General features: G+C 62.9%; 42 protein-coding genes and 1 tRNA gene (1 of these 43 cut by a window edge). 26 read left to right on the top strand and 17 right to left on the bottom strand.

What is annotated here, in order from left to right; all coding sequences use genetic code 11:
* The 4 genes from KIT79_14550 to KIT79_14535 form a co-directional block, all read left to right on the top strand.
* Window positions 1–647: hypothetical protein (locus tag KIT79_14550; GenBank protein ID MCW5830523.1), on the top strand; the 647-nt coding region annotated here is incomplete at its 5' end.
* 15 nt (window positions 648–662) lie between these two features.
* The gene (locus tag KIT79_14545) at window positions 663–1,103 is read left to right on the top strand and encodes a hypothetical protein (protein MCW5830522.1); all 441 of its coding nucleotides are present in this window, start codon (window positions 663–665) and stop codon (window positions 1,101–1,103) included.
* A 245-nt stretch (window positions 1,104–1,348) separates the two neighbouring features.
* Window positions 1,349–1,831, top strand: coding sequence for a hypothetical protein (locus KIT79_14540; protein ID MCW5830521.1), 483 nt, complete (start codon window positions 1,349–1,351; stop codon window positions 1,829–1,831).
* 52 nt (window positions 1,832–1,883) lie between these two features.
* Entirely contained in the window at window positions 1,884–2,531 is a 648-nt protein-coding gene (locus KIT79_14535) for a TetR/AcrR family transcriptional regulator (GenBank protein ID MCW5830520.1), read from the top strand.
* On the opposite strand, the gene KIT79_14530 is transcribed toward KIT79_14535, so the two are convergent.
* The 6 genes from KIT79_14530 to KIT79_14505 form a co-directional block, all read right to left on the bottom strand.
* A complete protein-coding gene (locus KIT79_14530; protein MCW5830519.1) occupies window positions 2,528–3,577 on the bottom strand; it encodes a tetratricopeptide repeat protein in 1,050 nt (349 codons plus the stop codon). The two genes, KIT79_14535 and KIT79_14530, sit on opposite strands and share 4 nt — an antisense overlap.
* Before the next feature lie 136 nt (window positions 3,578–3,713).
* The gene (locus KIT79_14525; GenBank protein MCW5830518.1) at window positions 3,714–5,114 is read right to left on the bottom strand and encodes a YchF/TatD family DNA exonuclease; all 1,401 of its coding nucleotides are present in this window, start codon (window positions 5,112–5,114) and stop codon (window positions 3,714–3,716) included.
* Window positions 5,115–5,172: 58 nt separating this feature from the next.
* Window positions 5,173–7,194 carry a methionine--tRNA ligase gene (metG, locus tag KIT79_14520; GenBank protein MCW5830517.1) on the bottom strand — a complete coding sequence of 674 codons (2,022 nt, stop codon included), beginning with the start codon at window positions 7,192–7,194 and terminating at the stop codon, window positions 5,173–5,175.
* 40 nt (window positions 7,195–7,234) lie between these two features.
* A complete protein-coding gene (locus KIT79_14515) occupies window positions 7,235–8,266 on the bottom strand; it encodes a hypothetical protein (protein ID MCW5830516.1) in 1,032 nt (343 codons plus the stop codon).
* Window positions 8,267–8,325: 59 nt separating this feature from the next.
* Window positions 8,326–9,348 carry a DNA polymerase III subunit delta' gene (locus KIT79_14510; protein MCW5830515.1) on the bottom strand — a complete coding sequence of 341 codons (1,023 nt, stop codon included), beginning with the start codon at window positions 9,346–9,348 and terminating at the stop codon, window positions 8,326–8,328.
* 10 nt (window positions 9,349–9,358) lie between these two features.
* The gene (locus KIT79_14505) at window positions 9,359–10,504 is read right to left on the bottom strand and encodes an acyl-CoA dehydrogenase family protein (GenBank protein MCW5830514.1); all 1,146 of its coding nucleotides are present in this window, start codon (window positions 10,502–10,504) and stop codon (window positions 9,359–9,361) included.
* Here KIT79_14505 and KIT79_14500 point away from each other — a divergent pair.
* Both KIT79_14500 and KIT79_14495 read left to right on the top strand, forming a co-directional pair.
* Window positions 10,503–11,411: a hypothetical protein gene (locus tag KIT79_14500; GenBank protein ID MCW5830513.1), complete on the top strand. Its 909-nt coding sequence runs from the start codon at window positions 10,503–10,505 to the stop codon at window positions 11,409–11,411. The genes KIT79_14505 and KIT79_14500 overlap by 2 nt on opposite strands.
* Window positions 11,412–11,428: 17 nt before the next feature.
* On the top strand, window positions 11,429–14,578 hold the full coding sequence (locus tag KIT79_14495) for a hypothetical protein (GenBank protein MCW5830512.1): 3,150 nt from the start codon (window positions 11,429–11,431) through the stop codon (window positions 14,576–14,578).
* An 18-nt stretch (window positions 14,579–14,596) separates the two neighbouring features.
* Here KIT79_14495 and KIT79_14490 read toward each other — a convergent pair whose 3' ends face one another.
* The 3 genes from KIT79_14490 to KIT79_14480 are packed head-to-tail and all read right to left on the bottom strand — an operon-like array spanning window position 14,597 to window position 17,027.
* Window positions 14,597–15,529, bottom strand: a complete 933-nt coding sequence (locus KIT79_14490) for a cation transporter (protein ID MCW5830511.1) — start codon at window positions 15,527–15,529, stop codon at window positions 14,597–14,599.
* 44 nt (window positions 15,530–15,573) lie between these two features.
* Window positions 15,574–15,957 carry a DUF983 domain-containing protein gene (locus KIT79_14485; protein ID MCW5830510.1) on the bottom strand — a complete coding sequence of 128 codons (384 nt, stop codon included), beginning with the start codon at window positions 15,955–15,957 and terminating at the stop codon, window positions 15,574–15,576.
* Complete coding sequence (locus tag KIT79_14480; protein ID MCW5830509.1) at window positions 15,954–17,027, bottom strand: DNA topoisomerase IV subunit A; 1,074 nt, start codon at window positions 17,025–17,027, stop codon at window positions 15,954–15,956. The genes KIT79_14485 and KIT79_14480 overlap by 4 nt, the downstream gene beginning before the upstream one ends.
* A gap of 291 nt (window positions 17,028–17,318) precedes the next feature.
* Here KIT79_14480 and KIT79_14475 point away from each other — a divergent pair, with 291 nt between their 5' ends.
* Window positions 17,319–18,170 (top strand): CbbQ/NirQ/NorQ/GpvN family protein, encoded by an 852-nt coding sequence (locus KIT79_14475; GenBank protein ID MCW5830508.1) that lies wholly within the window; start codon window positions 17,319–17,321, stop codon window positions 18,168–18,170.
* A 7-nt stretch (window positions 18,171–18,177) separates the two neighbouring features.
* On the top strand, window positions 18,178–21,537 hold the full coding sequence (locus KIT79_14470; GenBank protein ID MCW5830507.1) for a hypothetical protein: 3,360 nt from the start codon (window positions 18,178–18,180) through the stop codon (window positions 21,535–21,537).
* 26 nt (window positions 21,538–21,563) lie between these two features.
* Here the strand turns inward: KIT79_14470 and KIT79_14465 are convergent, their stop codons facing one another.
* Window positions 21,564–23,108, bottom strand: coding sequence for a methyl-accepting chemotaxis protein (locus tag KIT79_14465; GenBank protein ID MCW5830506.1), 1,545 nt, complete (start codon window positions 23,106–23,108; stop codon window positions 21,564–21,566).
* 322 nt (window positions 23,109–23,430) lie between these two features.
* Between KIT79_14465 and KIT79_14460 the strand changes: the two genes are divergently transcribed.
* The 13 genes from KIT79_14460 to KIT79_14400 all read left to right on the top strand — a co-directional run bounded on the left by KIT79_14460 (window position 23,431) and on the right by KIT79_14400 (window position 35,998).
* Window positions 23,431–24,690 (top strand): hypothetical protein, encoded by a 1,260-nt coding sequence (locus tag KIT79_14460; protein ID MCW5830505.1) that lies wholly within the window; start codon window positions 23,431–23,433, stop codon window positions 24,688–24,690.
* A gap of 188 nt (window positions 24,691–24,878) precedes the next feature.
* Entirely contained in the window at window positions 24,879–25,451 is a 573-nt protein-coding gene (locus KIT79_14455; GenBank protein MCW5830504.1) for a hypothetical protein, read from the top strand.
* 13 nt (window positions 25,452–25,464) lie between these two features.
* Window positions 25,465–26,136 (top strand): cell division ATP-binding protein FtsE, encoded by a 672-nt coding sequence (gene ftsE, locus KIT79_14450; GenBank protein ID MCW5830503.1) that lies wholly within the window; start codon window positions 25,465–25,467, stop codon window positions 26,134–26,136.
* 17 nt (window positions 26,137–26,153) lie between these two features.
* Window positions 26,154–27,035, top strand: coding sequence for an ABC transporter permease (locus KIT79_14445; GenBank protein MCW5830502.1), 882 nt, complete (start codon window positions 26,154–26,156; stop codon window positions 27,033–27,035).
* Window positions 27,036–27,040: 5 nt separating this feature from the next.
* Window positions 27,041–28,291 (top strand): peptidoglycan DD-metalloendopeptidase family protein, encoded by a 1,251-nt coding sequence (locus KIT79_14440; GenBank protein ID MCW5830501.1) that lies wholly within the window; start codon window positions 27,041–27,043, stop codon window positions 28,289–28,291.
* A gap of 27 nt (window positions 28,292–28,318) precedes the next feature.
* Window positions 28,319–29,656, top strand: coding sequence for a S41 family peptidase (locus tag KIT79_14435; protein MCW5830500.1), 1,338 nt, complete (start codon window positions 28,319–28,321; stop codon window positions 29,654–29,656).
* Between the two features lie 39 nt (window positions 29,657–29,695).
* Entirely contained in the window at window positions 29,696–30,679 is a 984-nt protein-coding gene (locus tag KIT79_14430; protein ID MCW5830499.1) for a divergent polysaccharide deacetylase family protein, read from the top strand.
* 64 nt (window positions 30,680–30,743) lie between these two features.
* Window positions 30,744–31,265 (top strand): hypothetical protein, encoded by a 522-nt coding sequence (locus KIT79_14425; protein MCW5830498.1) that lies wholly within the window; start codon window positions 30,744–30,746, stop codon window positions 31,263–31,265.
* On the top strand, window positions 31,249–32,115 hold the full coding sequence (locus tag KIT79_14420; GenBank protein ID MCW5830497.1) for an ABC transporter permease: 867 nt from the start codon (window positions 31,249–31,251) through the stop codon (window positions 32,113–32,115). Before KIT79_14425 ends, KIT79_14420 begins: the two co-directional genes overlap by 17 nt.
* Window positions 32,116–32,122: 7 nt before the next feature.
* Window positions 32,123–32,887 (top strand): ABC transporter ATP-binding protein, encoded by a 765-nt coding sequence (locus tag KIT79_14415; protein ID MCW5830496.1) that lies wholly within the window; start codon window positions 32,123–32,125, stop codon window positions 32,885–32,887.
* 34 nt (window positions 32,888–32,921) lie between these two features.
* Window positions 32,922–34,031, top strand: a complete 1,110-nt coding sequence (locus tag KIT79_14410) for an MCE family protein (GenBank protein MCW5830495.1) — start codon at window positions 32,922–32,924, stop codon at window positions 34,029–34,031.
* On the top strand, window positions 34,028–35,830 hold the full coding sequence (locus KIT79_14405) for a hypothetical protein (protein ID MCW5830494.1): 1,803 nt from the start codon (window positions 34,028–34,030) through the stop codon (window positions 35,828–35,830). Before KIT79_14410 ends, KIT79_14405 begins: the two co-directional genes overlap by 4 nt.
* A gap of 83 nt (window positions 35,831–35,913) precedes the next feature.
* Window positions 35,914–35,998 (top strand) — tRNA-Leu (locus KIT79_14400).
* 17 nt (window positions 35,999–36,015) lie between these two features.
* On the opposite strand, the gene KIT79_14395 is transcribed toward KIT79_14400, so the two are convergent.
* Both KIT79_14395 and KIT79_14390 read right to left on the bottom strand, forming a co-directional pair.
* Window positions 36,016–36,978 carry an NAD(P)-dependent alcohol dehydrogenase gene (locus tag KIT79_14395; protein MCW5830493.1) on the bottom strand — a complete coding sequence of 321 codons (963 nt, stop codon included), beginning with the start codon at window positions 36,976–36,978 and terminating at the stop codon, window positions 36,016–36,018.
* Between the two features lie 68 nt (window positions 36,979–37,046).
* Complete coding sequence (locus tag KIT79_14390; protein ID MCW5830492.1) at window positions 37,047–38,555, bottom strand: AMP-binding protein; 1,509 nt, start codon at window positions 38,553–38,555, stop codon at window positions 37,047–37,049.
* Between the two features lie 199 nt (window positions 38,556–38,754).
* On the opposite strand from KIT79_14390, the gene KIT79_14385 reads away from it, so the two are divergent.
* A complete protein-coding gene (locus KIT79_14385; protein ID MCW5830491.1) occupies window positions 38,755–39,285 on the top strand; it encodes a DUF3015 family protein in 531 nt (176 codons plus the stop codon).
* Between the two features lie 71 nt (window positions 39,286–39,356).
* Complete coding sequence (locus tag KIT79_14380) at window positions 39,357–41,264, top strand: DUF4105 domain-containing protein (protein ID MCW5830490.1); 1,908 nt, start codon at window positions 39,357–39,359, stop codon at window positions 41,262–41,264.
* Here the strand turns inward: KIT79_14380 and KIT79_14375 are convergent, their stop codons facing one another.
* The 3 genes from KIT79_14375 to KIT79_14365 form a co-directional block, all read right to left on the bottom strand.
* Window positions 41,265–41,483: a hypothetical protein gene (locus KIT79_14375; protein MCW5830489.1), complete on the bottom strand. Its 219-nt coding sequence runs from the start codon at window positions 41,481–41,483 to the stop codon at window positions 41,265–41,267. It abuts the gene before it with no gap.
* A gap of 82 nt (window positions 41,484–41,565) precedes the next feature.
* The gene (locus KIT79_14370; protein ID MCW5830488.1) at window positions 41,566–42,714 is read right to left on the bottom strand and encodes an acyl-CoA dehydrogenase family protein; all 1,149 of its coding nucleotides are present in this window, start codon (window positions 42,712–42,714) and stop codon (window positions 41,566–41,568) included.
* Window positions 42,715–42,745: 31 nt separating this feature from the next.
* A complete protein-coding gene (locus KIT79_14365) occupies window positions 42,746–43,444 on the bottom strand; it encodes a glutathione S-transferase N-terminal domain-containing protein (protein ID MCW5830487.1) in 699 nt (232 codons plus the stop codon).
* 207 nt (window positions 43,445–43,651) lie between these two features.
* Between KIT79_14365 and KIT79_14360 the strand changes: the two genes are divergently transcribed.
* Entirely contained in the window at window positions 43,652–45,352 is a 1,701-nt protein-coding gene (locus KIT79_14360) for a carotenoid oxygenase family protein (protein ID MCW5830486.1), read from the top strand.
* Here the strand turns inward: KIT79_14360 and KIT79_14355 are convergent, their stop codons facing one another.
* Together KIT79_14355 and KIT79_14350 are read right to left on the bottom strand one after the other, a co-directional pair.
* Window positions 45,353–46,306 carry a hypothetical protein gene (locus KIT79_14355; protein MCW5830485.1) on the bottom strand — a complete coding sequence of 318 codons (954 nt, stop codon included), beginning with the start codon at window positions 46,304–46,306 and terminating at the stop codon, window positions 45,353–45,355. It abuts the gene before it with no gap.
* A gap of 15 nt (window positions 46,307–46,321) precedes the next feature.
* Window positions 46,322–47,125 carry an ABC transporter substrate-binding protein gene (locus KIT79_14350; GenBank protein ID MCW5830484.1) on the bottom strand — a complete coding sequence of 268 codons (804 nt, stop codon included), beginning with the start codon at window positions 47,123–47,125 and terminating at the stop codon, window positions 46,322–46,324.
* A gap of 50 nt (window positions 47,126–47,175) precedes the next feature.
* On the opposite strand from KIT79_14350, the gene mog reads away from it, so the two are divergent.
* Together mog and KIT79_14340 are read left to right on the top strand one after the other, a co-directional pair.
* Window positions 47,176–47,712, top strand: a complete 537-nt coding sequence (mog, locus tag KIT79_14345; GenBank protein MCW5830483.1) for a molybdopterin adenylyltransferase — start codon at window positions 47,176–47,178, stop codon at window positions 47,710–47,712.
* A 91-nt stretch (window positions 47,713–47,803) separates the two neighbouring features.
* Window positions 47,804–49,398: the 5' portion of a long-chain fatty acid--CoA ligase gene (locus KIT79_14340; protein MCW5830482.1), read on the top strand. Its footprint extends 16 nt past the window's final position; only the first 1,595 of its 1,611 coding nucleotides appear in the window; it begins with the start codon at window positions 47,804–47,806; its stop codon lies beyond the right edge, outside the window.

Raw genomic sequence — 49,398 nt, 5'->3', positions numbered from 1 at the left:
AATGGATGAAGAAGTTCGTGAGGAACCTGATCGTTTCAACCATCATGTCGCTGGCGATAATGGCATCGGTCATTCTGGCCAAGGGCCTGCTTCCAGGCCTGTTGCCGACGGTATTCGGTGCTATTGGCAACCTGAGCCGGGGAGTTCTTGACCCGATATCCCGGCTGGCTACCAATGTGTTCAGCAACCTGAGAAGCCTGCACGAGATGGCGACCCGGTTGTGGAGACTGCCGACCAACATAGTCGGGCATACTCTTGGAGTGGCAGGAAGTGGCGAAATTGCCCGCGCAAATATTAATGGGATATACACTTACGAAGACAATATGTTCGATAACCCAGCGACGACATTTGGAGACGCTGTGTTGTATCAGCCGGGCACCAGCCCCATTGAAGCAGATACAACACTAGGTAATATTGGAAGGAATATACATGTGTATCAAGTTGAAGCTGTGCATGTAATGCAGGGGAGATTACTTGGCCCACTGTATCTGCCTCTTCATATTGTTTCAGGAACAATATCCATTGTGATTGGAGCCGTCACTTTCCTGCCTCCACATAAATGGTGGCATGAGTATAATTTCATGGAACATCTGACGCATAATCCAAACGCACCGTATGGTGGCGGCGCGGATATTGAAATGCCGTAAGATCATGGAGAAAGAATGAAAATCAGCAAGCGGGTCTGCACCTTATTGACAATTGCTTTAATTGGTTCCGGCTGCCCGTCTGGGACTTCAGCAAAAATAGTTAACAGATCAGGAAATGATATAACTTATCATATCAGAAGCGGGAAAGAGATTATTGTGCGGGAGGGAAGATCAATTACATTCGATTACGCGTGGGGATCAAAAATACAGAAAGGTGAAACGTGTTATATGTACGAGTTTCTAGAGGGAATGGATACTCTAGTATTATCCAGTAAGTATAAAAATTTTATTAGAACTTGTCGAATGTTAAATGTATTTTCTGGTTATTCAGAATTTGTCATGATTCTCGACCAGAGTATGCGGGTATTTGTATCGGATGACTGTAATCGAATCAGATACAGTGAAGAACAACCAGAAGGCTTTCCGGTCAGTCCGGAGATCGTACCGTGCGATTGAGGGCCATCCTGTTTTCGTGTGACATGCATGAGTGTGACGTCAAAATCATCACCACCCCCACGTGGGTGAGTATCCGGTCGAAGGCGGCTTAAGGCCTGCATGTCGCCGTACCAGGGCGAGACGAGAAACATCAGGTAAACCGCCGCGCTCCGTTTCATCGGAATTTAAGGTTTCACCTGCTAATGTGACTGTCGTTCAAACAGGCGGTATACGGGACAGGTATCACAGCTAAGGATGGACCGGAGATGGCCGTGCGACGATTCCTGAAATCTGGCTGGATGGTGGTGCTGGCCTCGGTGCTGGTGTCCGGGCTGATTGCAGGCCCAGTCGTGGCTCCGGCGGGCGCGAGCGAAGAGGAAAAGAAACCACTGCCGCCCCCGCCGCCGATTCCCCCGACACTCCCCAGGCTGCCGCCCCGCTGGTGGGACGCCCCCTCCTGCTTCGAGAAGTTCGTGCAAACCTCGACGCCCGTCGCTTCCACCGTGCGGCTCAACAACAGGGACCAGTTCAACAGCTACCGGGTCCGCTGGCTCAAGATCCAGCGGCGGCTGGGGGGAATCCGGGTGGGGACGCCATACGTGGTGCCCTGCCGGCTGGATTGCGACCTGGGGCCGGGCGGCCAGACGGAAATACCGGTCCTGCCGGGGGATTTCCCCGACGGTTCTCCGTATGAAGAGGCCGAGCGCATTGATGTCGGCTGCGAAATGCTTCCGCGGAAACCCCAGTAGCCGTTTTGCCGAACCTGGGTTCGGTGACTAGCCTCGTCTGGTGGAGGCAGCCATGCGGTCCGATGCACCCCGTGCCCAGCAGAAGCAGCAGACGCGCCGTCATGTGCTCGCCAGCGCGCAGAGGGTGTTCGCGGCCAAGGGATACGGGGCAACGCAGGTCAGGGATATTGTCAAAAGCGCCGGGGTTTCGATCGGCACCTTCTACCACTACTTCGATTCCAAGGAGGCGGCGTTCAACGAGCTCGTTCTCGCCGGGAGCCGCACCCTGCGCGAGGCGATCCGCAATGGCCGACACCGCCGCGGCTCGAACCTGATCGACCAGACCCAGGCGTCGGTCTACACGTTCCTCAGGTTCACCCGCGAGCACGAGGACCTGTTCCGCATCCTGATCCGGGAGCGTTCCCGGTCGAACTCCTGGAGCCTGCCGCTCGGGGACCAGCTTTTCCGTGAAGCCGTGTCGGACCTCATTGCCGACATGGCCCGCTCGTTCCGCGGGTCACGGCTCACTCCGAAGGAGATTGAACTGCTTGCCTGGGCGACGGTGTCCACCTGCGTGGGCGTGGTGATGCGGAAGCTCGAAAACCGGGAGCCGATTGATCTCGATACCGAGCCGGCGCTGCTGACGCGGCTCATCTGCGGGGGGCTGATCGCCTGCACCCGCGGGAACCTGGATATCCCCGCCGCGCTCAAGACGGGCTAGCGCCGCGCCGCTTCCGACTGCCTGACGCGGGCGAAGAACTGCGCGGCCTTTTCCCTGTGGCCGAACCGGTCGTAGAGCCCGCCGATGAGCCGCAGGCATTCCAGGTATTTGGGGTTGGTGTTCGCCTCGTTGGTCCCGAGCTGCCGCCGCGTCACAGACATGCCGTCCACGTCCACCTTGACGTTGTGTTCCAGCTCGTAGCGAACACGCTCGTAGTAGCCATTCCGCACGTAGTCGGGCGCGAGGATCTTGAACGGCGGGTCGATATCCGAGGCCGACTGCTGCGCCGCCTTCAGCCACCGGAGCGCCTTGTCATACTGTCCGCGGTTCATCATCACCGTGGCGTACTGGAGCCGGATCTGGCCCTCGTATTCGGGCTTGAGCTGGAGCATCCGCTGGTAGGCGATGTCGACCCCTTCCCAGTCGCCCGTTTCCAGGGCGAGGATCGCCTGCGTCGTGAAATCGAGGTAGCCGCCGGGGGCGTTCTTGGCGATCTCGCGGTACTGTTCCATCGCCTTGCCCTTGCCGCCGCCGGCGATGCCGGGGGCGAACAGGTAGTACTGGAACAGGTCCACACGGGCGGGGGTGTTGGCGGGATCGAGTTTCACTGCCGCCTCGAAATGCCGCCGGACCTTCCAGACGGGCCCAAAGGCGGCGGCGACGATGTTCGAGTGCTCGATCTTGATGCCGTACGCCCGCGCCACCCAGAGGTTGTAGTTGGAGTTCTGCGGGCTGGCTTTCAGGGCGTTTTCAAGATGCTCGATGGCCCGGTCGTAGTCGGGCTTTGGCAGGGCGAGCAGGTAGCGTCCGTATTCGTAGTTCGCATCCGGGTCGCTGGGCTGGCTGCGGATGAGCGATTCGAGCATCCGGCCGGCGGCATCGTACTCGCCGATCTGGAGCAGGCCCTGGACACCGGCGACAGTGTTCGGGGCCGGCGCGGCACCCAGCGGCTTGGCCTGCACCCCGGCGCACAGGAGCAGCGCCGACAGGGCAAACGCCCGCATTATGCCCCGTCTGGAGGTGGACATGGCGGGTGGACGGGGCACTGGGGTCGGACTGCGTGGCATGGTTTCCGGCCGAAGCAGGGCGAGCCTACCACCTGTTCAATATGTTTCAAAAAAAGCATGGTAAACAGAAGTGCAACTGCCGTGGTGTGATTCGGGTAACGCCGGACGATGGGGATTACCCCACCTCGTTGTATTCGCGGGCCCGGAACCGGACTCCCAGTTCGTCCTCGGCGATCCGGCGGCAGGCTTCCACGTCAACGCCGGGAACGGTGACGACCGTCGCCTGGACCCAGGGGATCACCTTTTTTGCTTCTGCGATAAACTCCTTCACCTTTGGCCAGGCCTCTTCCTTGTAGGGGGTACGCGTCACCCTTGCGAATTCGCTGGCGTTCTGGGCATTGAGCGAGACGCTCACAGCGTCGATGAGGCCGCCCAGTTCAGGGGCGACATTCCGGCCATAGACAAGGTTCGCCATGCCGTCCGTGTCGAGGCGGATCTTCCGGGCGCCCTTTTCCTTGAGCCACCGGGCGGTCTCTTTCAGGAGATCCAGCCGGTTGGTGGGCTCGCCGAGCCCGACGAACACCACTTCGTCCCATTTCGACGGGTCGCCCACGGCTGCCTTGAGTTCGTCCAGCGACGGCTCCCTGCCCAGCCGGAGGTAGTGGCCCTTCACCGTCCAGTCGCCGAACTTGGGGCAGAAGAAGCATGGGTTCGTGCAGCGGTTGGTGATGTTGAGATAGAGCGAGTTGCGGATCGAATAGGCGATCTGCGGCGTCTCGGCCGCCGGGCGCAGGTCCTTCAGGTCGAACAGCTCAATGGCATTGCGCGTGGTGATTCGCTCGATGTCGTCCGCCGTCAGCGGGGCCTTCAACTCGGCGATCTTTTCGGCGACCTTGCGGACGTAGGCCGGTTCGTTGCGCTTTCCGCGCCAGGGAACCGGCGCGAGGAACGGCGAATCGGTCTCGACGACGAGGCACTCCACCGGCACCCGGCGGATCACGTCCCTGAGCATGTCCGCATTCCTGAACGTCACGATGCCGGGAATCGACAGGAGGAACCCCAGATCCAGCGCCCGGCGGGCGGCATCGTAGTCGCCCGTGAAGCAGTGCCAGACGCCGCCCACCTTGTCCGCTCCGTGGCTTCTCAGGATGTCGGCGCACTCGGAACCGGCGTCCCGGTCGTGGATGATAATGGGCAGGTTCACCTCGATGGCGAGGTCGATCATCCGTCCGAACACCTCGCGCTGGACCTTCCGGTCCGAATGCTCGTAGTAGTAGTCGAGGCCGATTTCCCCCCAGCCCACGACCTTGCCGGGGTTCTCCCTCGCCAGCCGCACGAGGTCCGCATAGACCTGCTCGCTGGCCTCCTTCGCCTCGTGGGGGTGGATGCCGACGGCGGCGTAGACGCCCTCGTGCGTGCGGGCGAACTCCACCGCCTCGGCATTGCCGCCGGTGCCGTAACCCGCGCCGATGGCCACCATCGCCCCGACGCCCGCTTCGCGGGCGCGTTTGTACGCTTCCTCGCGGTCGCCGTCGAAGGCGCGGCTCGAAATGTGGCAGTGGGTGTCGATCAGCACGGCGGAAAAACTCCCGCCGCCATTATGATGAAAACAGGCGGGAAATCGATAGCGGCTGCTACTTCACCCGGGAGCCGGGTTTGGGCGGCTTCTCGAAACCGGCAAGCACAAGGCCGTCCTCGGTTTCGGCGGCGAGGATCATCCCCTGGGACTCCATGCCCATGAGCTTCGCCGGTTTCAGGTTGGCCACGACGACCACCTGGCGGCCGACGAGCTGTTCAGGGGAATAGCTCCTGGCGATCCCGGCAATCACCTGCCGGGTCTCCCCGCCAATCGTCACCTGGAGTTTCAGCAGCTTGTCGGACTTTTCCACCTTTTCGGCCGCCGTGACGGTGGCGACGCGAAGCTCCACGCCCATGAAGTCGTCAATGGTGATGACGCCGGGTGGCGGTGTCTCCTTCGCGGGCTTCTTGCCAGATGCCTTGTCGTCCTTCCCCGCCGGTGCGGCCCCGGTGACCGCCCCCTTCGCTTCGGCAAGGAAGCGGTCACGGATCTCGTTGATGGCGTCCTTGTTGGGGAAAAGGATCTCCCGGTCTTTGGCGATGGCACGAGGCATATCTGGCAGTTTCCCGTCTGCCACGATGACATTGTTTATTGAACTGGAATAACCAAGCTGGCTCCAGAGTTCCTGCATCTTTTCAGGCATGAAGGGAGCGAGCATCAGCGTGACGCAGCTCAGTGCCTGCACGAAATCGGACATCATGTAATCGAACACGGCTGCCTGTTGGCCCGTTTCCTTGCCAAGTGTCCATGGTTTGGTGCGCTGAACGGCGCCATCACACTCGGACACGATTTTCTGTGCGATATCCAGTGCACCGTAGAAATCCAGCAGGTGCATTTTCCCGCAATACTGGTTCCAGTATCCGTTGTCGCCGCCAATGAGCGGCGTAATTGCGGTGTAACCTGCTTCAGCACCAGTTGCGGCTGGTTCTCTGATCTCGCAGTTCCGAAACCTGTCCAGTTGCGTGAGCACCCGGGCCGTCAGGTTTCCCACCCCGTTGCTCAGTTCCGCGATCACGCGGTTTGCCATCTCCTCGTGGGAGAAGTTGCCGTCTTCACCGAATGGGGCGGCCCGTAATAGATAGTAACGGGTGAGATCGGCTCCATAGGTGTCAATGAGCCGGTTTGGATCCACCACGTTCCTTAAGGTCTTGGACATCTTCTGTCCTTCGACGGTCCACCAGCCATGGGCAAATATCTGTTTCGGAAGCGGCACACCGGCCGACATAAGGAATGTGGGCCAGTAGACGGCATGGAACCGGAGAATATCCTTGCCGATGATATGCAGGGTTTCGGCGTCTTTGTCCTCCCAGAACTCCCTGTATTTCTTCTCGTCCGGCCAGCCCAAGGCCGAGAGATAGTTCACCAGGGCGTCCATCCAGACATAGACGACATGCTTCTCGTCGCCCGGAACCGGGATACCCCAGGTGAACGTCGAGCGGGATACGGAGAGGTTTGTGAGGCCGCCCTTTACGAATGACAGGGTTTCGTTGTGCCGGGATGCTGGCTGCACAAAGCCGGGATTACTGGAGAGATAGCCTTCAAGCGGCTTCTGGTAGTTCTGCATCCGGAAGAAATAGGACTCCTCGGACAGTTTCACGGCCGGGGTCTTGTGGGTAGGGCAGTTGCCGTTTTCGAGTTCCTTCTCGGTGTAGAACTGTTCACAGGCGGTGCAGTAAAGTCCTTCGTATTTGTCCTTGTAGATGTCGCCCTTGTTCTGGACCGTTTCCCAGAACCGGCGGACAACCTTCTTGTGCCGGTCCTCGGTGGTGCGGATGAAGCCGGTATTCGAGATATTGAGCCGTTTCCAGAGATTCTGGAAGTTAGGCACCACCTCGTCGCAGAACTTCTGGATACCCGCGTTGCCGGTATAACCCTTGACTGCCGCCGCTTCTTCCATCTTCTTGCCGTGCTCGTCGGTACCGGTGAGAAAACAGACCTCGTGGCCCGTCATCCTCTTGAACCGGGCGATCACGTCGGCGGCAACGGTCGTGTAGGCGTGCCCCAGGTGCGGCACATCGTTGGCATAGTAGATGGGCGTCGTGACGTAGAAGCGCTTGGGTTTGGGGGCGTCGGCCATCGGAGTGGATTTAGCGGGAGCGGGGCAGCAGGTAAAGGGGCTATCGTTTACGCCGTTTCACCCGGCCGTCGTTGTCCTCCACGTCGGTGATACCCTCCACCGGGACATGGGGGATATGCGCGGCCTCGGCGGAGGTGTCGGGCACGGTCTGTTCCGGCGGGAACGGGGTGCCGGGGGCGCGCTTCTGGGCGGCGGCTTTTGCCTCCGGGGTGAGGTAGTTGGGCTGGGAGATCAGCTTCACGTCCTGGCGCATGATGACGGCATTGAAGATGTCGGCGTCCAGAAGCCACTGACGCCGCCCCTGCCCCTCCACCAGCACCTTGCGGAGCAGGGGGTTCGACGACAGGACGAAATACTGCACACCGTCCATCACGAACTTGAACCCCCGCTTGGGCAGGGTCTTGTTCATGGCCTTGTACTGCTCATCCTCGTAGGAAAGGCAGCAAAGAAGCCGCCCGCACTGGCCGGTGATCTTCGACTGGTCCAGGGCGAGGTTCTGGTTCTTGGCCTGCTTCACCGAAACCTGCGGGAAATCGGCGAGCCAGCTAGAGCAGCACAGTTCCTGCCCGCATATACCGTATCCGCCGGCCATCTTTGCCCGGTCACGGGGGCCGACCTGCCGCAGTTCCACGCGCATGTGCAGCCGGTGGCCGAGCCGCCGGACCAGTTCGCGGAAATCGACCCGTTCCTCGGCGTAAAAATACAGCTTCGCGCCGGATCCATCGTAGCGGATATCGAGCGTGACGGGTTTCATCTGGTGGTCGAGCTTTGCCGCCTGGATCTCCTCCAGCGCGATGAGGAACGCGTCCTCGCTCCGCTGGTCGCGCCGCTGGCTGTGGGCCGCGTCGTCATCGCCCGCCTTGCGGACGAGCTTCCGGCCGCCGGTGTGGGGCCGCCAGCCATAGCGCACCAGCGACACGACCCGGCCCAGTTCGTGCCCCTCGGACGTGGTGCAGACGACGAGGTCACCTACCTCGACGTCGAGCCCGTTCCGGTGGAACTCCTCGACACGGTTACTGCCCGGCAGGCGCACGCCCACGACCTCGCCCCGGGGGAGCACGCCGTCGGGCATGATCTCCACTGGCCTGGGGCCGGCCTCGAAGGCGGATATGTCCAGTTCGATCGGCATGATCAGGGGCTACGGAGGTCCATGATGAGCTTGTCGAGCGAGATTTCCAAATGGGCGTACCGGTCGATGGCTCTCCGGATCTGGAGGAGGCCGTCGATCCGGCGGGCGAGGTCGTCCGGGTCCAGCGTTTCGCGGAGCCGGCCCGCGTCGCTGCCGAGCGATCCGGGCAGGGCGGACGTCACCGCTCCCAGCGCCGAGCGATGGATCAGGATCATCAGATCCAGCCAGTCCGGCAGGGCGCTGCGGTTCCCCTTGAACTGGGCGGCGAGACGTCCGGACCAGTCGCCGGGGTCGGACTTGCCGGTAAGTTCCTCGGTCACGGCATCGCGGGCGAGAGTCTCGAGATCGGCGAACTCTCCCCCCAGTGCTTTTATCGCCTGCCCGAGGCTCCCCTGTGCCAGCGCCGCCGCCCAGCGGGCCTGTTCGGGCGTCACGGTCGTGTCCTTTGGAGGCGCTTCCTGGAGGCGGCGGACGATAATCTCGTCCGCCAGCGGGCGGAACCGGACCGGGATGCAGCGGGAAAGGATCGTCGGGAGTATCTGCGTCCGGTAGGTACCGATCAGGACGATCAGCGTGTCATCAGGCGGCTCCTCGATGGTTTTCAGCAGGACATTGGCGTGCTCGGCCCTCATGTCGTCGGCCGGGTCGAGAATGAGCCCCTTTGCACCGCCGGCGAACGACCGCATTGACAGCGAGCGGATGATGCTGCGGATATTGTCGATGGTTCCCTTGGCGCCGGGCTCCAGCAGGTGCAGGTCGGGGTAGGAGCCCTGCGTATCCGGCCCGGCCACATGCAGGGCGACGCGGTGGCAGGCGTTGCACCGCCCGCAGGCATCGTCGAAGGGTTCCCGGCCCGCCCGGCGCTCTTCGCAGGCGAACGCCTGGAACAGCCGTGTTGCGGCCAGCCTCCTGCCCGTTCCCTCCGGGCCCAGGAACAGAAGTGCGTGCGGGAGCCGTCCGGTCCGGAAGAACCCCTTGAGATGCCGGATGGCATCGTCCTGTCCAAGGATTTCGCTGAAGGGCACCGGTTTTCCCCTACACCGCCCGGCCAAGGGTTTCGCGGGCGATGATCATCCGCATCACCTCGCTTGTGCCGGCGCCGATCTCCATCAGTTTGGCGTCGCGGGCGTAGCGTTCCACCGGAAACTCCTTGATGTAGCCGTAGCCACCGAGCACCTGCACGGCCTTCATGGCGGCGCGGGTGCCGACTTCGGAGGCGAACAGCTTGGCGATGGCCGCCTCGCGGTTGATCCGCCGTCCGCCGGCAATGGCATCGGCAGCCGCATAGACCAGCGCACGGGCAGCTTCCGTCTCGGTCACCATGTCGGCGATCATCTTCTGGACCATCTGGAACTCGCCGATGGCCTTGCCAAACTGCTTGCGCTCAAGGGCATAGCGGGAGGCTTCCGCGACCGACGCCTCGGCGATGCCGATGGAGATGCCGGCCAGCGTCACCCGCTCGATGTCGAGGCCGCGCATGAGCTGGGCGACGCCGCCGTTTTCCTCGCCCATCCGGTTTCCGGCCGGCACTTCCATGTCCTCGAATACCAGTTCCGAGGTGGGCGAGGCGCGCATGCCCATCTTGTTCAGCTTCTTGCCAACCCTGAAGCCGGGGAAACCGCTCTCGACGATGAACGTGGAGAGGCTTTTCGGCCCCTTCTCACCCGTCTTGGCATAAACGACGAAAACCCCTCCCACGGGGCCGTTGGTAATGAACATCTTGGTTCCGTTGAGGATGTACTTGTCACCCTTCCTCACGGCACGGGTTGTCATCCCCACGGCATCGCTTCCGGCGCCGGGCTCGGTGATGGCGACACCGCCAAGCCGCGCGCCGGAACACAGGTCGGGGAGGTATTTCCGGCGCTGCTCTTCGCTGGCGTTCCGGTAGAGGTTGTTCGCGCACAGGACGGCATGGGCACCCAGCGAGAGGGCCGTCGCCGCGCAGCCGCGCCCCACTTCTTCCAGCACCATCGTGACGCCGGGGGCATCCATGCCGGAGCCGCCATATTCAGTGGGGACCATCATGCCAAGGAGCCCCATCTCGCCGAACTTTCTGAACACCGCGGCGGGGAACTCCTGCCGCTCGTCCCAGGCCTCGGCATGGGGCTTGATCTCCCCCTCGACGAACTCGCGCACCGTGCGCTGGAGCATCTGCTGTTCTTCGGAGAGCTGGCGGAGCATGGGGTTGGGTTCCTTGCAGGATAGTCTGGAGCCGTCTCTGGCGGCGGCGCCAGCTACCGTAGGTTTTCTCCGCCGCAGGTGGCAACTTTTCGCCTTTGTTTTCACCAGCGGCCACAATGGGGCTGTGAGTGAATCCCATACCTGCGCGCTGCTCCAGTACGATGTCGTGAAGGGCGAAGTGGCCCGGAACGAGGCTTCTATCCACCGCTTGCTGGACAAAATCCCCAGTAGCCGTCCACTGATCGCCCTGGTTCCGGAGGCGGCGACATCCAATTTCTCCCACTCGAAGGCGGATGAAATTGCCGGGGAGACCCGGGAGGCGGTCCAGCGGCTTTCGGAACGCTGCCGGGCTGAAGGCTTTTCGCTGTACGGTTCGTTCGTCGTGAAGGACGGGGACGGATTTTTCAACGAGGGGCTGCTGTTGCGCTCCGACGGCACGAAGGAAGTTTATCGAAAGGTCCACCTGTTCGAACCGGCCGGCGAGCACACCTTTTACCGGGAGGGAACCGGGCAGGTGGTGGCCGATCTGGGTGAGGGTCTCAGGGCGGGGCTTACCATCTGCTATGACCTCCGGTTTCCGGAATGGGTGGGAAGGCTGGTTGAAAAGGGTGCAAACGCCCTCTTTTGCGTCGCCCAGTGGCCTGAACCCCGGCGCGACCACTGGGACACGCTCCTGAAGGCCCGGGCCATCGAGAACCTCTGCTGGGTGGCCGCCGTAAACCGGACCGGTGAAGGACCGAAAGACCGCTTTAATGGAGGGAGTGCCATCTATTCACCATGGGGAGAGCGGGTGGCATTCGTGCCGGATAACGAGGAGGGCATCGCCTGCGCCGTTCTGGACCTTGGCACAGTTGCTGACGCCCGCCACAGGCTCCCCACCCTTGGTCGCCGGTTCCGGAACGGCTAGTCCTTAATGTACGAGTGATGCCAGAAGATCCCGTTGTTTCACCGGAAACTCCCGAACAGAAACCCGGCCCCCCGGAGCCGGACGGTGCGGATACGTCCGGCGGCGCTCCGGTGGCCGGTTCCGAAGGGCCGCCGATCCTTTCCCGCATCCCGGTGCCGCTCCCCCGGATGCCCAAACTGAATCTCGTTTCGACAATTATCCTGCTCGCCGTGACGGTGGCCGCGATGGCCTTCTTTCCGCTGGTTCTGGATTTGGACCGGCACCGTATCGGCGTGGCCGAGAAGGCATCGCTTGCGCTGGGTTACCCGGTGCGGATCCGGCATCTCTCGCTCGATTTCACCCGGGGGCTGGGGGTCCGGGCGCAGGGTGTGTCGGTCCTGAGCACGGATGGCCGCCGGACGCTCGTCCGTCTGGGCGCCGTCACGGTGGCATTCGACGTGGGCGACCTGATCGACCAGCGGTTCACACCCCGCGTGGTACGTCTCGATGCGCCGTACGTGATGGTAGAGCGGCGGGACGGCCGCTGGCGGATCGAAGGGCTGGACGTGCCGCTGGATAGCGAGGAACCAGCCGATCTGGGCCGCCTGAGTGCGGTGCTGGAGGGAATCCTCCGGGGACTCACAATCCGGGAGGTCGAGGTCACGGGCGGACTGTTTCGCGTCCGGGTTCATGGCGCGGGCGAGCCCGACAGCTACAGTTTCCGGAAGATCAGCATGGAGCTGCAGAACATCGGGATGGGGGCGCCGCTCAAGGTCCATGCCGAACTGTCGGCATTTCTCAACAACCGGAAGATCGGCGATACCAGCGTGGAAATGGCCTCGGTCCTGCCGGCGGAAAACCTGGATCTTGCCGTGCTTCCGGTCAGCATCCAGGCCGCATTGCACCAGGTCCAGCTTACGGTTCTTCCACCTGCCCGGGCGGCCGGCCTCGTGTCGGGGGTGGTGGATCTGCTGGTCAATGCCGGCGGCACGCTGGATGCTGTTCGCGGAAACGTGGAGCTGCTGGCCGAGGGTGTTCGCGGCGAAATGCCCTATGTCTTCGAGGAAACATTCACTCCGGATATCGTGAAGGGCAAGTTCTCGTTCGCATGGGATGGCCGTAAGCTCCGGGCTGACAGCGGCGGCATCCAGATTGGGCCGACCGACGTCACTTTTGTACGCTGGGTATCGGATTTCCGGCCGCCAAACCCCCGGATCGTCCACGAACTGGAAATCGAGTTCCATGTGCGGGACGTGGATCTCTCGCAGGAGTTCAACCACATCCCCTGGCCGATTATCGGGCGGCATGTGTCCGACTACTGCCGCCGCCAGATACGCCGGGAGGGCGTGGCCACCTACTACCGGAATTTCCTGCCGCTCATGCTCACCCGGAGCGTGGATGGATCGCTCGAACCCTGGCTCGATTTCGACCGGTTCTGGATGGAAGGCGCTATCAAGGGGCTGAGCATGCATGTGCTTCCCGGAGAGAGGCTGAAGTTCAGCGGCATCGAGGGCCGGATTGCCATTGAGGGAGGGAACTTCATCATGGACCGGCTGCGGGGCCGGGTGGATGACATGCTCGATGTGGAGGCGGTAGGCGGTTTCGACAGCATCGACCGGCAGGCGAAGCTGCAACTCGATATTACGGGCCAGTTCCCCTATCCGGCCCTGCTCGGGCTGCTGCCCAACTACGGTTTCCGTGCCGTCCAGAAGGTGGTGGCACCACTGTCGGGCGGACGCGGCGATCTGACCGGAAAGGCCCGCGTCGACTACGACATCCTGAAGGACCACTACACCTATAGCGGCGAGATGAGGCTGTCCGAGGGGAACATACGCCTGGCAAACTATCCCGTGGCGCTCGACGGTCTTTCCGGCCCGATCCAGTTCACCGACAACAGCCTGGATCTGGGGCCGCTCACGGGAAGGTTCGGTGACGGCATCCTGTCGGTCCAGATGCAGGTGGACGATCCCAACGGGGCATCGCCCACCTTCGACATGAAGGTCGCCGGTGAGCAGCTGGCGCTGGACCAGATATTGCCGGTGAACAGCCGTCTGAAGGGAAAGGGCACGGTCACGGGCAGCTACTCCACGTCCGGACGCCTGGGGCAGTCCCGGCATCCGCTGAAGCGGTCGGCATCGTTCCGGACAAACCGTGTGGCGATCACCTCGCCCGACATCCGGCTTCCGATCCGCGACGTTGACTGCAGCCTCCGGTACAACACAGGCGAGCGGTCCAGTTTCGGCTGCTCCCTGTCATATGGCGAGAGTATCGCCAGGGTGCGTGCCGGGTTTCTGGATACCCCCGCCGGTCCCCGGGGGGATTTCACCATCGAGGCACCGAACGCGAATCTTGATGACCTGCTGGCCGCCGCCACCGGAACCCGTGACAGCGTGATCGCCACCCAGGCCGAAACGCGCAGGGGCCGCACGGAAACGTCGATCATCGAGCCCCCGCTCCCGGATATCGACGATTTCCTGGCCCGGGGGCAGTTCACCGGAATCGTGCAGGTCGACCAGGGCCAGTTCCGCCGTGCCCCGTTCAGCGAACTCTCGGCGCAGGCATCGCTTGCGGGTCGTACATTCACGCTTTCCACGCTGAATTTCGCCGGTCCCGGCGGCCGGTACGATTTCGAGCGGCTGTCCTACGAGGCCCGCCCTGACGGGGCTCGCATCGTCTTCATGACGCCCCGTTTCGACAACGTAATGCTGCAGCCGATGCTGGAGGCGATGGGGACGCCGACGGATTTCGTGGACGGCATGCTGACCGCGCGCGGAATGATCCGGTTCAACGCCGCCGACCAGTTCTGCAGTTCGGTAGAGGGGGATCTCTCCATGCAACTGGAAGGCGGACGCATCAGTAGCGAATACCGTGCCTTTGCCCGCGTGGCGAGTCTGGTGAACCTGCGGCTGTCGGCCTATCCGGGCGGGATTCCGTTCAGGCAGATGAAGGCGAATTTCGATATCCGCAACGGCCTCGCCAGGGGCCGGGGTTTCGTGCTCGATACCCGCGACTTCGACATGAAGTCGGACAGCGTGGAGATCCGCCTGTGTGACCGGTGGATAAAGTCCAATGCGACCGTATCGGTGCTCCGGCGCGAGTTTTTCAGCCGTCTGCCGCTGGTGGATCTGGGCGAGATCCTGCGGATTCCGGTGAACATCGACCAGTCGTTTGCCGAAAAGGGCGACTAGGGGCGTTTCCGGAACACGCTAGCCTGCGGCCTGCCGGCCTGTTTCCGGGCAGCAGCTATCCTCAATCTGTACCGTTATATGGCCGATCCGGAACTGTTCCCTGAGCCCGGTCCCGACCCGGGCGAGCAGGTCGTCGCGGCTGCCGGTTGTCTCCTTCACGACTAGATGGACGGTGAGGGCGGTCTCGGTAGTGCTGAGCGCCCAGATGTGAAGATGGTGGACATCGTTGACGCCCGGCTGCACTGCCAGCCAGTCGCGGACGGTTGCGGGATCGATGCCATCGGGAGCAGCATCCAGTGAGAGGGCGAGCGACTGCCGGAGCAGTGACCAGCTGTTCAGGAAGATCATGGCCGAGACGCCGATCGCTACCACCGGGTCGAGCCAGTACCAGCCGGTCTGGAGCATCCCGAAACCGGCAACGACGACGGCCAGCGAAATCGCGGCGTCGGCCGCCAGGTGCAGGAAGGCGGCGCGGACATTGAGGTCGTGCTTGCGTCCCGACATGAACAGGAGGGCCGAGCCCGTGTTGATGACGACGCCGATCGCCGCCACGGCGATGACCGTCATGCCCCTGACAGGTGGCGGGTCGAAGAGCCGGGTGGCTGATTCGAGCGCCAGGGCCCCGGCGGTGGCCGAAATGACCAGCGCATTGGCCAGCGCGGCGAGGATCGTTCCGCGCTTGAACCCGTAGGAATGCCGCGCAGTGGGTTCTGAGCGGGCGAAGGAAGCCGCCACCCACGCCAGGGCAAGCCCCAGCACATCGGCGAAGTTGTGACCGGCGTCGGCCAGCAGGGCTACCGAACCGGTAATGAAGCCGGCCGCCGCCTCGCCGGCCGCAAACAGCAGGTTGATCACGGTACCGATGGCGAATGCCCGGTTCATGCTTCCGGTGTGGTGGCCATCGTGGGAGCCGCCGTGGTCGTGATGATGGTGGTGGTGCCCGGCAGACATGGTACGGAAAACAGGATAGCCGGAGGTTTACCGTTCCGGTATCCCTACCGGAGCCGTTCCGGCCCCAGGTAGTAGTCCCATCCCAGCCAGAGCGAACGGGTCCACCGTGTCACGGCGAGGGGAATGGCCGCGCCGATGGCGGCGAGAATGGCGATCATCTGCCAGAGTTCAAGTTCCGCATGTTTCCGCATCATCCAGTAGACCACCATGACCAGCCCGGCCGTAATGCCGTAGTTGAGATAGATCGAGCCGATGAAAAAACCCTGTTCATGGCGGATCCGCAGGCCGCACGCCGGGCAATCCTCATTCAGTTCCAGCCAGGACCGGAAAATGACCCCCTCGCCGCAGCGGGGGCAGCGGAGCCTCAGCGAGCGTGCGGTGACCTCAAGGAAGCGGGGGCGCGGGGCGTCCCCGCCCGTCCGGGTCACGACAGGAACCGCTCCGGCCTGGCCAGTTTTTCCGGCAGGTACGTGTCGATCACGTAGTTGAGTCCGTGCTTGGAAAGGGCCTGCTGCTCGACGCGCTGGCCCTTGGAGAGCATCTTGTCCACGGCCTTGGCCCAGTCCTTGTGCTCCTGGAAGAAGCTGTCGTTCTTCAGGGCGTCCCGTGCGCGCTTGATGTCCACTTCCTTCAGCGGGTGGGTCGGGAGCTTGTAGGTGTCGATGTCCTCGGGTGTAACGCCGAGATAGCGCGCCTGCGGAACGCAGAAGTACTCGTTGAGATGGGCGTTGTTGCCCGATCCCACCTTCAGCGTCCGGTAGATGTTGGCGTAGCCGTAAGGGTCGCCATCGGTAAACACATAAACCGGCAGCTTGAACTGGTCGGCGATGCGGCGCGTGAACCGGCGGACGGCGCGGGAAGGAACGCCGCGCATGGAAATGAGGATGCACTTGTACGTTTGCCAGAACTTGTGCTCGTTCAGCCGCTCGAACATGCCGTGCGTTTCGATGGCAAGGATGAACTTGGCCCTGGTTTCAAAAGCGAGGTCTTCCACCGAACTGGGGATCGCGTAGGAACCCTTGATGTACTGCGTGCAGTCGATCCGGTTCTGGCGGCCGGTATCGGCATCCGTCTCGATGATGGTGATCTGTCCGGCCACGCTGCCGCCGTGTTCGTCCGGCCGGAAGCCGAGCTGCTCCTTGTTGACACCGAAAAGCCCCTCCAGGTCGTCCATGATCGTGTCCGACTCTGTCTGCTCGTGGCAGCCGGCCTCGCCCCAGTTCTTCGTCTGGTAGTAGGCATCGCGTTTGGTGGCGAAGTCGCGGGTTTCGATCAGTTCCTTGGAAAGCGCCATCATCCGGAGCGTCTGGGCGAACGTGCGGATCGTGTTGACCGTCAGGGTGCGTTCCAGCGTCTTGCCCTTCATCACGAAGTGGCCGACCTTTTTGTTGAAAGTGACGTTGGAAAGTGATCTCAGCGGGAACTTGAGCTTGGGGGCACGCTCCTTCTGGATCGTTTCGTAAAGCGAGCGGCCGCGCTCCTGCATCTTCCCGAGCATTTTCTTGCCTTCGGGAGTGGGGCGTTTGGGACGGGTGGAAACGGAAGCAGTGGCGGGAGTTTTCGGTTTGCGGGCCATGAGGTATCCAGACCTTGCGGCGGCGATCCGCTGTGATGAGCCCTCAAAACCAGCGGCGCGGCGTCAGGCGTGGCTCTTATCCGATTCCGTGCGAACGCACAACCTGAACGCGGCGTCTCTTTGATGTCTGCTTGCCGCCCGTGGCGAGGGACCGCTACGCTTCATGCCTTGGCCGCCTCTTACGGGTGGCCGGCAGAGGAACCCGTTTCGCCCATGCCTCCAGCGAAAGCCGCCGCCGAAGTCGATTACAAGGAATACTCGCTCGCCGAGGAGCCCTACTACCGGCCCATTACCGACGAAGTTGCCCTGTTTGAGGCCGCCTATGGTGCCCGCCTTCCGGTGCTGCTCAAGGGGCCCACCGGCTGCGGGAAGACGCGGTTCGTCGAGTACATGGCCTGGCGGCTGACGCAGGGCCGCGGCCGCCGCTCGGGCACGCCGCTCATCACGGTCGCCTGCCACGAAGACCTCACGGCAAGCGACCTCGTTGGCAAGTTCCTGATGAAGGGGGACGAAACCGTCTGGTCGCCAGGTCCGCTCACCAAGGCGGTCGAGATGGGCGCGATCTGCTATCTGGACGAGGTGGTCGAGGCCCGCAAGGACACGACCGTCCTCATCCATCCGCTCACCGATCACCGCCGGATACTTCCCATCGACAAGAAGGGAACCGTCCTTGAGGCGCATCCGGACTTCCTGCTCGTGGTGTCGTTCAATCCCGGCTACCAGTCGGTGTTCAAGAACCTCAAGCAGTCCACCCGGCAGCGTTTCGTCGCCATCGAGTTCGGTTTCCCGCCCGAGGACGCCGAGCGGGAGATCATCGCCCATGAGAGCGGAGTCAGTCCCGCCGATGCGGCCCGGCTGGCCCGGCTCGGCCAGAAGGTGCGGAATCTCAAGCATCAGGGACTGGAGGAAGGCGTCTCGACCCGGCTCCTCATCTATGCGGGCAAGCTGATCGCGGGGGGCATCGGCCCCCGCCGCGCCGTCCGGATGGCGCTCACCGAGGCGCTCACCGACGATCCGGATGTCCAGACCGCGCTCGAAGACCTGGCGGCGGCAGTGATCGGATAGAGCGGATGTGAATGACATCCTCTACTCCAAGTGGCTGAAGATCCTCGTGGCCCGGTCGGAGACAGTGCCGGGCATCGAGATCCCGTATCTGGATCCGGCCGACCCGGAATCCAACGCCATTCTCGCCGGTGCGGAACGGATCGATGCCTGCTCGCGGCGGGCGGCGTTCGAGTTCCTTGCCCATGCACCGCGGCTGAAGGTTCCCCTGGAAGCGCTCGATGCCGTTGCCACCGTCACGGCTGAGGCGGGACGGATCCACGCCGATATTGCACCGGCGGTGGTAACCGCGGGCATGGATCTGTCCGGCCGGATACCCGCCGCGGAGTTCACCCGGTGGTCGGAGGTGGTCATCCGGGTGACCGGAGAGCTTCCGCGTGCGGCAGTGGCGGTGCTGCGGACCAGCCGCCAGTTCTACGAATATCCCCGGCGGATAAGCCTGAACGAGTGGATTGAAGGAGGCCGCAAGACTTGGCAACTCGGCTGGCAGACCTATGGGCTGCTGGAGATGGTTCTGGCGAGCGCCGCCGAGGCCTCCTCGGTTCTGCCGCCGCGGAGCTTCCAGTTCTGGTGCGATACGGCTGCCAGCCTGTCGCACCGGGTATCGGGACTGGCGCAGGACTTCTGCCAGGAACCGCTGCCACGGGACCTGCCGGTCGAAACAGAGGAAGCCCGGCTGGAGCTGCTGGCCGCGGTCGCTGCCAGCCACCCCGAGCAGTTCGCGGCCTTCCGCCGGCAACTGGTTGAGACCGTGCGCCGGGCTCCAGGGAGGCTCAAGGTGCTGGCACCGGTGCTGGCCCGTCTCGTGAGCCGGTCGGCAGACGGGTGCCTCAACGTGGTCCGCAAGCTGGCCGCCGCCAGCGGTGAAGTTGCGGACTCGCGCTACGGGCAGGTGGCTGGAGCGGCGCGCCGGATTCTGGAGAAATCGCCCAGCGCGGCGATGGGGCTGCTCGAATCGATGGATGAAGTCCTGCGGCTGGTCGGGCCGGAGGAGTTCGCCCGATGGGTCGAAGAAGGCGAGCGGCTGCTGGAGTCGAGCCCCGGCCGGGCCGAGGCCCACTTCAAGCTGTCGTCGAGGTCTGCGCGGGCATCGCTACAGGCCTATGTGCGGGGAGTCCGGTTCGAGGAGATTGCCCGGTCCCTGAGGCTCTATGCACAGGGGCTCACGGGGCGGGAGATCCCGCTGGTGCCGCTCGACTGGCACCGGGGGAAAAACCTGCCGACCACCGACGGGGAGAAGATATACCTGCCCGCGCTGGTCTACGAGCATGGCGGCCGGGACGAGAACCGCCGCGTATTCCGGGTCATGTGCGCCCACCAGTGCGGATTTTTCGAGTTCGGGACATTCGGTTTCTCGCTGGAGAAGATGAAAGGCGTGCGGAGCGGGATCGTCCGCGTGTCCGACTATGCCGCTGGCGCTCCGGCGGGCGGAAGCGATCTCGACCGGTTTTTCCTCCAGTTCCCCCGGACGCAGCTTGCCAGGGACCTTTTTCTGCTTCTGGAGAATTTCCGCATCGACGAGGCGCTGCTGCGAAACTATCCCGGCCTCGATCCCGATATCGCCTGGCTCCGGAAAAGCGAACTGGAGAAGCGGAGCATTGACCGGGCGATGAGCCCGGCAAGTGCGCTGGTTGAAGTCGCCACCCAGCTTTCCCTGGGGCTGGAGACAGTGTTCGGCCATATACCGGCCGACGACCTCACATCGGGCCAGATTCAGTTCGAGGAACAGTTCCAGAACCTGCGGGCCCTGTTTTCGGAACTTCGCCGTCCGGAAGCCACCGTCGAGCATACGGCGGTCCGCACAGCCGAGCTGTACCGGCTGTTCTCGCTCTTCCTCGATACCCGGCGTATGGGGATGGACGCGGAACTGGAACCGCCGCCGGCCGCGGATTCCGAATCGGCAGGGGAGTCCGTTCCGGAACCGGGCGGGCAGGGTGGAAGCGAGCCTGCGCCGCCGGGTTCTTCCGGCCCGGAAGTGCCGCCTGATTTCCCGGCCGATTACGGCCGGCCGGAACCGGTCCGTTTTCACGGCGAACTGAACCCGGACGAAATCCAGCGGCGGGTGCAGGCAAGGGGCGCGCTCGATATCGCGCAGCGGCTCATGGGCAATATCGAGATGATGCGGCCCGAGGAGATCGCCTCCTGGCTCGGAGACGGCGATGAGCTGAGCTTTCTGCCGATGGGGCCGGACGAGGAGGCGGGCGGCAGGGCGCTGTTTTCGTCCATGTTCGACATGGACCGGGCGCGGGAGGCCGCGCAGCATGCGCCGGAGTCCCTGCCGGAAATCCTGCAGGAGTTCCAGCAGGAGGTCCGCCGGATGGCCCGGCTGGACACGCTGGATGAGCGGTACGACGACGCCTTCCGGTACGACGAATGGGACCACAAGCTCGGCGACTACCGCCATGCCTGGTGCACCGTACGCGAACGGAACGTGGAAACGGGAAACCCGGAGTTCGTGGACCGTGCGCTCGCTGAAAACTCGAATCTTATCAGCAAGGTGATCCGCCAGTTCGAGGCGATCCGGCCGGAACTCCTGAAGAAGGAAACGCGGCTCCCTGACGGCGAGGAGATTGATCTGAATACGGTGATTGAAGGTGCGGCGGACCGCCGGGCGGGGCTTCCCTATCCGGAACGGATCTATTCTTCCCGCCGCCGCCAGGAAAGGGACGTGGCGGCCATGTTCCTTATAGATATGAGCGCCTCGACGGGAGAGAAAATACCCGATGAGGAACTGGCCGGACCCCCGCCGCCACCCGCCGGAGAGTCAGCAGGCTATTTCTCGGACCCCCGGTTCGGCGTGGCTGCTGACGGCCCGCCAGCCGCACCGGCCGGGGCGCCGCGGAAGACGGTCCTCGATCTCCAGAAGGAGGCGCTGGTCGTCATGAGCCAGGCGCTCAACTACCTGGGCGACGACTATGCCGTGCTGGGGTTCTCAGGCTATGGCCGGGAGCGGGTGGACCTGTACAAGATAAAGGAGTTTGGCGAGCCGTATTCCGACCGGGTGAAGGCCCGGATCGGCGGCATCCGCGCCCAGCAGTCCACGCGCATGGGGGCGGCGATCCGTCATGCGATCGAGAAGCTGCGAGGGCTGGAGGCGCGGTACCGGACACTCGTCATGCTTTCGGATGGTTACCCCCAGGATTCGGACTACGGCGAGGACCGGACCGATGAGAACTACTCCCTGCTGGATACGCGGCTCGCCCTGGAGGAAGCGACGAGGGCTGGCATACACACCTTCTGCATCACCGTGGACAAGGCGGGCTATGACTATCTCAAGCAGATGTGTCCGCCTGACGCCTATCTCGTGATTGACAGGATCCGCGACCTTCCCGAAATGCTCCCCAGGGTTTACCGGGCGATCACCCGGTAGGGGGCTGTCTCATTCGTCACGGAAACCTAGACCCGGAACCGGGCAATGAGCTGCTGGAGCTGGTCGGCCAGCTGGGCCAGTTCCACCGACGTGGTGGCAATCTCCTCGGCGCTGGTGGCATTTTCTCTCGTTACCTGTCCGATCTGGCTGACAGCCTGGGCCACCGTATCGGATACGCGGGACTGCTGCTCGGCCGAGCCGGAGAGCGATGCCATCAGTTCGGCCGTCTCGCTAGCCTTGGCGATGATCAGTTCCAGGGCGGCTCCGGTGCGGTTGGCGTATTCCATGGAATCCTTCGCCAGCACGCTTACGTTTGACATCGAGCCCTGTGCCATCTGGCTGCCGGTCCGGATATGCTCAAGAATACCAGCGATCTGTTTGGTCGAGGCAGCGCTCTTCTCGGCCAGCTTGCGGATCTCGTCGGCCACGACCTCAAAACCCCGGCCATGCTCACCGGCACGGGCCGCCTCGATGGCCGCATTCAGGGCAAGCAGGTTCGTTTGCGATGCAATCTCGTTGATGACGCCCAGGATCGTGCCGATGTCCTCGGTCTGCCGGGAGAGGTCGGCGATCTGGTCGCCCGAGGTCCGGATCGAGTCATTGACCGCCCGCATGGCCTCGATGGTCTGCGTGACCACGTTTCCGCCCCGTTCGGCGGTTTCCTTCGATTGCTGGGAGGTTTCCAGTGCCTGCTTGGCATTGGTGAAAACCAGCTGGACTGACGAGGCCATCTCCTCGATGGCGACCGACATCTCGCTGGTCTGGCGGCTCTGCCGGTCCGAGCCCTCGGCGAGCTGCTGTGTGGTCCGTTCGATCTGTTCGGTGGCAGTACCCAGGCTTTGTGCCGCCTCGCGGATCTGCCGGATCATGACCGCGAGATTGTCGATCATGTCGCCATAGGCCCGTTCGAGCCGGGCCAGTTCGTCCGAGCCTTCCGGCCGGACCTGCACGTTCAGGTTGCCCTGTGCCAGTTCGCCAGAAATCGCGCCCAGACGCCCCAGAGGGGTAAAGAGCCGGCCGAGCCCCCAGTAAAGGCCTATGGTGGTGAAGAGGAAAGCGGCCGCCATGACAATGCCTTCCAGTGCAGCCCGCATGAAAAATGGCGTCAGGATTCCGGTGCGGCCAAGCTGGATGAGAACCGATCCCGGCTGGACCGGTTCGCCCCAGGCCGAATCCGGCAGGATCACCGGCTGCCAGTAACGGATCGAGGCGTTCGTCTGGAGAACTTCAGCGGGTGGCTTGCTGGTCTGCGCCGGAGCGGTTGAGGGCTTCCTGGTAGAGCTGAACAGCGGAACCCCCTGGCCGTCATGGATGGTCAGTTCTTCCAGCATGCTGCCGAAGCCAGCCGCCGCCGGTTGTGCAATGGCTCTCAGGGTTTCTCGGTCAGTGGCTGCCAGGGGCTCCCTGACAGCTATCGCCAGCAGGCTTGTGGATGTCTTGATTCTGGCTGTGGCGATTTCATAGGCCAGTTGCCGTGCGCCGTCGATTCGCAGCCAGCCGGCTACCAGAATGACCGGGCTGGTCAGGGCCAGCCACAGGAGGAGAATCTTGGCGCGGAGGTTTTTCGTCACGGGTCGTCTGCTGCCAAAACGGGAATATGCGGATATGGCAGCCCTATCCGGTTAATTTAGTAGCGGGTGGGGGGCTGCACAAGATAAAGGGGGATTTTCAGGGGGGCTTCCCCCCGGCCACAAGTACAATTAGCGTTATGCCTGACCCGGCACCTGTGCCGGAAACCGGCCTGTGTTCCGGACGTGTTTTCAATCACTTCCGGCCCGGCTAGCTTCCGGCATGATGGGGGACGCCCAGTTTAGGGGCCGGGTAATACTGGTCATGGGCCAGGGTTCCATGATGACGGCATCTGGAACCCGACAGGGGAGGCCTTTCAATCATATGCTGAATTCACTCACTCGCGGTCTGGGGATTGCGCTTCTGGGCGTGGTATTTCTGGGAACAGGCGTCGCGAACGCCCAGGATCCCACGCTCACCGAGCGGACGGATTTTCTGACGGGCAATTTCAGGGCTGCGCCGATCAACCCCCGGACTCCACGGGCTCTCGGCATGGGTAACGCCTTCGTGGCGGTCGGCGGCTCGTACGATTCGATGTTCTACAACCCGGCCGGACTTGCAGCGATCAGGGACTGGCAGTTCTCGATTCTGGGGCTTCGCGCCGAGGCCAACACCGATTCCTTCACCTTCGCGATGGACGCCAAGGATCTGTCGGGCGGGGACGCGAACGAGGCGAACACCTTCTTCGCAGGGCGGGTCGGCGAAGCCGTCTACGTGAACGCCGACAACGTGACCCACTTTGTCATGCCATACCGGAAGAACTGGGCGTTCGGATTCGCCTATTCCTATTCTTACCGCTTCGACGGCGTCGTCCAGCCGGGCATTACGGCGGGCGACCGGTATATCGTCGGTTTGCGCAAGCTCGAGGATCATGCGGGTTACCTGACCGTGGCCCGGAGAATCTGGGGCGAGTATCTGGATATGGGCGTGAACCTGAAGTTCATCAGCCGGAGCGATATCCGCACCGCCGAGTCCGAATCATCGGTAACTGCCAATAACGGAGTGTCGTACACGAACGATTTCGTGAAGCCCCTGAAGGGACCGGGTGATTTTGCCGCCGGAGCCGATGCAGGCCTGGTGATGAGGCTGCCGTTCTCCCTGCTCATTCCGGCGCCTGAGGACGAGGATCCCTCTCCGTGGGGTATTTCCGCCGGTTATATAGCGAGCGGGTTTACTTTCCAGGATATCGCCCGCACGGCGTTCAAGGCCCAGCAGCCGGATGTCGCAAACGGCATTCTGGTGGCCGGCAGTGGTGACGTGCCGATGACGGTTGACTGGGGTCTTGCGGTCGCCGTGCCGTTCGAGGTTGCCCGTCTTACCTTCGCCGTCGATGTCCGCGACATCAACCGTGACGAGATTCCTCTCGGGCACAAATACTCGGTGGGCCTCGAACTGGCATTCCGTTACGTGTTGTCACTTCGTGGCGGCATTAATGCCAACGGCTATGCGGCCGGTATCGAAACGCGGTTCGGCGCTGTCCGGCTGAATGGCGAGATACTGCAGGAACGCAACACATCGATCGCGAACAACCTGAAGGAAACCCGAGTGTCGGCGGGCATGTCGCTGGGCTGGCCCTACCTGTAATAACCGGGCGGGTCCGGCAGCGGACAGTTGATTATCCCCCCGGTTCGGCGCACACTGGACTGGCTTGATTGTGGATCGCGGACGGCTGGTTCGCGTTCCGGGAGGTTTCGGAGAAACCGCCCGTTGAACGGCAGGTGACCAGCTCTGGTGGGTGAGGGCGCCGCGAACTCCCTGCGGAGTGCCCTGTCTTGATTCGTTACAGCCGGTTTCGTGCAGCAGCCCCCCTTCTGGGCGGGGTGATCATTATTTCATGCCTCATGGCCACACCGGCCGGGGCAGCCGACCGTTCCTTCGATTTTGGCGCCGAGTTTCAGCTCGGCCGTGCCGCAGGAAAGGCCTTTGACCACGCGCAGGGGTCCATCGGCCTTCTGATGCGTGTCAACAACCAGGTGACGTTCCGGATCAAGTGGAACCACTTCGGTCCCGGCGACCAGGATCCGCCGTACCGGACTGGCTTTTCCTTCACGGGCGGCGCTGTCATTCATCCGCTGGGGTTCTACAGCAACAACATCAAGAGCCTTTATTTCGCCCCCTACGTCGCTGTCGATGCCGGGATCGGGGCTGTCTACGGGGGCACGGACAACCGGTTCTTTCACCTGAACTTCCTCGGTGGAGGCAACTTCGACATCGGCAACAACTGGACGATTTTCCTGGAGGGCGGCTACCTGCGGATCGACTACGACAACGACGGCCGGAACTTTGGCAGGGCGGGAGCCGTGGATCAGGCCGTGTTCGGGGCGGGGGTGAGGTTCTACTTCTGATGACGGGACGGGGATGATTCAGCTCTTTCACGTCTACAAGAGTTACGGACGCGAGCAGCCGACGCTCGTTGACGTGAGTCTGCGGATCGAGAAGGGCGAGTTCTGTTTTGTCACCGGTCCGTCGGGTGCAGGCAAGACGACGCTCATGCGCCTCCTCTTCGCCGCCGAACGGGCAACCCAGGGCCAGATCATCGTCAATAACGTCAATCTCGCCCGCCTCACCGAGCGGAACATTCCCTATCTGCGGCGGTCGATCGGTGTCGTCTTCCAGGACTTCAAGCTGATCGCCAACCGGACCGTATTCGAGAACGTCTCCGTGGCGCTGGAAGTGCTCGGCACGCCGTCCGGCGAGGTGCGCCGCCGGGTGGTGTCGATGCTGAAGGCGGTCCATCTGCTTCACCGTTCCGACCACTATCCGCAGCAGCTGTCTGGCGGGGAGCAGCAGCGTGTCGCCATCGCACGCGCCCTCATCAACAATCCCGTGCTGCTGCTCGCCGACGAGCCTACGGGCAATCTGGACCCGGAAATCGCCCGTGAGGTGATGGACCTTTTCGAGGAGGTGAGTATCCGGGGAACGACCGTCGTCATTGCCACCCATGACCGTGACCTGATCCAGCGGCTCCAGAAGCGCGTGATCGGTATCGAGCGCGGCCGGATTACTGCCGGCGCCGGATTGCCGGACTGAAAGAGGGGCGGCCTTCCGTGTATTTTGTTCGCCGTGCCCTCCGGAATTTCCGGGAAGAACTGGGACTGCACATGCGGGTCGTGTCCGGTTTCGGCATGATGGTGCTGGTCTTTTCCGGGTATCTGCTCGCCATCCGCAATCTGGACCGGATCGTGGAGCGATGGGGGCATGAGCTTCAGGTGGTGGCCTATCTGAAGGATGGGATCGGATCGGCGTCGGCGGCCCGGATCATCTCCGGCATCCAGAAGGATCCGGCCGTTCATTCGGCCGAATATGTGTCGCCCGAACTGGCGATGAAGCGGTTCCGTGAGGACCTGGGTTCGCTGTCCGGAGTGCTGGAGGGGTTGACGGTGAATCCGCTGCCTGCCTCCATCGAGATCAGTATCCGCGCCGAGCAGCGTGATGCGGCGACCCTGCGCGACCTGGCATCGCGGGTGGGACAGATGGAGGACATCGAGGACGTCCAGTATGGAGAGGGCTGGATCGAGCGGTACGATACTGTTATCGGGGTTATTCGCACCGGCGGCTGGCTGCTGGGCCTTTTCCTTCTCGTCATAACGCTCGGCGCAGTGACCAATACCGTGCAGCTCGTCATCTTCGCACGGCGCGACGAGATCGGAATCCTGCGGCTTGTCGGCGCAACGGAAACATTCATCCGGGTTCCCTTCATGATCGAGGGACTGATCGGTGGTTTTCTGGCGGCAGCGGCGGGCCTGGGAATGCTTGGGGTCCTGTTTCTGGTGCTGGCATCGCGGATCGAGGCGGTCCTCCAGGGATGGCTCGGGTATGTGAGTCTGGTTTTCCTGCCGCTACCGGCCATCCTGGCCATTATCGCGGCCTGCATGGCGATTGGTCTGGTGTCGAGCACGATCGCTGCCGGCCGGCATCTGAGGGTATAGGGACAATGTCCGGGACCATGCACATGAGCCGGGCCGGGGGTGGCCGTTCAGGCTGGCTGGTGATGCTGGTCCTGGCTGCCGGATTCTGGTCCGGCCCCGTCAGGCTCCTGGCGCAACCCCGGAAGGAAGCCGATCTCGAACTCCAGAAGCGCGAGAGCCAGGCCGAACTGGCCCGCCTTCAGAAGCTGCTGGCCGAGGAGCGGGAGAATATCCGGCGGGCCCGGAAGGAAGAGGCGGGGCTTCTGAGCACGCTCGATGCGATGGAGGAAGATCTGGAACAGCTCGAGCGGGGGCGCCGCAGGATCGAGCGCGATATCCAGGCGCTGGACGAGGTCATGCGCCAGCGGGAAGTGAGCATCGCGGAACTGGAGCGGAAAATCGCCGCCATCCAGAACCGGATATCCGTCCGGCTGCGCGGCATCTACAAGGCCGGTCCGGCGGTGACACTGAAGCTTGCGCTGGGGGCGGAATCACCGCTCCAGATGCAGCGGCGGCTGGGATACATGGGCCGTGTGCTCGAGCAGGACCGGGAACTGCTCCGGGAGTACGAGCGCAGCGAGCAGCTCCTGATCGAGGGACGGGCGTTCCTGGAGGCCCGCCAGATCGAACGGGAAATCGCCATGCGTCGGCTCGACGATACCCGGATGGAAATCCTGCAGGAGCGGGACCGGCGGCTCCAGATTCTTGCCTCCATCCGGGAGGAGCGGATCGCTTATGAGCGGGCCGCGCAGGAAATATCCGCATCAAGGAACCGGCTCTCCCGGCTGATCGAAACGATTGGCATGCGGATCCGCAGCCAGATACTTGCCGGTGGGCAGGCACTTCTGGACCCTCAGGGCAGGCCGCTGGAGTTCGAATCCTTCCGGGGCGCACTGGAGCGACCGGTTCGCGGCCGCATTATTTCCGAGTTCGGCCGCTATGTGCACCCGGATTTCGGTACGGTGACCGTCAATAATGGCGTCACCATCAAGTCAGAGATGGGTACACCGATCCATGCCGTTTACCCCGGTGTGGTCGTGTTTGCCGACCGGATGCAGGGCTACGGTAATTTGATAATCATTGACCACGGGGATACCTTTTATACCGTTTACGCTCACGCGCAGCGGCTCCTGAAGAAGCCCGGTGACCGGGTTCAGGGACGGGAGCCCGTGGCGATAGTTGGCGACAGCGGGTCACTGGTGGGGCCCGCCTGCTATTTTGAAATCCGCCGTGGCGGGCAGCCTCTCGACCCTGCGGGATGGCTCCTGCCCGATTGAAGGCCCCGCACCCTGCGGGATAAATCCATGAATAAAGACTCCTCCGCGCATCCAGTACCGAACCGCCGCCTGATCCGTATGGCCGTGCTGGCTTTGCTCGTCTCGATGGTTCTGGGAAGTGCGGCAATGGTGGCTGCGAATGATCCCAGGTACCTGAAGCTCAAGGTACTGGCCCGGGCGATCACGCTGGTGCGGGACCACTATGTCGAGGACATTACCTATTCGGATCTGGTGGAGGCCGCGATCGCCGGCATGCTGGAAAAGCTGGATCCCCACTCGGCCTATTTCAACCCGGACCGTTTCAAGGAGTTCCGGACGGCGATATCGGGGAACTTTGGCGGCCTGGGGCTTGAGGTCGGCACCCGCGACGAGCAGGTGACCGTCATCGCCCCGATTGAGGACACCCCGGCCTTCAAGGCGGGAATCAAGACGGGCGATGTGATCCTCAAAATTGACGGGGTGATGACGCGCGAGATGCCTCTTGCGGAGGCGGTGAACCGGATGCGCGGCGAGCCCGGAACCGCCTGCAGGCTGACCATCATGCGCGAGGGCTGGCCAGAGCCGCGGGATTTTGAGATCAGGAGAGCTATTATCCAGGCCCGGTCAGTGCGGGGTGATTTCGTCGAGGCCGGTTACGGACGTCTCCGGATCGCCCAGTTCCAGGAAGAGACCGACAAGGAGTTCGCCCGCGAGCTGCGTGCGCTGGAAAAGAAGGATCTGAAGGGGCTTGTGATCGACCTGCGCGGCAATCCGGGGGGAACTCTGAACTCCGCCATCAACGTGGCTGATGAGTTCCTGGAGTCGGGCCTCATTGTCTACACACAAGGCCGGACTCCGGGTCAGGATTACAAGGCCTATGCCCGTCCGAACAACCAGAAGCGCACCTATCCGGTTGTGGTCCTGATTGACGGCGGTTCGGCATCGGCTTCCGAGGTGCTTGCCGGCGCCCTGCGGGACCAGGGCCGGGCGGTCGTCGTGGGGGAGCCGAGCTTTGGCAAGGGGAGCATCCAGACGATTGTCGAGATCGAGGAGGATGGTTCGGCCCTGAAGCTGACGACCGCGCTTTATTTCACTCCGGGGGGCCACTCCATCCAGGGGCTTGGCATCATCCCCGACGTGCTGGTGACTCCACGCGAATCGCTTCCCGGTGACGGACTGGGTTCCGCCGGCATCTTCAAGGAGTCCGATTTGCGCGGTTCCATTGCGAATCCGGAGCAGATGGTCCGGGAGACTCCGGCACCGGGATCGCTGTCGCAGGCCGACCGTAATGCCATTGACGTGCAGCTCCAGCGGGCGATCCAGGTGCTGAAGAGCTACAACGTGTTCAATTCGCCCCGGACGGGCGAGGGCAAGCAGGGCGGGTGAGGGCAGGCCGATAGCGGTGGAGGACTGGCCGCTGCCAAAATGACCGCACGCAACAAGCCGGCTGCCGGTTCGCGCCTGCCGGGCGGCATCCCGCCCCTGCTGGCGGTTGTGGCCGTCGCTGCCTTCCTGACAGGCGTTGGGATCGGGGCGTCCGGTCCGGTTTCAAGGACTGTCGGCGCCGTTTCCGAAAGGGTATCCCGCGGTTTTTCCAGACTCTTCGGCCGGGAACTCCCGCGTCCGGCCTATGATGCCCCGGCAGTCATAGACGATATGCCCCGGCGCGTGCCCGTGCCGGACGCCCCGCCGGAAATCCGGCGGATGCCGGGACGTCCGTTTGTTCTCATCGTGATTGACGATGTGGGGCACTACATGCCGGAGTTCAGGGAGCTGCTTCCGCTCCATCCGGATCTTACTTATTCGGTGCTCCCCAACGCCCCCGGTACCGAAGAGGCGCTCGGGCTCCTTCAGGCTGACGGACGCCAGTACATGCTGCATATGCCAATGGAGTACCGCGGCTGGCCGAACCCTGATCCCTGCCCAGACTGCCTTCTCAGGTCCATGCCGGACGAGGAGATCACGCGCCGTGTGCGGGAGGCACTTGTGAAGGTTCGTCCATCGGGGGTGAACAACCACATGGGTTCGGCGCTCACGTCGGATCTCCAGAAGATACGGGCCGCGCTGAAGCCGCTGGCGGGGACGGGGCTCTTTTTCCTGGATTCCCGCACCATCGGTTCTTCCAAGGCATATGAGGCCGCCATTGATCTTGGCATCCCAGCGCTTGGGCGGAATGTGTTTCTGGACGACGATCCGGACGAAAAGGCGGTTGACAAGCAGTACCAGGAGCTTCTCCGGCTTGCCCGGCGCCGGGGCCACGCCATCGCCATCGGGCACCCCAGGCCCTCGACGGTCAGGGTTCTGAAACGCCGGATTCCGGAGCTGGCTCGCGAAAGCATCGACCTCGTCCGTCCGGCTGACTACCTGGCGCGTCTCCGGTGGATGGAACCGCTGGCGCGGGGCAAGTGAAAGGCAACTGCGGGGGAGGCATTCGCACTACTCATCCCTGTTCTGACCGGTTAAATTCCCGATTGTGTTGAAAATACGGGCAATTCTGCGGTTTGGGATGCTGGGCCTGGCGCTCCTGTTCGCTCTTTCCTGCGCGACTCCCCGTGCCCGCTACAGCGACGGTGTCGTGACCCGGGATGTCGTGAAATACCGCATCGGCGAACCGGGCGAACCGTGGGAGCCGGGCAAAACCGCCGACTGGGGCGATGTGCTGTTCCGCCACCCGGAGTCGGGTGCCGTATTGTCGGCCAACTCCACCTGCAACCGGTACGAAGATTCCCCCCTGAGGAGGCTGGCCGAAAACCTCCTGTGGGGAATCACTGGCCGCCAGAAGCTGCGTGAGGGCATCCTGCCGATGGCCGGCCGCGAGGCTTACGAACTGGAACTGGACGGAAAACTCGATGGCGTACCGGTGCGGCTGTACATCCGTGTCCTGAAGAAGGACGCCTGCATTTTCGATTTTTCCTGTACCGCACAGCCTGAACGGTTCGAAACGGTGCGGGAAACCTGCCTGAAGTTCATAGACGGCTTTGAGGATCTTCGCTGAGATGGAGATACCCACTCCCCGCGATGTGCTCGAAACGATCCAGCAGCCCGCCGTGTTCGCCGGCAAGGCGGGCAAACAGACGCTGGGCGGGATTGGCGGCATGTCGCTTTCGACGCTGAACGCCGTAGGCGAGGTCTGGCAGCTTTTCTGGTCCGTATGCGTCCGGCTGGCGACACGGCGCTGGCCGCTGAAGCTGTTCATGGAGCAGATGTATGAAATCGGAGTCAAAAGCATCGGCATCGCCATGATCGCATCGGTATTCACCGGCATGGTGCTGGCGCTTCAGCTGGCCGAAGGGCTCGCCAGGTTCGGTGCGAAAACCTACGTCGGAACGATAGTATCGTTCGCCTTCGTCCGGGAGCTGGGCCCGGTGCTGACGTCGCTTCTGGTGGGCGGCCGGGTCGGGGCCGGTATTACTGCCGAGATCGGATCCATGACCGTCACCGAGCAGGTGGATGCCATGCGGGGGCTCGGGGCTGATCCGGTCCGGCATCTCGTTGTCCCGCGGGTGACCGCCTGCGTGATCTGCTTCCCGTTGCTGGCAATTTTCGCCAACGTGCTTGGCATCGGTGGCGGCATGCTGATCAGCTATTCGGAGCTGGGAATCACAGCGTCCTACTTCTTCGAGACGGCCACCCGTTCCCTCAGGGCCGAGGACGTGATTTCGGGAATCACCAAGACCATTTTCTTCGGCCTGTTCGTGGCGCTGATCGCCTGCCGCCAGGGGCTTGCCGTGACCGGCGGGACCGAAGGGCTCGGCCGTGCGACCAAGGTGACGGTCATGGTGACGCTGGTGGTTACGCTGATTTCCGACTTCCTGCTGACCAAGATACTGATGCTGCTGCTGTAGGAGACCGCTGCACGTGCCCGAAACCGAAACGCTGATCCATTTCGAGAACGTGGCGAAGGCCTTCGGGCCCCGTCCGGTTCACCGGAACATCTGCCTTGATGTCCGGCGCGGAGAGACGCTTTGCCTTCTTGGCGGCTCAGGATCGGGGAAAAGCGTGTTGCTGAAACTGCTGCTGGGTTTCCTGCCCACTGACAGCGGACGTATTGTCTTCGAGGGGGCAGACGTTACCCGGCTGGGCGAGGACGAGCTCCTCCCCGTTCGCCGCCGGATCAGCATGCTGTTCCAGGGGGCTGCCCTGTTCGATTCGCTCTCGGTATTCGACAACATCGCCTTCCCGCTGCGCGAGCAGGAGCTGTGCTCCGAGGGAGAAATCGCCGTTCGCGTAAAGGAAAAGCTTGAGATGGTCGGTTTACCAGGCATCGAGAACCTCTTTCCCCAGAACCTGTCCGGGGGAATGAAAAAGCGGGTCGGGCTCGCCCGCGCCATCGCTACCGACCCGGAGGTCATTCTGTACGACGAACCTTCGACAGGCCTTGATCCGACCAATACCCGCCGGATCAACGAACTGATCCGCAAGCTCCAGAAACGGATAGGTGTCACCAGCATGGTCGTTACGCATGACATGATGACCGTTTTCGAGGTTGCCGACCGGATCGCGCTGATCCGCCGGGGCGAGATCATTGCCGTCGGTACACCCGACGAGATCCGCGGCCATAGCGACCCCTTTGTGCGCGGATTCATAGAAGGCACCCTGCCGCTCAGCGAGACCTGACCGGAGCGGAAGAAAGCATCAGGAGAGCAACGCCATGCCCCAGCCCAAAACCAACGTGCTTGTCGGACTGTTCGTTGTCATAGCCATCGGCGGCCTGATGGCCACGATCGTCGTGCTGGGGGGCCGGAGAAACCCCTTCGCGCCGACCATGACCGTGACGGCCACCTTCAAGGATGTCTCCGGTCTCATCGAGGCCGCTTCGGTCCGTTATCGCGGGCTCGACATCGGTTCGGTGAAACGCATCTATCTTCCGCCGGATCCCGCCGATCCCCGCGTCTTCGTGGAGATGATTCTGGAGCGGTGGACCGGCCAGCGTCTTGCGAAAGACTCCCTTCCGACGGTGCGGACACTGGGCCTTCTTGGTGACAAGTATGTGGAAATCCAGCAGGGGAACGTCGCCGAAGGCACGCTGGAGGGCGGAGAGATTCTGGTCGGCGAAGATCCGCTCGACTTCGGGGCGATCGTCGCCAAGGGGCAGCAGATCGTCCAGAACGTGGAGGAGGTGACGGGGAAGGCGGCCAAGGCGATCGACCTGTATCTGGATCCGGTGACGGCCAAAAACCTGTCGAACGCCATGCAGCACATTGAAAGCATCACCCGTGAGGTTCGTGAGGGGCCGGGCCTCGCGCATGCCGTGATCTACGACAAGGGTCCGAAACAGATGCTTGACGATCTCCAGGCAACGTCGGCGAGTCTCAAGGATGGCTCCAGCCGCCTGAAGGATATTGTCGCCGACGTGAAGAAGGGCCCCGGCACCCTGCACACGATGATCTACGGGACCAAGTTCACCGAAGCGATGGACAATCTGTCGGCTTTCGCCGCGACACTCTCTGGCCTGGTCGGGGACATCAGGACCGGCAAGGGAATCCTGCATGAGCTGATCTACGCAGGCGAGGAACAGAACGTCGTGGGCGAGCTGGCCCAGACGGCGCGGAACCTGAAGGCGACGAGTGCCGATCTGCGCGAACTGATGGGCGGGATGAAGGAAGGGAAGGGCACCATGGGCGCACTGCTCCAGGATCCCGCCCTGTACGAGGACATGCGCGCACTTCTGGGAGGGGCCAACCGGAGCGCGTGGAGCCGGTTCCTGATCCGCCAGATGATTTCCGGCGCACAGGAAGAGGCGCGGAAGGACCAGAAGTGACGGTGCCTCGCGCCGCCTCGCTGCCTGACCTCCTGTGGCCCCGCATCCGGGGCGCGCGAAATGGCTTCCGGCACCGCACGGGAGAGCGTTACCGGGCCGTGTTCCTGGCCGGCCTCGCCCTTTTCAGCTGGGGGCTTATCTTCGGCGGCACCTGGCGCGTCTTGCGCTATCTCGATCAGGCCCCGCAGGTCGGGCCGCTGGTGGCGAAGAACATACTGGCCATTCTCGTCATCCTGCTGCTGTCGCTTCTGCTCTATTCGTCGGTGATCTCCGCGCTTTCGACCTTTTTCCTCTCCCGTGACCTCGATCTCCTGTTCCCCGCGCCCATTCCGGTCGTGACGGTGTTCCGGGCGAAGTTCGTGGAGACGCTCCTCGCAAGCTCATGGATGATGTTTGTTTTCATCACTCCGGTCCTTGCCGCCTATGGAATCCGGCTGGGGGCGCCCTGGTGGTTCTACCCCGGCGCGCTCGTGGCCTGGGTGATTTTCTGCACCTTTCCAGTATCAGCCGGGACGATGCTCGTCTTCGCGCTGGTGAACATCTTCCCCGCCAGGCGGCTGCGTGACATCCTGATGGTGTTTTTCCTGGTGATCGCGGCCGGGTTTGTCTATTTCGCCCGGTACCTGAGGCCGGAGCGGCTCACCGACCCCGAGGCCCGCGCCTCGGTGCAGGACTATATCCGGGGTCTTGAGGTGGGCGGCTCGCCCCTGATGCCCTCCACCTGGTTTGCCGAACTGCTGGCCTTTGGAACCGGCCTGCCGGCGATGAAGGGGGACTGGCTCGTCCTTTACGCAGTAGCCCTGCCGGTGACGGCGCTGGCGCTTTATTTCGTGGCCGAATGGATGGCGGCGCGGGTCTACTTCCAGGGCTGGTCGCTCACGCAGGAGAGCAAGCGCGTCGATCCGGAGGCGCAACCGGTCCATTCGGGCCACACGGGCGAACTGGTGAAGCGGAGCGGGTTTATCCGTCTGGTGCCCGACCGGCTTCGCCGGGCGCTGGACCGGGGCATTGTGCTGGTTGCCCGGGGGCTCGCCCTGTTCGCCCCGAAAAAGGCTCGCCCGATCCTGGAAAAGGATCTGCTGGTTTTCTTCCGCGATGCGGGACAATGGTCGCAGATGCTGGTGATCGGGGCGGTCGGGGCGGTGTACCTCCTCAACATATGGGCGCTGAATCTCCAGAAGGGCGTGGACCTGCCGCCGGTCCGGGGGACCATCTCGTTCCTGAACATGGGCATGGTGGCGTTCGTCCTCACGAGCGTCATCATGCGGTTCGCCTATCCGGCGGTGTCGATCGAGGGAGAGTCGTTTTGGATACTGCGGACGGCGGCATTACCGTCCCGGGCGATAATCGCCGCGAAGTTCTGGACCTACTTCCCGCCGCTGCTGCTGCTTTCCCAGGGAATGATCTTCGCCTCGAACCACCTGCTGGAGGTTCCCGCCTATCTGGTCTGGCTGGGACCGCTTTTCACCGGCGTGTTGTCGTTCTCGCTCGTGGCCCTGGGCATCGGTATTGGCGCCATGTATCCGAACTTCCGGGCGGAGAATGTCTCTCAGGTTTCGCTCAGCTACGGCGGGCTGGTGTTCATGCTCGTGGCGCTGGGCCTGACGGCCCTCGTGATGACCCTGCTGGCGGGGCCCGCCTACGTGCTGTTCACGGCGGAACTCAGGGGCCGCCTGCTCACCGGGGGCGAAACGGTCCTGATCGGATCGGTGGTGGCGGCCTGCATGGCGGGGCTGGCCGGAGCCGGCGTGTGGGCTCTCAGGCGCGGAATCAGGGCGCTGGACGCGCTTTCCGCCTGAAATGGCGGTTCCGGCGGTATTGACTCAGCCGCTTCGGTGGATAATCTAGTCGCCGCGATCCACGGGCCGTTCACTGGCCCCTTGCGGATATGGTGGAATTGGCAGACACGTAGGTCTCAGAAGCCTATGGGGCAACCCGTGACGGTTCAAGTCCGTCTATCCGCACCAGCCTTCGCACCTGCATTTCATGGTACCAGAACGATTTTGCCCACAACGCGGCCGGACTGGCTGAGCGCGACGGCCTTTTCCGCATGGGAGAGCGGTATCCGCTCCGAGACGATCACCTTGATCCGGTCCGATGCGACCGCCTCGATGACTGGCCTCAGAGTCGCGGGGGTGGGCAGGCCGAGCAGGGTCCGGGTGCGGAAGGGCGGTACCAGCATCTGCGCGATGGCGGAAGCCGACTGCGCGGCGATGTTGACGTGTCGCCCCTGCGGGGTGAGCAGTTCGTGGCAGCGGACGGCGGAATAGTCCCCGACGCAATCGACCACGACCTGATAGGGCCCGTGCGGCTGGGCCTGTTCCAGTGCATCGCCCTTCCCGTAGTCAATGGCCACGTCGGCGCCGAGGGACTGGACGAGCTGGATGTTCCGTGCGGAGCAGACGCCTACGGTGAACGCGCCGCACACGTGCTTGGCGACTTGCAGGGCCAGGTGTCCAACGCCTCCGGATGCGCCCAGTATGAGTGCCTTCTGCCCTCGTTTCAGCCTGCCGATCCGGACCACGGCCATCCAGGCGGTGACTCCGGGGACAGGCAGGGCTCCGGCAGCCACGAGATCGAACCCTTCGGGCAGCGGGCAGACCTGTGATTGGGGGAGCACGACCGTATCGGCCCAGCTTCCTCCCTGACCCATGAAAACACGGGTGGCCCCTGCCACGGGGTCGCCCACTTTGAAGCGTGTGACGTTCGTTCCGGTGGCGTCGATGATGCCGGAGAAATCCATCCCGGCGAATACCTGGCCGGAGGGGTTCAGCGTACGCCCGGCGAGGCTGGCGGCGCCGGAAGCCAGCATCTTCCAGTCGGCGGGGTTCACCCCGGCCGCCTTGATGGCTACCCGGACCTCGTTGGCCCTGGGCACGGGGGCGGGGAGTTCCACGAGGGCAAGCGGCGCGTCTGTTGCCAATGATTTCTTGACGATGGCTTTCATGCCGGGCTCCAGGCGGGAGCTTACTCCCAAATCCGCCGGGGCCGCCACCGGTTTTTCCGGGGCTGGTCCTATCCGTCGCCGGTCAGAATGTCCCGTACCTGGGATTTCACAACCTTGCCGAGGGCATTCCGGGGCAGGGCACCGGCCTGCCGGTATCTGGCCGGCACCTTGTAGTGGGCCAGTTTTTCGCGCGCATGGAGGCGAAGCGCCTCGGCGTCGAACCTGTGTCCGGGGCGGATCACCACCAGCGCGCCGCCGGTCTCGCCCCAGCGCGGATCGGGAACCCCGGTGACGGCTGCCTCGGCTACCGACGGATGCTCGGCCAGGACACGCTCCACTTCGGCCGGATAGACGTTCTCGCCGCCGGAGATGTACATCTCCTTCTTGCGCCCGGAGATGTACAGGAAACCATCCTGGTCGAAACAGCCAAGGTCGCCCGTGTGGAAGTAACCGTCCCTGAGTGCCGCCGCGGTTTCTTCCGGCCGGTTCAGGTAGCCAGAGAACATTCCCGGCCCCCTCACGGCAATCTCGCCCGTCTGGCCCGGTTTCACGTCCCGGCCCTCGTCGTCAACGAGGCGCACCTCCCAGTTCGGTGCGATCCGGCCGACGGAAGCGGGGCGTCCGCGCACCTCTCCGTGGAGCATGCAGGCGATCATGTTTGTCTCGGTGGTTCCATAGCCCTGCCGCAGGGGTATGCCACGGGATTCGTAGGCCTCCACCAGCGGTGCCGTGGCCGCGGCCCCGGCCACGTACAGGAAACGGAGGTGGCGGGGAGGCAGCCGGTCGAGCCAGCCCGTTTGCAGGAGCTGCTCCATCATGGTGGGAACGGCGAAGGTGATCGTGACTCCGTTACTGGCGATGGTGCGGAGGTAGCTTTCCGGCTCGAACCGGTCGAGGAGGATGGCAGTTCCGCCAGCGGCCAGAACGGGATGGAACTGTGTGTACAGCGCACCGGTATGGAAGAGCGGCGTCGCCAGCAGGGCCGCGTCGGCGCCGGTCATCCCGAACACGTCAACCGCGTTCCGGGTATTCCACCAGATGCGCCGGTGCGTGCAGATGGCCGCTTTCGGGCGGCCCGTGGTGCCAGAGGTGTAGAAAAGCCCGGCGGTCATTCCGGGATCGAGCGGGGGAGACTGGTAGCCGGTATCCAGGACCAGTCCGGGATCGCCGCCAGCCGCCGGAACGACCGGGATGCTTCCGGCGACTGCGTTCAGGGCCGATTCGAACTCGGGGTCCGTGAAAATGATCCGGGGTTGGGAGTCCCGGAGCGCAAAGGCTACCTCGTCGGGAGCCCACCGGTAGTTGAACGGCACGAACACATGGCCGCCCATCGAGCAGGCGAGATAGCCCGTCAGGAACCCGATGGAGTTGGTTCCAAACCAGGCCACCCGGTCTCCGGGGCGGAGGCCGTCAGTGTGCAGCCGGCTGGCGAGAGAGCGAACCCGGCCGTTCCATTCCTGCCAGGTGACAGAGGCGCCGCCCTTCGCGGCGTCCACGAGGGCGGTCTTTCCCGGCGTCCGGCCAGCGTGAAAGCCAAGCCAGTCGTGAAGGTAAAAGGTATCGGGGGGCATTGGCATGGTGAATGACTAGGGGCCGTCACGGGCAGGCCGAAGTCAAGGCCCGGTCCATCGGCAGACGGATTGGTAACAGAAAATCGTCACATCGTTTGTCTGATTGACCGCACAAAACAGAATGGGTTAAAACTTCGGCAACTAAAGAAATGCTATTCCTCTTTTATCAGGAGGAGGCAACCACCACTTAAAGGAGTCCCGCCCTATGAAGAAAACCCATCTGTGCATGTCCCTTGCATTCGCCGCGCTCACGCTCTCGCTGACTGGCACCCCGGCCGAAGCTGCCAAGTACGGCATGGCGGGCTGTGGTCTCGGTTCGATCATCTTCGCGTCAGGGCAGGATGCGGACAAGGCGATTAACGACCAGCGCGTCAAACAGGTTCTGGCAGCCACCACCAACGGAACATTTGGTACCCAGACATTTGGTATCACAACGGGCACATCAAACTGCACCTCTGGCGGCACCGCCCGGAACGAAGAGGCCGAGCAGATGATGTTTGCCGAGGCGAACTTCAAGCAGATCGCCCGCGATATGGCCAATGGCGGCGGCGAATATGTGACCGCTTTCTCGGCGCTTCTGGGTTGCAGTGGCAGCCAGGATTTCGCATCTGTCGCGCAAAAGCAGTATGAGACGATCTTCCCGGCGGCCGGAACCACTCCTGCCGGCATGCTGATGACCGTCAAGGCCACGGTCGCATCGGATCCCGGCCTTGCCCAGACGTGCACCCGGATCTGATCCAGCCACTTCCTGAGCGATTGACAAGGACTGCCGCCCCCGTCAAAAGGGGCGGCGGTTCGTTTTTATATGTGACCGTTCTGTACATTCTTCTTGGTTTTTCCACCTTTCCACATCTGGCTCGCGCAGGGGCTGATGAGGAAGGTGCAACTCCTCCAGACCCGTATCTTCAGGAACTGATCGGAAAATCCCGCGAGAAAAAACTCGCCCGGGACCGGTTCTGGCTGCTGCTGCTTCACTACCGGGGTTCCCGGAGCGAGGCGGACGGGCGCGGATTTTTCTTCGCGGATGACGGCCACCGGAACCCCGAAGCGGAGATGGAGGCGACGCTCACCCGTTTTTTCGATCCGCCGCTGGAGGAAACCGAACAGGTCCAGCATCCCCAGTGCATGTTCCCGGCCCGGTTCCGGTGGCTGAAGGAACAGCTTGCGTTCGACCCGGACAAACTTCCGTTCCAGAGCTGCGGCCGCTTCGAGCATTTTCGCGGGCAACTGGATCCGGGGACGGTGACGTTCGTTTTTTCCGCTGCCTATGTGAACAACCCCGCGTCCATGTACGGCCATACATTCCTGCGGATTGACCGGAAAGGAACGAAGGCCGCTCACGATCTTCTCTCCTATATTGTCAATTTCGCCGCCAACGATGAGGGGGCGGGCGGTCCGGCCTATCCGATACTTGGGCTGTTCGGCGGGTTCCAGGGAAACTTTTCGACCATTCCCTACTATCTGATGGTCCAGGTGTATTCGAACCTGGAGAGCCGGGACCTCTGGGAATACCGGCTGTCCCTGACGGAAGCGGAAATTGAGTGGATGGTCCTGCACATGTGGGAACTGGGAAATACCCACTTCGACTACTGGTTCCTGGACGAGAACTGTTCCTATCACATCCTGTCGCTGCTCGAGGTTGCCCGGCCGGGTCTTCATTTGCGCGAGGAGTTCAATCTCTGGGTGATACCCACCGATACGGTGAGCCTGGTTACCTCGGTGCCGGGGCTGGTGACTGAAACCCACTATCGTCCGGCCATCGTGAAACGGATGCTGGCCCGGCGCGATCTGCTCACGGGCAGCGAACGGAAGATCGCCACCCGGATTGTGGAGGACCGGGGGCCGGACCGGTTTCGGGGTTATGACGATCTGCCGCCGGAACGCCAGGTCCGGGTGCTGGATGCTGCCGGCCTGTATTTCCAGGTTCACCGGGCAAGCGGAGAGACACCGGACGCACGGGATGAGGCCGAGCGGGCGATGCTGTTAAGGCGCACACGGATCGGCCTTCCTCCACCTGAGGTGGAGATTGAGCGGCCTTCACCGCCGGAATCAGGTCACGGATCTTCACGGATTGGCATATGGGGCGGGGCAAACCGCAGACAGTCGTTCGAGGAGTTCCACTACCGGCTGGCAATCCAGGATCTGCTGGGCCGGGAGGACGGGTTCCCTCCCCACAGCCTGCTGGAAGTCGTCAACGTCCGGACCCGCTTCGAGAACGAAACGCAGCGCTTCCTTCTTGAACAGGCCGATCTGCTCAGGATCACGTCCATCTATCCATATGATCCGTGGAGTTTCAGGATCTCATGGAAGGCGCATACGGGCGCAGTGCTTCCGCGTGAGAAACGGTGCCCCAGATGGCGTTGCCTGTCCTACTATGGCAACGCGGGGGCGGGGCTGGCCGCATCAACCGCGTTGTGGAGGCGCGAGGTTTATTACGTCTTTGTCGAAGCCGAGGGCGCCGGGGGCGGCGTCTTTGACAGCCAGTTCCGGGTAGGGCCGTCCGTATCGGGCGGCCTCCTGTTCGACGTGGCCCGCTGGTCACGGTTACAGGCCGAGGGACGCTATCTCGTCCCGGTGCTCGGAGACCGGCAGCGGGTCTGGCAGGCGTCGGTGTTCTGGGCTGTTCATTTCCTGAGGAACGGCGAGTTTCGCGCTGGTGCGCAAACAGGCACCGCCCCCGACGAGGTGAGCGGCGGGCTTTACTGGCATTTCTAGCTAGCTGTTCAGGAACCCGGTCTGGCAGGTGCCGCCCTGGTTATTCGGCTGGCCGTCGGAGTTCTTCACCGGCAGAAACGGGGTGGCCGCCGGGTCACAGGCGACCGCCACTGCCTCGATGTACTCCTCATGGACGACCTTCGGCGCCTCATAGGGACGGCGCGGCGCCTGGCTCTGAACGGACTGGATATCGGACTTGCGGCTGTTTCCGGTGCTCATCTGCGTGTTCCTCGCGGCAGTGACCAAGTATCTCCGGTTTCCCGGCCCCGCGCAAACGGCTGTCCCGCGCCCGGTTGCCGGGTCAGTCCAGCCCCAGCTTGCGGGCGATGATGACCTTCATGACTTCATTGGTGCCGGCGAAGATCGACTGGACGCGGGCGTCCGTGTACATGCGGGCAATGGGGTATTCGGTCATGTAGCCGTAGCCGCCGTGGAGCTGGAGGCACTTGTCCACCACCTGCTTGAGCTGGTCCGTGACCCAGTATTTGGCCATCGAGACCTCCTTGACGACATCCTTGCCGGCAATGTGCGCGGCGATCAGGCGGTCCACGAAAGCCTGGGCGACTTCGGCGGCAGTGGCGCACTCGGCGATCTGGAACTGAGTGTTCTGCATCTTGGCCAGCGGCTGTCCGAAGATTTCGCGCTCCTGCACATAGCGGATCGTGTGCTCGACAGCCGACTGCATGGAAGCCGCGCCGCGCACGGCGACGACGAGCCGTTCCTGCTGGAGCTTGGTCATGAGCTGGTAGAAGCCCTGGTTTTCCCCGCCCAGCAGGTAGCGGCGCGGCACGCGGACCTCCTCGAAAAACAGTTCCGACGTATCGTTTGCCTTGAGGCCGATCTTCTTCAGGTTCCGGCCGCGGCGGAAACCGGGCAGCGCCGTATCAACGAGGAAAAGCGATATCCCCTTGTGCGGCGGCTGGGCATCCGGGTCGGTGCGGGCGGCCACCACTACCCAGTCGCAGAGCTGGCCGTTGGTAATGAAGGTCTTCTGGCCGGTGATAACGTAGTCATCGCCGTCCTTGCGGGCGCTGGTCCGGATACCGGCGAGATTGGACCCGTAGCCCGGCTCGGTCATAGCGACCGCCAAGATCTTGTCGCCCGTGAGAAGCTGCGGGAGCAGTTCCTTCTTCAGTTCCGGCTTCAGCCAGTCAGCGAGATAGGGCGCCACCACGTCGTTATGCAGCGAGATGCCGAACCCGGTCACGTTGGCGCGGCCCACCTCCTCGATCAGCACAACCGAATAGAGCCAGTCGGCCCCTGTGCCGCCGTAATCTTCGGGCATCCACGGCACCAGGTAGCCCTGCTCGCCCGCCTTCTTCCAGACGTCGCGGGCGACCATGCCCTCATCCTCGAAAGCCTCGTACCGGGGGGCAACCTCCTTTTCGAGAAACTTCCGGAAGTTCTGGCGGAACAGGTCGTGTTCGGGGCTGAAAAGGGTTCTTTCCATGATGCGGATCCTTCTGGGGAGAGTTTCGGGCTCAGGTGCCGTAGGTGTCGATGAGATATTGCCGGATCGCCTGGGGATCGGGGCCGAGGGACGCGCCGGTATTGGAATCGATGAGCCAGGGGATCAGTTCCTGTCCCGTCCGCTTCACGAACTCCTCCCGGCTCGGACTTCCCTTGCCGATATTGTGCAGCAGATAGGGTGTCTCCAGTTCGCACAGTGTTTCGCGGACGATGCGGCTCAAGGGGCTGGCCTCGAACCCGTACATTTCGAGCGGCTTTTCCGGCTGGCGCGACGGTCTTGCCCGGTGGCCGTGGGCTGCACGGGACGACGAGGCGATGAACGATGTCACGTTCGCCAGCGAATCGATGGCGAGCAGGGGTCCCGCTGCACGTCCGCCGTAGGTCTTGAACAGGTAGCCGACGATATCGGCCGATTCGTAAAGCTGCACGCCCGTGTTCGGGTCCACAAGGAACGGGTACATCTCCTTGCCGCCGAGCTGCTTCACGCGGGGGCGGTAGATTTTCCCGCCCTTGGGGCAGGGGTAGATCATGACTTCGAGATCCAGTTCGGTGAGGGCTTCGCGTACCTTGCGGCAGAACGGACAAGCCTCGAATTCGTACAGCTCCAGCGGCCGGCCCGGACGGCGGGCGGGCTGCTCGGCCACGATCCCCGCGCCAAGACGTGCGGCCGTCGCAAGGGCTGAGGTGGCGAAGTCGAAAATCCGGCTCAAGGGGGTGGAAGCTCCTGAAGGGGCCCCAGGCGGCAGGACGCCACCTTATCAGGGCCCTTTGATGACCATGAACCGGACCTCTTTCCAAGGCAAGAGAGATTTTGGAAGGGAAAGGAACACCCGTAAATTTAACTTGTAAAACAACTGCACTTTTGCTTAGTTAGTTGGCGAGGACGTGGCACGTGTCCGGACTCTGGAGGCTTTGACATGGCGACAATCACTCACAACCTGTTCTGGGGTGCCGGAGAGGGAGACTTCCGGCTGAACGTGACCAAAGGGTGCTGGCCCACTGATGCCGATGGGGCGGTTTTTATCGTCGGTCCCGACAAGCGGCGGCCAGGTGGGCACTGGTTCAACGAACACGGGATGATCTGCAAGATCCACTGCGCGCCGGATTCCGGCGGCAGGGTGCGTGTCCAGTTCCGGCTGGTGGAGACGCCGGTCAAGAAACTGCGTGACCGGCTTCCCTGGCTGTTCAGGAAAGTGTTCGTCATGGAGGCGTCCCCCTTTGGCGTCACGAACCTCGCCAACACGAACGTGCAGCCGATGAATGACCGTCTGTTTCTCGGCTACGATGTCGGCCGCCCGGTGGAGATTGACCCCGAGACACTCGACTACGTGACAGCGGTTGGCGACAACACCGAGTGGGTTCACAGCCTGCCGGGGCTTATCGAGCCGATGACCTCCGTCGCGGCGCATCCGGCGCCTGCGTATGACGAAAATGCGCTCTATTTCGTGAACTATCTCCAGATCCCGCTGCCGGGCATCGAAACGGGCACCTGGGTGGCCCGGTGGGCACTGGACGGTCCTGTTGAACGGTGGAAGCTAGACGGTATCGGAAAGTTCGACAGCATTCACGATATCAAGGCGACGAAGGACTACCTTGTCATCACTGACCTTCCGTTCGCCACCGAGCCGGCGGTGGTCATGGGCGGCCCGCGCAAGCGGCCCAACCAGGACTTCACGCGGCTGTGGATCGTGAGCAAGAAGGACTTGAAGCAAACGCCCGCTGGCGGGAGCGTGCCGTTCCGCGAACTGAAAATCCCCATGAGCACCGGTCATATCGCCATCGACTATGACAATCCCGGAGGCGAGATCACCGTCTACCTGCAGCATATCGGGACGGCGGACCTCGCCATCACCTGCAACCCGAACGAACGGAACCGGGACGGGGAGATGTTCGATCCCAACCACGACGGCCTGATCGCACTCGATTCGCAGCCATCGGTGGTGGGCAGGTACCGGATCGCAGCCGCGACGGGAGAACTGAAGGAGACGAAACTGGCATATGACAGGGACCAGTTCTGGGGCGGAATCCTCTGGACACAGAATGTCTACACCGACAGCTCCCAGCGGAAGGCCAGAAACCTCTTTTACGGCAGTATGGGGTTCGATCCGGAGCTGATGGCCGAAACCACCTGGCGTCTTTACAAGGACTACCAGCACGCCATTGTCCCCATGGACCGGCTGCCTGAGAAATACATCCCCGGTGCGCTGGCACGCGTGGACCTGGAGCAGATGGAGTATTCCGACGTGTACCGGTACGAGGACGGAATGTTCCCGCATCCTCCTACTTTTGTACCCCGCAGGAACTGCCAGCATGACCTCGACGGCTACGTGGTCGTGGTGGTTCACAAGAAGGCCCCGAAGGAAATCCACATCTTCGACGCGGCGAATCTCGTGCAGGGTCCCGTTGCCGTCGCCAGTGCGCCCGACTTCAACCCGCCCTTCATGCTCCATTCCTGCTGGATGGCTCCCCGGAAGGGCCCCCGGCCATCGCAATACCGGGTGGACCCGGTGAAGGAAGTCTGGGGTGCGGTGCGCGATGTGCCGGGCCGTGTATCGGCTTTTGCCCGTATGGCCGGGCTCATGGTCAGGAAGCCGAAGCGTGCCGAGCGGAGCGCGTAGCTATCTGGCCTGAACGAGCTTCGCCTTCACGATGTCGAGTTCCCGGGCTTCATTCTGGTCGATGATCCGGAACCTGAGATCGTCACCAGGGTTCATGGCCGGTTCCAGGGTTCCGGCGGGAAGTTCCCGCTCGAGGCGTATCCATTCGGGGCCATTTGTCCAGACGCGATTCATGGCCCAGCGGGCGACAGTGACGCCGGAACGGACGAGTTCCGCCTCGATCCGGTCGTGGGGTTCCGCACCCGCATGGACCAGCAGCCAGACCGTGTGGGGGAGCCCGTTCAGCGGGCGGTTCATGGCAAGCGTGGCCGCCCCGCGCACATGCCAGACGGGATATCCGTCCCGGACGCTCACATAGGCATAGTCGCTCTCGTCGCGGCTGCCGGCTGGCCGCGGCTGCCGGACACGCACGAAATCTCCTGCCAGCAGGGGAATCCCGGAGGCCTGCTCCACCTGCTCGCCGATGGGTTTGGGCGAGGCCGCCCCTTCGGGGCCTACGATGGCGGCCGACGAAACGGGGGCAATGGGCGCCGCAGCGGCTGTCTGTCCGGCTGGGGCCCCGCCAGTCTCGACATAGCCATCGGCACCGAGTTTGGCCGTGTCGATGAAGACGGCAAGGATTCCCTCGGACATCTCCTCGACAATGAACGGCTCGCACTGGGACGGGATGTTGAGCTGGCCGAGTTTCCAGCGGCCCTTCTGCTGCCTGGCAGTCTTCTCCGGCAAGGTCAGTGGCGGGGCGTCCTGGTGCGGATCGGTAAACCGCCGGCTGGCACAGTTCACCTTTGAGGCGACCACCGAACACTGGACCCGCTTGTCGGCGAGCGGCTGGCAGCTTTCGATGCGGGAAACTCCCAGTTCCTGCGCGGCGGCGCCGGAACCCGAGGCCAGTATGGCAGCAAGAACAAGCAGGGGGGCCGGCCCGGACAGCCGGAAAATGGTGGCACGTCGCATCTGGTTGTTACTCCGTCAGGTGAGAAGTCTTTCAATATAGTTTAACGCGGCCAGCTGCCGCACGCCATACCAGCAGAAATACGATCCGTCAGCGAGGTGGACCTGCAGCCGGCGGGCCGCCGGATACTGGCTCTTCATCAGCCAGTCGGCTCGGTGCTCGGGGCGGAACTCATACGGCTCATCCGGCAGCACGATCACCTGCGGCAGCGCCTTTTCGAGTTCGGCCTCGGTGATCTCCGGGTAACGGTCCCGCTTGGGCGCGAACGGGTTGGCGAAGCCGAACAGCGTGATGACATCGTGGATGTAGGTGTCACCGCTGATGGTCATCAGGGGCCGGTTCCAGACGGGATAAAAGAGCCTCAATCCCCGGCCGGGCCTCTCGGCGCGGATTTTCTCGGCCCTTGTCTCAGCCGCCGTGGCGATGGCATCGGCTTCCCTGACCCGGCCCAGAATGCGCCCGATCTGGCGGAGCAGGGTGAGCCCTTCGGTGAAAGTCCGGGGGCCGGTGGCGAAGACGGGCAGGCCGGCCGAGCGGAGTTTTTCGTAATCCTCCATGCGGTTTTCTTCTTCATTGACGAGAACGAGATCGGGCTGGAGGGCGGCGATCTTCCGGATATCGGGATCCTTGGTGCCGCCCACGGTGGCGATCCGTTCACGAAGCCCTGCCGGGTGCTTGCAGAACCTGGTCACGCCGATGAGCGCATCCACCCCGGCGAGTTCGGCCACGGTCTCGCTCAGGCTGGGCACCAGAGAGATGATCCGGCGCGGCGGCTCCACGAAATCGTGCCGGACCTCCCGGTTGTCGATGACTGTTTCCATCGGGAAATGAGCCTACCTGCCCCGGCCGGTTCCGTGCTACTCATGTCTCCATGTCATTACCCATCCGTATCGGCATCGTCACCATCTCCGACCGCGCCTCGACGGGCGTATATGAAGACCTCTCCGGCCCCGCCATCAGGGACACCCTGAAGGCCTATCTCAAAAGTCCGTGGGAGGAGGTTTACCGCCTCATTCCGGACGAGCAGCCGGTGATCGAAAAGACACTTATCGAGCTGGCGGACCGGGAAAAGTGCAGCCTCGTTCTCACGACGGGCGGCACGGGCCCGGCGAAACGCGATGTGACGCCCGAGGCGACGGAGAATATTTGCGACAAGATTCTGGATGGTTTTGGCGAGCAGATGCGGGCGGTGTCGCTCAGGTTTGTCCCGACGGCGATACTGTCGCGCCAGATCGCCGGGACACGCGGATCGACGCTCATCATCAACCTGCCGGGAAAGCCCAAGTCGATCCGTGAATGCCTCGATGCCGTTTTCCCCGCCGTTCCCTACTGTATTGATCTTGTTGACGGTCCCCGGCTCGAAACCGACGACACCGTCATCAAGGCATTCCGGCCCAAGGGGGCGTGAACTTGCGGCCGCACCGTCTGGCCTTCATCCTGCCGGGCGGTTACATATTTCCGGTCTGAACTGGACCTGTATCCCAAGGAGGACCGCCTGCATGGACGGCCTGATGATGAACTACCCGCTGACGCTTCCTTTCATGCTGGAGCGGGCCGGAAAGCTTTTCCCGAAAACGGAGATCGTGACGCGTTTGCCCGACAAGTCGATCCACCGGACGACGTACGGCGAGTTCTACCGCCGGACGAAAAAACTCGCATCGGCGCTCACGAAAGCGGGCATGAAACGCGGGGACCGCGTGGCGACGCTTTCCTGGAACCACTGGCGGCATCTGGAGTGCTACTTCGGCATTCCGGCGGCAGGCGGCGTCTTGCATACCCTGAACCTGCGGCTCTTTGCGGACGACCTCGCCTATATCGCCAACCACGCCGAAGACCGTTTCCTGATCGTCGATGACGTGCTGCTCCCGCTCTACGACCAGTTCAAGGACCGGGTGAAGTTTGAAAAAGTGATCGTTGTTCCGTTCAAGGGGCCGGTTCCGGCCGGAATGGAGGACTACGAGAAGTTTATTGACAGCGGCAGCGAGGATTTCAGGTATCCCGACATCGACGAGAACGAGGCGATGGGTATCTGCTACACGAGCGGTACCACGGGTAACCCGAAAGGCGTCCTCTATTCTCACCGGGCCATCGCGCTGCATTCGCTCGTCTCGGCGCTGCCGGACGTTCATGGCCTTTCCCAGCACGATACGGTGATGCCGGTGGTGCCCATGTTCCATGCGAATGCCTGGGGGCTGCCGTTCATCTGCGTGATGGTGGGGGCGCGTCAGGTGTTTCCAGGGCCGCACCTGGATGCGGCAAACCTGCTGGATTTTTTTGCGGGCGAGCGCGTCACCTTCAGCGCCGGGGTCCCGACCATCTGGCTTGGCATCCTGGAGGCGCTCGAAAAGGAGCCGTCCCGCTGGAAGTTCCAGTCCGAGGTCCGGATGGCGGTGGGCGGATCGGCCGTTCCCGAGGCCCTGATGCGCAAGCTCGACCGGTTTGGCATGAGAATTATTCACTTGTGGGGAATGACCGAGCTGTCGCCGCTCGGCACCTGCAGTCAGCTGAAAGCGTCGCAGGCGGGCTGCACCGAGGACGAGAAGTATGCCATCCGCGCGAAACAGGGGCTTCCGGTGCCATTGGTCGATACCCGTATCGTGAACGAGAAGGGCGAGGCTCCGTGGGACGGGGAGACGATGGGCGAACTTCAGGTTCGTGGGCCGTACGTGGCGTCGAGCTACTACCGGCTTGAGAATTCTGACGACAAGTTCACCGCCGACGGCTGGTTCCGGACCGGAGACGTGGCGACAATCGACCCCGAAGGGTTCGTCAAGCTCACCGACCGAACGAAAGACCTCATCAAGTCGGGTGGCGAGTGGATCAGTTCGGTGGATCTGGAGAACGCCATCATGGGCCACCCGGCGGTGAAGGAGGCGGCGGTGATCGCCATCCAGCATCCCAAGTGGGACGAGCGGCCGCTGGCCGTCGTCGTGCTGAAGGATGGCCAGAAGGCGACTGCTGACGACATCAGGCAGTATCTGGCATCGCGGTTCGCCAAGTGGTGGCTTCCTGACGCGGTGGAGTTCGCTGACGCGATTCCACGCACCTCCACGGGCAAGTTCCTGAAGACCGCCCTCAGGGACCGGTACAAGGA

This window comes from Deltaproteobacteria bacterium (assembly GCA_026129095.1).
Lineage (GTDB): Bacteria > JAGRBM01 > JAGRBM01 > JAGRBM01 > JAHCIT01 > JAHCIT01.
This window is presented reverse-complemented; position numbering and strand designations above follow the sequence as displayed.

Bases quoted from the DNA above. Each gene is read 5' to 3' on its own strand.
- KIT79_14545 (MCW5830522.1), top strand. From the start codon at position 663: ATGAAAATCAGCAAGCGGGTCTGCACCTTATTGACAATTGCTTTAATT.
- KIT79_14540 (MCW5830521.1), top strand. From the start codon at position 1,349: ATGGCCGTGCGACGATTCCTGAAATCTGGCTGGATGGTGGTGCTGGCC.
- KIT79_14535 (MCW5830520.1), top strand. From the start codon at position 1,884: ATGCGGTCCGATGCACCCCGTGCCCAGCAGAAGCAGCAGACGCGCCGT.
- metG (MCW5830517.1), bottom strand. From the start codon at position 7,194: ATGGCCGACGCCCCCAAACCCAAGCGCTTCTACGTCACGACGCCCATC.
- KIT79_14515 (MCW5830516.1), bottom strand. From the start codon at position 8,266: ATGCCCGACGGCGTGCTCCCCCGGGGCGAGGTCGTGGGCGTGCGCCTG.
- KIT79_14500 (MCW5830513.1), top strand. From the start codon at position 10,503: ATGGGGTTGGGTTCCTTGCAGGATAGTCTGGAGCCGTCTCTGGCGGCG.
- KIT79_14505 (MCW5830514.1), bottom strand. From the start codon at position 10,504: ATGCTCCGCCAGCTCTCCGAAGAACAGCAGATGCTCCAGCGCACGGTG.
- KIT79_14495 (MCW5830512.1), top strand. From the start codon at position 11,429: ATGCCAGAAGATCCCGTTGTTTCACCGGAAACTCCCGAACAGAAACCC.
- KIT79_14490 (MCW5830511.1), bottom strand. From the start codon at position 15,529: ATGTCTGCCGGGCACCACCACCATCATCACGACCACGGCGGCTCCCAC.
- KIT79_14480 (MCW5830509.1), bottom strand. From the start codon at position 17,027: ATGCTCGGGAAGATGCAGGAGCGCGGCCGCTCGCTTTACGAAACGATC.
- KIT79_14475 (MCW5830508.1), top strand. From the start codon at position 17,319: ATGCCTCCAGCGAAAGCCGCCGCCGAAGTCGATTACAAGGAATACTCG.
- KIT79_14460 (MCW5830505.1), top strand. From the start codon at position 23,431: ATGCTGAATTCACTCACTCGCGGTCTGGGGATTGCGCTTCTGGGCGTG.
- ftsE (MCW5830503.1), top strand. From the start codon at position 25,465: ATGATTCAGCTCTTTCACGTCTACAAGAGTTACGGACGCGAGCAGCCG.
- KIT79_14440 (MCW5830501.1), top strand. From the start codon at position 27,041: ATGTCCGGGACCATGCACATGAGCCGGGCCGGGGGTGGCCGTTCAGGC.
- KIT79_14435 (MCW5830500.1), top strand. From the start codon at position 28,319: ATGAATAAAGACTCCTCCGCGCATCCAGTACCGAACCGCCGCCTGATC.
- KIT79_14430 (MCW5830499.1), top strand. From the start codon at position 29,696: ATGACCGCACGCAACAAGCCGGCTGCCGGTTCGCGCCTGCCGGGCGGC.
- KIT79_14410 (MCW5830495.1), top strand. From the start codon at position 32,922: ATGCCCCAGCCCAAAACCAACGTGCTTGTCGGACTGTTCGTTGTCATA.
- KIT79_14395 (MCW5830493.1), bottom strand. From the start codon at position 36,978: ATGAAAGCCATCGTCAAGAAATCATTGGCAACAGACGCGCCGCTTGCC.
- KIT79_14390 (MCW5830492.1), bottom strand. From the start codon at position 38,555: ATGCCAATGCCCCCCGATACCTTTTACCTTCACGACTGGCTTGGCTTT.
- KIT79_14385 (MCW5830491.1), top strand. From the start codon at position 38,755: ATGAAGAAAACCCATCTGTGCATGTCCCTTGCATTCGCCGCGCTCACG.
- KIT79_14375 (MCW5830489.1), bottom strand. From the start codon at position 41,483: ATGAGCACCGGAAACAGCCGCAAGTCCGATATCCAGTCCGTTCAGAGC.
- KIT79_14370 (MCW5830488.1), bottom strand. From the start codon at position 42,714: ATGGAAAGAACCCTTTTCAGCCCCGAACACGACCTGTTCCGCCAGAAC.
- KIT79_14360 (MCW5830486.1), top strand. From the start codon at position 43,652: ATGGCGACAATCACTCACAACCTGTTCTGGGGTGCCGGAGAGGGAGAC.
- KIT79_14355 (MCW5830485.1), bottom strand. From the start codon at position 46,306: ATGCGACGTGCCACCATTTTCCGGCTGTCCGGGCCGGCCCCCCTGCTT.
- KIT79_14350 (MCW5830484.1), bottom strand. From the start codon at position 47,125: ATGGAAACAGTCATCGACAACCGGGAGGTCCGGCACGATTTCGTGGAG.
- mog (MCW5830483.1), top strand. From the start codon at position 47,176: ATGTCATTACCCATCCGTATCGGCATCGTCACCATCTCCGACCGCGCC.